The 48,441-nt window shown below is 70.0% G+C and carries 41 protein-coding genes (1 of these 41 cut by a window edge); 25 read left to right on the forward strand and 16 right to left on the reverse strand.

Features of this window, described 5'->3' with window-relative positions:
* Nucleotides 1-537 carry the 5' portion of a PepSY domain-containing protein gene (locus tag GFH49_RS38125; protein ID WP_155060626.1) on the reverse strand. Its footprint begins 168 nt before the window's first position, so the window shows 537 of its 705 coding nt (coding positions 1-537); it begins with the start codon at nt 535-537; its stop codon lies beyond the left edge, outside the window.
* Nucleotides 538-657: 120 nt separating this feature from the next.
* Here GFH49_RS38125 and GFH49_RS38130 point away from each other — a divergent pair, with 120 nt between their 5' ends.
* Together GFH49_RS38130 and GFH49_RS38135 are read left to right on the forward strand one after the other, a co-directional pair.
* Complete coding sequence (locus tag GFH49_RS38130) at nt 658-1,374, forward strand: response regulator transcription factor (RefSeq protein WP_408055988.1); 717 nt, start codon at nt 658-660, stop codon at nt 1,372-1,374.
* Entirely contained in the window at nt 1,371-2,801 is a 1,431-nt protein-coding gene (locus tag GFH49_RS38135; protein WP_155060628.1) for a sensor histidine kinase, read from the forward strand. Before GFH49_RS38130 ends, GFH49_RS38135 begins: the two co-directional genes overlap by 4 nt.
* Before the next feature lie 10 nt (nt 2,802-2,811).
* On the opposite strand, the gene GFH49_RS38140 is transcribed toward GFH49_RS38135, so the two are convergent.
* From GFH49_RS38140 to GFH49_RS38155, 4 genes are all read right to left on the reverse strand, one after another.
* Nucleotides 2,812-3,288, reverse strand: coding sequence for a MarR family winged helix-turn-helix transcriptional regulator (locus tag GFH49_RS38140; RefSeq protein WP_155060629.1), 477 nt, complete (start codon nt 3,286-3,288; stop codon nt 2,812-2,814).
* A 92-nt stretch (nt 3,289-3,380) separates the two neighbouring features.
* Nucleotides 3,381-4,136 (reverse strand): AIM24 family protein, encoded by a 756-nt coding sequence (locus GFH49_RS38145; RefSeq protein ID WP_155060668.1) that lies wholly within the window; start codon nt 4,134-4,136, stop codon nt 3,381-3,383.
* Nucleotides 4,137-4,171: 35 nt separating this feature from the next.
* Nucleotides 4,172-4,822 (reverse strand): AIM24 family protein, encoded by a 651-nt coding sequence (locus GFH49_RS38150; RefSeq protein ID WP_155060630.1) that lies wholly within the window; start codon nt 4,820-4,822, stop codon nt 4,172-4,174.
* Between the two features lies 1 nt (nt 4,823).
* A complete protein-coding gene (locus GFH49_RS38155) occupies nt 4,824-5,456 on the reverse strand; it encodes an AIM24 family protein (RefSeq protein WP_155060669.1) in 633 nt (210 codons plus the stop codon).
* Nucleotides 5,457-5,641: 185 nt separating this feature from the next.
* Here GFH49_RS38155 and GFH49_RS38160 point away from each other — a divergent pair, with 185 nt between their 5' ends.
* From GFH49_RS38160 to glxA, 7 genes are all read left to right on the forward strand, one after another.
* Nucleotides 5,642-5,986 carry a DUF3817 domain-containing protein gene (locus tag GFH49_RS38160; RefSeq protein WP_155060631.1) on the forward strand — a complete coding sequence of 115 codons (345 nt, stop codon included), beginning with the start codon at nt 5,642-5,644 and terminating at the stop codon, nt 5,984-5,986.
* A complete protein-coding gene (locus GFH49_RS38165; protein WP_155060632.1) occupies nt 5,983-6,276 on the forward strand; it encodes an MTH1187 family thiamine-binding protein in 294 nt (97 codons plus the stop codon). Before GFH49_RS38160 ends, GFH49_RS38165 begins: the two co-directional genes overlap by 4 nt.
* 150 nt (nt 6,277-6,426) lie before the next feature.
* Nucleotides 6,427-7,179, forward strand: a complete 753-nt coding sequence (locus GFH49_RS38170) for a hypothetical protein (RefSeq protein ID WP_155060633.1) — start codon at nt 6,427-6,429, stop codon at nt 7,177-7,179.
* On the forward strand, nt 7,176-7,856 hold the full coding sequence (locus tag GFH49_RS38175) for a DUF4166 domain-containing protein (RefSeq protein ID WP_155060634.1): 681 nt from the start codon (nt 7,176-7,178) through the stop codon (nt 7,854-7,856). The genes GFH49_RS38170 and GFH49_RS38175 overlap by 4 nt, the downstream gene beginning before the upstream one ends.
* Entirely contained in the window at nt 7,853-8,503 is a 651-nt protein-coding gene (locus GFH49_RS38180) for a TetR/AcrR family transcriptional regulator (RefSeq protein ID WP_155060635.1), read from the forward strand. The genes GFH49_RS38175 and GFH49_RS38180 overlap by 4 nt, the downstream gene beginning before the upstream one ends.
* A gap of 722 nt (nt 8,504-9,225) precedes the next feature.
* A complete protein-coding gene (locus GFH49_RS38185) occupies nt 9,226-11,091 on the forward strand; it encodes a glycosyltransferase family 2 protein (RefSeq protein WP_230396729.1) in 1,866 nt (621 codons plus the stop codon).
* 3 nt (nt 11,092-11,094) lie between these two features.
* The gene (gene glxA, locus GFH49_RS38190; protein WP_155060637.1) at nt 11,095-13,026 is read left to right on the forward strand and encodes a radical copper oxidase GlxA; all 1,932 of its coding nucleotides are present in this window, start codon (nt 11,095-11,097) and stop codon (nt 13,024-13,026) included.
* A 93-nt stretch (nt 13,027-13,119) separates the two neighbouring features.
* On the opposite strand, the gene GFH49_RS38195 is transcribed toward glxA, so the two are convergent.
* The gene (locus GFH49_RS38195; RefSeq protein ID WP_155060638.1) at nt 13,120-14,133 is read right to left on the reverse strand and encodes a glycoside hydrolase family 6 protein; all 1,014 of its coding nucleotides are present in this window, start codon (nt 14,131-14,133) and stop codon (nt 13,120-13,122) included.
* Between the two features lie 157 nt (nt 14,134-14,290).
* Between GFH49_RS38195 and GFH49_RS38200 the strand changes: the two genes are divergently transcribed.
* From GFH49_RS38200 to icmA, 3 genes are all read left to right on the forward strand, one after another.
* Entirely contained in the window at nt 14,291-14,800 is a 510-nt protein-coding gene (locus tag GFH49_RS38200) for a MarR family winged helix-turn-helix transcriptional regulator (protein ID WP_155060639.1), read from the forward strand.
* A gap of 128 nt (nt 14,801-14,928) precedes the next feature.
* A complete protein-coding gene (locus GFH49_RS38205) occupies nt 14,929-15,267 on the forward strand; it encodes a DUF3817 domain-containing protein (protein WP_196218279.1) in 339 nt (112 codons plus the stop codon).
* 79 nt (nt 15,268-15,346) lie between these two features.
* The gene (gene icmA / locus GFH49_RS38210; protein ID WP_155060640.1) at nt 15,347-17,047 is read left to right on the forward strand and encodes a coenzyme B12-dependent isobutyryl-CoA mutase large subunit; all 1,701 of its coding nucleotides are present in this window, start codon (nt 15,347-15,349) and stop codon (nt 17,045-17,047) included.
* A gap of 134 nt (nt 17,048-17,181) precedes the next feature.
* On the opposite strand, the gene GFH49_RS38215 is transcribed toward icmA, so the two are convergent.
* A complete protein-coding gene (locus GFH49_RS38215) occupies nt 17,182-17,799 on the reverse strand; it encodes a TetR/AcrR family transcriptional regulator (protein ID WP_155060641.1) in 618 nt (205 codons plus the stop codon).
* Nucleotides 17,800-18,002: 203 nt separating this feature from the next.
* On the opposite strand from GFH49_RS38215, the gene GFH49_RS38220 reads away from it, so the two are divergent.
* The 8 genes from GFH49_RS38220 to GFH49_RS38255 all read left to right on the forward strand — a co-directional run bounded on the left by GFH49_RS38220 (nt 18,003) and on the right by GFH49_RS38255 (nt 28,673).
* Nucleotides 18,003-18,983 (forward strand): tetratricopeptide repeat protein, encoded by a 981-nt coding sequence (locus tag GFH49_RS38220; RefSeq protein WP_155060642.1) that lies wholly within the window; start codon nt 18,003-18,005, stop codon nt 18,981-18,983.
* Between the two features lie 651 nt (nt 18,984-19,634).
* Nucleotides 19,635-20,279 carry a DUF6230 family protein gene (locus GFH49_RS38225; RefSeq protein ID WP_155060643.1) on the forward strand — a complete coding sequence of 215 codons (645 nt, stop codon included), beginning with the start codon at nt 19,635-19,637 and terminating at the stop codon, nt 20,277-20,279.
* A gap of 118 nt (nt 20,280-20,397) precedes the next feature.
* Nucleotides 20,398-20,943: a DUF6114 domain-containing protein gene (locus GFH49_RS38230; protein WP_155060644.1), complete on the forward strand. Its 546-nt coding sequence runs from the start codon at nt 20,398-20,400 to the stop codon at nt 20,941-20,943.
* Nucleotides 20,933-22,276 (forward strand): hypothetical protein, encoded by a 1,344-nt coding sequence (locus GFH49_RS38235; protein ID WP_155060645.1) that lies wholly within the window; start codon nt 20,933-20,935, stop codon nt 22,274-22,276. The genes GFH49_RS38230 and GFH49_RS38235 overlap by 11 nt, the downstream gene beginning before the upstream one ends.
* Before the next feature lie 88 nt (nt 22,277-22,364).
* Nucleotides 22,365-23,030, forward strand: a complete 666-nt coding sequence (locus tag GFH49_RS38240) for a polymorphic toxin-type HINT domain-containing protein (protein WP_155060646.1) — start codon at nt 22,365-22,367, stop codon at nt 23,028-23,030.
* Between the two features lie 7 nt (nt 23,031-23,037).
* Nucleotides 23,038-23,616 carry a hypothetical protein gene (locus GFH49_RS38245; RefSeq protein WP_155060647.1) on the forward strand — a complete coding sequence of 193 codons (579 nt, stop codon included), beginning with the start codon at nt 23,038-23,040 and terminating at the stop codon, nt 23,614-23,616.
* A 502-nt stretch (nt 23,617-24,118) separates the two neighbouring features.
* Entirely contained in the window at nt 24,119-28,192 is a 4,074-nt protein-coding gene (locus GFH49_RS38250; RefSeq protein WP_155060648.1) for a Hint domain-containing protein, read from the forward strand.
* A gap of 16 nt (nt 28,193-28,208) precedes the next feature.
* Nucleotides 28,209-28,673 (forward strand): hypothetical protein, encoded by a 465-nt coding sequence (locus GFH49_RS38255; protein ID WP_155060649.1) that lies wholly within the window; start codon nt 28,209-28,211, stop codon nt 28,671-28,673.
* A 91-nt stretch (nt 28,674-28,764) separates the two neighbouring features.
* Here GFH49_RS38255 and pyk read toward each other — a convergent pair whose 3' ends face one another.
* From pyk to pta, 3 genes are all read right to left on the reverse strand, one after another.
* Nucleotides 28,765-30,192, reverse strand: a complete 1,428-nt coding sequence (gene pyk, locus GFH49_RS38260; protein ID WP_155060650.1) for a pyruvate kinase — start codon at nt 30,190-30,192, stop codon at nt 28,765-28,767.
* Between the two features lie 73 nt (nt 30,193-30,265).
* Complete coding sequence (locus GFH49_RS38265; RefSeq protein ID WP_155060651.1) at nt 30,266-31,480, reverse strand: acetate kinase; 1,215 nt, start codon at nt 31,478-31,480, stop codon at nt 30,266-30,268.
* Nucleotides 31,477-33,585 carry a phosphate acetyltransferase gene (gene pta, locus GFH49_RS38270; protein WP_155060652.1) on the reverse strand — a complete coding sequence of 703 codons (2,109 nt, stop codon included), beginning with the start codon at nt 33,583-33,585 and terminating at the stop codon, nt 31,477-31,479. The genes GFH49_RS38265 and pta overlap by 4 nt, the downstream gene beginning before the upstream one ends.
* A gap of 248 nt (nt 33,586-33,833) precedes the next feature.
* Here pta and GFH49_RS38275 point away from each other — a divergent pair, with 248 nt between their 5' ends.
* A complete protein-coding gene (locus GFH49_RS38275; protein WP_155060653.1) occupies nt 33,834-34,859 on the forward strand; it encodes an ATP-dependent 6-phosphofructokinase in 1,026 nt (341 codons plus the stop codon).
* Nucleotides 34,860-34,910: 51 nt separating this feature from the next.
* Here GFH49_RS38275 and GFH49_RS38280 read toward each other — a convergent pair whose 3' ends face one another.
* The 3 genes from GFH49_RS38280 to GFH49_RS38290 form a co-directional block, all read right to left on the reverse strand.
* Nucleotides 34,911-35,624, reverse strand: coding sequence for a helix-turn-helix domain-containing protein (locus GFH49_RS38280; RefSeq protein ID WP_408055989.1), 714 nt, complete (start codon nt 35,622-35,624; stop codon nt 34,911-34,913).
* 434 nt (nt 35,625-36,058) lie between these two features.
* Nucleotides 36,059-36,748: a response regulator gene (locus GFH49_RS38285; RefSeq protein ID WP_155060655.1), complete on the reverse strand. Its 690-nt coding sequence runs from the start codon at nt 36,746-36,748 to the stop codon at nt 36,059-36,061.
* Nucleotides 36,745-38,373: a sensor histidine kinase gene (locus GFH49_RS38290; protein WP_155060656.1), complete on the reverse strand. Its 1,629-nt coding sequence runs from the start codon at nt 38,371-38,373 to the stop codon at nt 36,745-36,747. Before GFH49_RS38290 ends, GFH49_RS38285 begins: the two co-directional genes overlap by 4 nt.
* A 344-nt stretch (nt 38,374-38,717) precedes the next feature.
* Between GFH49_RS38290 and GFH49_RS38295 the strand changes: the two genes are divergently transcribed.
* The 4 genes from GFH49_RS38295 (at nt 38,718) to GFH49_RS38310 (ending at nt 43,396) form a co-directional block, all read left to right on the forward strand.
* Entirely contained in the window at nt 38,718-40,118 is a 1,401-nt protein-coding gene (locus GFH49_RS38295; protein ID WP_196218283.1) for a cation:dicarboxylate symporter family transporter, read from the forward strand.
* Nucleotides 40,119-40,249: 131 nt separating this feature from the next.
* Complete coding sequence (locus tag GFH49_RS38300) at nt 40,250-40,636, forward strand: MerR family transcriptional regulator (RefSeq protein WP_155060658.1); 387 nt, start codon at nt 40,250-40,252, stop codon at nt 40,634-40,636.
* Nucleotides 40,633-40,965 (forward strand): thioredoxin family protein, encoded by a 333-nt coding sequence (locus tag GFH49_RS38305; RefSeq protein ID WP_155060659.1) that lies wholly within the window; start codon nt 40,633-40,635, stop codon nt 40,963-40,965. Before GFH49_RS38300 ends, GFH49_RS38305 begins: the two co-directional genes overlap by 4 nt.
* A 181-nt stretch (nt 40,966-41,146) precedes the next feature.
* The gene (locus tag GFH49_RS38310) at nt 41,147-43,396 is read left to right on the forward strand and encodes a HelD family protein (RefSeq protein ID WP_155060660.1); all 2,250 of its coding nucleotides are present in this window, start codon (nt 41,147-41,149) and stop codon (nt 43,394-43,396) included.
* A 72-nt stretch (nt 43,397-43,468) separates the two neighbouring features.
* Here the strand turns inward: GFH49_RS38310 and glgB are convergent, their stop codons facing one another.
* The 3 genes from glgB to GFH49_RS38325 all read right to left on the reverse strand — a co-directional run.
* On the reverse strand, nt 43,469-46,066 hold the full coding sequence (glgB, locus tag GFH49_RS38315) for a 1,4-alpha-glucan branching enzyme (RefSeq protein WP_155060661.1): 2,598 nt from the start codon (nt 46,064-46,066) through the stop codon (nt 43,469-43,471).
* A gap of 62 nt (nt 46,067-46,128) precedes the next feature.
* Nucleotides 46,129-47,511, reverse strand: coding sequence for a maltokinase N-terminal cap-like domain-containing protein (locus tag GFH49_RS38320; protein ID WP_155060662.1), 1,383 nt, complete (start codon nt 47,509-47,511; stop codon nt 46,129-46,131).
* 96 nt (nt 47,512-47,607) lie between these two features.
* Nucleotides 47,608-48,441: alpha-glucosidase C-terminal domain-containing protein (locus tag GFH49_RS38325; protein ID WP_196218281.1), on the reverse strand; the 834-nt coding region annotated here is incomplete at its 5' end.

Genomic DNA, 48,441 nt, shown 5'->3' on the forward strand with positions numbered 1-48,441 from the left:
GCTGACGTCCCAGGCCTTCGCGCGGCCGTCGTCGTCGAGGTCCACGTCGGTCACCGTCCCCTTGGCGGCGGCGGCCTCGGCGGCCTGCGCGGCGGTCACGGAAGTGCCCTTGAGCGCGGCGCGTACGTCGGCGGTGTCGTCGTCATCGTCCTCGCGCCCGGTCTGGGAGCCGAGGACGTTGCCGCTGGCCGGATCGATGCTGACCGTGTGCCAGGTGTCGTCGCCGGCGAGGATGCGGACCTGCCACCCGGCCGCGCCGTCATCCCCGCGGTCATCCCCGTCGTCGTCACCGTCGTCGTCCAGTTCGGCGGAGACGGCGGTGCCCGGGGCTTCCTTCAAGGCGGCGGTGATCGCGTCGGCGGCGGTCACGGTGCCGGACTCCACGCGCCGTGCGTCGTCGTCCCGCGTCACCGTCGCGCCCGCCCCCGTCTGCCGCGCGGGCGCGTCGTCCTCCCCCGAGACCGCGAGCGCCGTGGCCGTACCGCCCCCGATCAGTGCGGCGGCTGTGACAGCGGCGATCACGATGTTGCGCTTCATGTGGATCCCTCCCGAGTCGTTGCTGTTCGTTCGACGGGAATCAATCTCGCCGACCGACGCTGAGGGGAACCTGAAGCCGCCTGAAGACATCTTCAGCTTGGCTTTGCGAACCTGTACTCCATGCGCCCGCCCGTCTCCCACCACCACCCTGCTGGAGGCGCTTCGCGCCACCCTTTTCGATTCTTGATCGTGGAGGACGAAAAGCGGCTGGCCCTGTCGCTCGCCAAGGGCCTGTCGGCCGAGGGCTATGCCGTCGACGTCGTGCACGACGGCCGCGAGGGCCTGCACCGGGCGACCGAGGGATCGTACGACCTGGTGATCCTCGACATCATGCTCCCCGGCCTCAACGGCTACCGCGTCTGCGCCGCCCTGCGCGCCGCCGGACACGACGTGCCGATCCTGATGCTCACCGCCAAGGACGGTGAGTACGACGAGGCGGAGGGCCTCGACACGGGCGCGGACGACTACCTCACCAAGCCGTTCTCGTACGTCGTCCTGGTCGCCCGGATCAAGGCCCTGATGCGGCGACGGCAGGGCGCCGGGGCCTCGCCCGTGCACGTCCACGGTGACCTGAAGGTCGACACGGCCGCCCGCCGTGTCTTCCTGGACGGGGACGAAGTCGCGCTGACCACCAAGGAGTTCGCGGTCCTGGAGCAGCTCGTCGTGCGGGCCGGCGAGGTGGTGTCCAAGGCCGAGATCCTGGAGCACGTCTGGGACTTCGCGTACGAGGGCGACCCGAACATCGTCGAGGTGTACGTCAGCACCCTGCGGCGCAAGCTGCGCGCCGGGCTCATCCGGACGGTGCGCGGCGCCGGCTACCGGCTGGAGACGGCGTGAGACGACGGCTCTTCGGCTCCGTACGCTCCCGGGCGACGCTCGGCGCCACCCTCGTCGTCGCCGTGGCGCTGCTCGCGGCCGGGACCGCCGTCCTGCTGTCGCTGCGGTCCAACCTCGTCGGCCAGGCGGGCACCCAGGCCGAGCGGTCCGCGCGGGAGGTCGCCGCCGACCTCGCGGCCGGGACGGCGTACGAGCAGCTCTCCCTGGACGACGACGACCGGCCGGTCCAGATCGTCGACGCGGCCGGCAGGCTGGTCGCGGCCGGCGAGCAGCTGGAGCGGATCAGCGGGACGGGCACGGACGCGGTCCGGCCGCAGGCCCCAGGGGGCGGCGGCCCGGCGGAGGGCGACGGCGACGACGATGACGATGACGACGACTCCGACGACCGTTCCCTGGAACCCGGTGAGATCGGCCGGGACACCACCTTCCACGACGGTTCCGCGACCATCGAGGGGGAGTCGGCCGACTACCGCTTCGCCGAGGTCCACGTGGAGGTCCCTGGCAAGGGCGCGCTGACCGTCTACGCGGGCGCCCCGCTGTCCGCCGAGCAGAGCGCCGTCAACACCGCGCTGACCGTCATGCTGATCGGCCTCCCGCTGCTGCTCGGCGTCGTCGCGGGCGTGACCTGGCTGGTCACCGGGCGTGCACTGCGCCCGGTGGCGGGCATCCGCGGCGAGATGGCCGCGATCACCGCCTCCGAGGACCTGGCCCGCCGGGTGCCGGTGCCGGACACGCACGACGAGGTGGCCCGGCTCGCCCGGACGACCAACGAGACGCTGGCCGCCCTGGAGACCTCCGTGGAGCGCCAGCGGCGGTTCGTCGCCGACGCCTCCCACGAGCTGCGCAGCCCGATCGCGTCCCTGCGCACCCAGCTCGAAGTGGCCGCCGCCCATCCCGAGCTGCTGGACCTGGACGGCGCGGTCGCCGACACCGTACGACTGCAGCACCTGGCCGCCGACCTGCTGCTGCTGGCCCGGCTGGACGCGGGGGAGGGGCCGGCCGGCACACGCGTGGACCTCGCCGCGCTGGCGGGGGAGGAGGCCGCCGGGCGGACGGGCGTGACGGTCGAGGCCACCGGCGCCGTCGAAGTGGCCGGATCGCGTGGGCAGTTGGGGCGGGTGCTGGCCAATCTGCTGGACAACGCGCAGCGGCACGCCAGAACGGCGGTCACCGTGGCCGTACGGCGGGACGGGGACCGGGCGGTGGTCGCGGTCGCCGACGACGGCGACGGGGTGCCGCAGGCCGACCGGGAGCGGATCTTCGAGCGGTTCGTACGGCTGGACGCCGCCCGCAGCCGTGACGACGGCGGCGCGGGGCTGGGTCTCGCCATCGCCCGGGACGTCGCCGTACGGCACGGGGGCACGCTCACGGTACGGGACGCGCCGACAGGCGGAGCCCTGTTCGAACTCCGCCTGCCGCTTCCCTGAATTCAGGACGTCAGGGGCGCCCGCGCTGCCCGCGCAGGTGCTCGGCGATCGGCTTCAGGCCCTTGTCGAGCTGGGCCAGTGCCTCGGGGGGCAGCAGGTCGATGAAGTGCCTCCGCACAGACGCCACATGATGGGGCGCGACCTTCTTCATCGTCTCCATACCGTGCTCGGTGAGCACGGCATACAGTCCACGGCGGTCGGACTCGCAGTTCTCCCGCCGCACCAGGTCCGCGTTCTCCATGCGGGTGATCTGGTGCGAGAGGCGGCTCTTGGACTGGAGGGTGGCGGACGCGAGGTCGCTCATCCGCATCCGTACGTCCGCCGACTCGGAGAGATTCACCAGGATCTCGTAGTCGTTCATCGTCAGGCCGAACGGCTGCAGGTCCTTTTCGAGCTGGTACGTCAACAGCCTGTTGACCTCCAGGTGGGTGCGCCAGGCGCACTGCTCCGCATCGGTCAGCCAGCGCGTAGCCGTCTCGGTCTCCATGAATGAAGTCTACCTAAAATGTTGAAAGGCGAACTAATGAGGGTGGTGTGACGGTGCGCACACGTTCGATGTCACACTCCGCAGACTACCGCTCACAGCCCGAAGCGACGCTGAAGGTCTCCCAGCTGTCCGGGAAGGCGCGGTGTGCCCGGTTGCTGTGCGGGCCCTGTGTGACCACCGCGGGCCCCAGGTACGCCGGCCTGCTGCGGGACCGCCCCCGTGGCCTGCTCGGCCATCAGGGTTTCGGTGGACTGCAGCAGGACCGTACCGGCTCCCACGAACTCGAACTGATGCTCCTCGCCGGACGCCCCGCCGAGGCCCGTCATCGCACGTAGACCGCCCATCAGGCCCGTCATGTAGCCATGGTCGTAGTGATGGCACGGTGACGGGCAGTCGGCCCAGCCGACGAGCGCCTGCGGGTCCACCCGGATCGGCGGTTCCATGAACACCACCGGACCGTTGGATGCGGCTACGAAGGTGCCGGTTCCGATCAGCGTCAGAAAACCCGGAACGATCGACTGCTTGAGCGCAAGACTTGGCTGAAAAGCGAGCAGGTTGCCCGCGCGAATGGTCAGGTTGCCCTGGTCCAGGTCATACGAATTGACGTCGAAGGCCCGGTCGGCGAGGAGCATCTTGCCCGAGCCCTCCGCCACGACCCAGTCGCTCGCATGCAGAGGCGAATGAAAGGACGTACGGACAAGACGGTCCAGACGGCCGTGTCCGATGCCGTTGAAGTCGATCGAGCCGTAGTAGGCGATCATCTTCCCCTTCTGCAGGAACCACTGGGTGCCCTTGAGCTCCACGCAGAAGGTGTACGAGTTCACGTTGTCGTCGGCGGGCAGGGTCATCGGGTCGTGGACGACGACGCCGGGAGTTCCGTAGGTCACAGCTTCTCCTCCGAGGCCTGGACGTACACCGCGCCGTTGCCCCTCAGCTCCAGCTGGAAGGCCTCGCCGGAGCCGCGGCCCACCATGTCCCGCCAGCCCAGGGCGGTGGACAGCTTGTTGCGTACGTCGCCGTGGTGGGCGACGTACGCCTGCGGGTCGACATGGACGGGCCGCTGGGGGGTGATCGGTATCTCGAAGACGCCGCCGTGCGCCATCACCGCGACCGCGCCCTGCCCCTTGAGGGTGGTGGTGAACAGTCCCTGACCCGTCACCTGGCCCCGCACCATGCCCATGACGCCGCCCTGGGACCCCAGGAACATCGTGCCCTGCTGGAGGGTGCCCTCGAAGGCGAGCAGCCGGTCCGCCTCCACACACAGCGTGTCGCCGGCGAGGTTGATCACCTGGACGTGGTGCCCGCCGTGCCCGAACAGAACCGTGCCGCTGCCCTCGACGGTCATCAGCGGCGTGTCCTCATGGGCGACCCGGCGCCCGATCATCGACATGATCCCGCCCTGGCCGCCGGCCATGTTGGGCGTGAAGGACACCTCGCCCTTGTAGGCGAGCATGGCGCCACGCTGACTGAACAGCCGCTGGCCGGGCATGACGGTCGCCTCGACCATCTTCGAGTTGATCTCACGGAAGCCCATGTCACACCTCCCCCGCGACGGTGTTCCGCTCACTGGGCTGCACGTACACCAGCCCGTCCCCCTCGAAGCGGATCTGGAAGGCCTCACCGCCGCCCTCGCCTACGAGCGTGCGGAACGTCACACCGGACTGGAAGGACTGCCGAAGATTCCCCTGGTGCGCCACATAGGCCCCCGGGTCGACGGTCAGCGGATACTGCGCGCTCACCCGCAGCACGACAGCCGGCCCGTCCGACATGATCGCCGCCTGCCCGCTCCCCTCGACGGTCGTGGTGAACAGCCCGTTTCCCTGAGAGGCGCCACGCAGCCCCGTGAAGGACGTGCCCGTCCGCAGCCCCGCGTCGGTCGCCAGCAGGTTGCTCGACTCCACGTACAGCTTGTCCCCCTGGAGACTCACGAGGTTGATCTCGGACGCGCGGTCCGCGAACCAGCACGTGCCGTGCCCGGACACCTCCATCACGGTCATCTGCTCGCCGGTGATGCGCCGGGTCACCATGCCCCGGAGCCCCTCACCGCCGCCGCTCAGCTTCTTGAAGGCCATCTGCCCGTCGTACGCGACCATCGAGCCGTTCTTCGCCTTCACGGCGTCCCCGGTCATGTCGACGGCAAGCACCTTGCTGCCTTGAAGTCGGAACATCGCCACGGGGTGAAGGTAGCCGCACGCAAGCCCTTGCCGACAGATCCCGGGGGTGGAGGCGGACCCTGAGAGTGCCCCTAGGGGGTGGGGGGTGCCTTCACCCCGCGAAGTCGTTTGCCACAATGGGCGGGATGTTTGTGCCGGTGTTCACAAGCAGTCGACGTCTCCCCCATCGAAGGTGACCCGTGGACCTCAAGACCGCCTCCTCCCTCCGCCGTCTCCGTCTCGTCTCGGTCCCCGAGGCCGTCTCGTTCCTGCTCCTGCTGGTCTGCTCGGTACTGAGGCGGACCACGGACTTCGACGCGGTGCCCGTGATGGGCATGATCCACGGCGTTCTCTTCATCCTGTACGTGATCTTCTGGGCGGACGCCTGGAACCGTACGAAGTGGTCCCTGAAGACCGCCGCCCTGTACTTCGTCCTCTCCGTCCTGCCCGCCGGCGGCTTCTTCGCCGAGCGCAAGCTCAAGCGCGAGGCCGAGAACGCGGTGATCGCCTCCCGCGCCCGCAGGGAAGGGATCGTGAACGCGTGATCGTCGCCTTCTCCGTGACACCGCTCGGTGTCGGCGAGGACGTGGGCGAGTACGTCGCCGACGCCGTCCGCGTCGTCCGCGAGTCCGGCCTGCCCAACCGCACGGACGCGATGTTCACCTCCGTCGAGGGCGGGTGGGACGAGGTCATGGACGTCGTCAAGCGTGCCGTGGCCGCGGTCGAGGAGCGCGCCCCGCGCGTGTCCCTCGTCCTCAAGGCGGACATCCGCCCCGGAGTGACCGACGGTCTCACCTCCAAGGTGGAGACGGTGGAGCGTCATCTGGCCGAGTAGGCCACACCCGCACCAGCAGCGAACCCCGGCCCGACAAGGGCCGGGGTTTTCTCGTCCGCTCTTTCTGAGCGAACGCTCAAAACACTGCTAGGCTCCGCCCGAGAAGTTTGAGCAACCGCTCAAAAGCAGACTTCACCAGGGGGATCACCGATGGCTCTCTACATAGAGGCATTCATACGCACCGACCTCGACGACCTCTGGACCCGCACCCAGGAACCCTCCCAGCACCAGCGCTGGGACCTCCGCTTCACCGAGATCGACTACCTCCCCCGCGCCGAAGGCGAGCCGCAGCACTTCCGCTACGCCACGCGCGTGCTGCCTTTCCTCACCATCGCCGGCACCGGCATCTCGGCCGGCGAGAAGGAACGCCCCGACGGCACCCGCACCTCCGCCCTGCGCTTCGCCTCCCCGCACCCCCTCTCCCTCCTCGCCGAGGGCAGCGGCTACTGGCGCTACGTCCCCGACGGCGACGGAATCCGCTTCCTCACCGGCTACGACTACCGGCCCCGCTGGGGCGCCTTCGGCACGCTGGCCGACCGCCTCGTCCTGCGCCCCCTGATGGGCTGGGCGACGGCATGGTCCTTCGACCGCCTCCGCCTCTGGCTGGAGCGCGGGATCACCCCCGAGCGGGCGTTGCTGAACTGGCTGGCGGAAATGACCGTACGAGTCCTCACCCTCACGCTCGCCCCCATCGCCCTGCTCCAGACCTCCTCCCTCAGCCTGTTCGGCCCGTTCGCGCCGACGATGGCGTACCTCTGCCCCCTCTTCCTGACGCTCGCCATCTGCGCGGCCCTGCTCAAGTCACCGCTCGCCGGTACGCCCGCGGCCCGCCGCTGTCCGCGCACCCCACCCGTACGCGCGCGTGCCCCGCGCGTCCTGCGCACGCTGGAGGAGCTGTCATGACGTCGATCTTCCGCACGGTGATGGGCCGGGACTTCGACCGCCTCCACCCTCAGCTGCAGCGCCGCTTCTCCGTGGGCCTGTCGAGCGGCGAGGCGTGCACGGGCCGAGGTGTCATGCACCGCATCTGGCACGGCGGCCCCTGGGTCAAGCCCTTCCTCGCCCTTGGCGCAACCAGAAACATCCTCCTCCCACGCACCGGCCGGAACGTCCCGTTCACCATCGAGAACGTCCCGTACACGGACACCTACGGCCGTGAGACGGTGGCCTTCGTGCGCACTTTCGACCTGCCCGGCGACCCCCGCCGCTTCGACGCCCAGATGGTGCTGAGCCCCAAGGGCGACCGCATCCTCGACTACCTCGGCACCCACCAGCACCTGGCGACCGACCTCCGCTTCGGCGCGGAGCCCGACGGCTCCCTCCTGATCCGCTCCGGCGAACACCGCTTCCGGGAGGGCCCGGTGGACGTACGAGTCCCCGAACTGATCGGCGCCACCGCGGAAGTAAGAGAGGGCTACGACGACGACACGGCCCGCTTCCGCATCCAAGTCAGGGTCGTCAACCGCCACTTCGGCCCGCTCTTCGGCTACGAAGGCTGGTTCAGGGCGGCATACACGGACATACGTCACAGCGGTGTGCGCCCCGGACTGCGCCCCGTCCGCGAGGAGTTGCGCGCATGAGCCCCGAGACGGCGAAGTCCCTGGAGACCAAGACCAAACTCCTCGACGGCGCGCTGCGGACGCTCACCGAGCAGGGCATCGCGAAGACGTCGGCCCGTACGGTGGCGGCGGCCGCGGGTGTCAATCAGGCGCTGGTCTTCTACCACTTCGGTTCGGTGGACGAGCTGCTGGCGGCGGCGTGCCGGTACGGCGCGGAGCGGACGGTAGCCCGCTACCGTCCGCGCCTGGCCGCTGTCACGTCCCTGTCCGAACTCCTCACCGTGGGCCGGGAGATCCACGAACAGGAGCGCGCCGGAGGCCATGTCGCCCTCCTCGGTCAGCTCCTCGCCGGCGCCCAGACCCACGAGACCCTCGGGCCGGCCACGGCGGCGGGGCTCGACCTCTGGATCGTCGAGATCGAGAAGGTCCTCACGCGGGTCCTCGCGGCGACGCCCCTCGGTGAGTTCGCGGGCCCGGCGGGGCTGGCGCGCGCGGTGGCCGCGTCCTTCGTCGGCATCGAACTGTACGAAGGGGTGGACGCCACGGGGGCTACGGCCGCCCTGGACGCCCTGGAGCAACTCGGCTTCGTCATCGGCGCGTTGGAACAACTCGGCCCGGTCGCCCAGCGAGCGGTACGCCATCACCTCCGCCGAACCAGCCGACGCTGACACCCGGTACCCGGCGCGGCGGCTGGGCGGGGGTGGGTCGCGCAGCCCGGCGCTGACGGGTTGCCGCCTGCGCCCACCCGTGCCGCCCCAGGCGGCACGACTGCCCGCAGCTGCCCGCAGCTGGGCGGATACGGCTGGACGGGTTGCCGCGCACCGACGCATCCGCAGTCGCCCGCGGCCGAACGGACGACCCTACGGGCCGCGTAGGCGCCCACGCACCCGCGGTCGCGAACGGCGGGAAGGGGACGGGCGGGGGTGTCCGCCCGCAGCGGTTGTCGCGTCAACGCGGGCACCGCACCAACGGACCGAGCCGCGACGTTCCGAGGACGGACACCCCCACCGCGGCCCCGCCCCCACCCCACACCGAAGCCGCTACGCGCACCCCACACCGAAGTCGCTACGCGCACCCTCCACCGAAGTCGCTACGCGCACCCTCCACCGAAGTCGCTACGCGCACCCTCCACCGAAGTCGCTACGCGCACCCTCCACCGAAGTCGCTACGCGCACCCCATACCGAAGGCGCTACGCGCACCCCCACCAACCCGCAGCCCCGCCGGGAGGCACTCCGCACCCCCACCCACCCGGCACCCCCGCCGGGAGGCACCACGCACCGCCGGAGGCCCCGGCACCCACCTGGACGCGCCCAGTTCGACACACCCCCAAAACTCCACTTTCGTAGGGGTATCGACTAGTTCGATCACCCCACACAACTGGAGGACGCTGTGCGGCAGCCGGAGGGCTACGACTACGACACCCACAGCCGACTGGCAGGACCGCTCAGGGAGCCGTCGGACAAGGCGTACCGAGTCCAGTACATATCGCTCCTCGCCCGCGAGCCGCACCGAATACGTGCGATCCTGCTCATGACCTTCGCGCCGATACTCACCGGCACCCTCCTCGTCTACCTCGTCTGGCCCAGCCACTGGGTGGACCGCGAAGGCGGCGACGAGTGGCTGGTCGGCCTCGACGTCACCATGCTGATATCCATCGGGCTCATCGAGCTCTTCATGGTCGTCAACGTCGCCTCCGTCGCCCACGCCACCATGGTCGCCCGCGATCCCGTCCCGGTGTTCCCCGAACCCGGCACCCGCGTCGCCTTCCTCACCACGTACGTCCCGGGCAAGGAACCCCTCGACATGGTCCGCGCCACCCTTGAGGGCGCGACCCGCATCCACCACCCCGGCCCCCGCTGCGTCGTCGATGTATGGCTCCTCGACGAGGGCGACGACGACCAGGCCAAGGCCCTCTGCGCCGAACTCGGCGTGCGGCACTTCACCCGCCGAGGCGTCCCCGAGTGGAACAGGCCGGACGGCGTCCACAAGGCCCGCACCAAGCACGGCAACTACAACGCCTGGATCGCGATGCACGGCGCGGAGTACGACTTCTTCGCCTCCGTCGACACCGACCACATCCCGCTCCCCAACTTCCTGGAGCGGATGATGGGTTACTTCCGCGACCCGGACGTCGCCTTCGTCGTAGGCCCCCAGGTGTACGGCAACTACCACAACCCGGTCACGAAGGCCGCGGAGTCCCAGCAGTTCCTCTTCCACGCGCTGATCCAGCGCGCGGGCAACCGCTACCGCGCCCCCATGTTCGTCGGCACCAACAACGTCGTACGCATCGAAGCCGTAAGGCAGATAGGCGGCCTCTACGACTCGATCACCGAGGACATGGCCACCGGCTTCGAACTGCACCGCACCCGCAACCCCCGCACCCGCAACCACTGGCGCAGCGTCTACACCCCCGACGTACTCGCGGTCGGCGAGGGCCCTGCCTCCTGGACGGACTTCTTCACCCAGCAGATGCGCTGGTCGCGCGGCACCTACGAGACGCTGATCCAGCAGTACTGGAAGGCCCCCGGCAAGATGCCCCCCGGCCGCTTCCTCTCCTACACCCTCATGCTGGTGTACTACCCGATGACGGCGGTCAACTGGTTCCTCGGCATCCTCAGCTGCGTCCTGTTCCTCTGGTTCGGCGCCTCGGGGACCCAAGTCGCCGCCTCGGTCTGGCTGATGCTCTACAGCGACGCCGCCGCGCTCCAGATAGGCCTCTACCTCTGGAACCGCCGCCACAACGTCTCCCCGCACGAACCACAGGGCTCCGGCGGCCTCGCCGGCATGGCGATGTCGGCCCTCTCGGCGCCCATCTACCTCAAGTCGTTCGGCGAGGCCGTCCTCCGCCGCCCCAGCCGCTTCGTGGTGACACCGAAGGGCGACGACGCCAGCCCGGACCGCCTGCTCACCTTCCGCATCCACCTCTTCTGGGCGGCCCTGCTCGCGACCTCCCTCACCGTGTCGATGATCCTCGACCACACGCACGCGGCGATGCGCACCTGGGCGCTGCTGGCCACGGCGATCTCCCTGGCGCCGGTCGCCGTATGGTGCGCCACCCTGCTCAAGGAGCGCAGGGAGCGCGCGCCGCTTCCCGTACTGCACGCCCCGCCCCGCAGAAGCGAGGGCGCCGAACCCGCGCTCGCCGGCAACAGCGCGGGCGCCCCGGTCGCCGGCGCCTCGGTCGTCGGCTCTACGGTCGTCGGCTCATCGGTCGTCGGCTCATCGGTCGCCGGCTCCACGACAGGAGGCAACTAGGCCATGGCCTACAGACCTTCTCAGAAGACCAAGAAGACCGTCCTCGGCATCGGCGGCATCGCCGTCCTGCTCAGCCTGAACGCCCCGGCCGCACTGGACTTCGCCGGCGATCAGTACCACGCGTACAAGATCGCCCAACCCGGTTACCAGGCCCGGTACGGCAGTTGGAGCCAGGTCGACATCCCCGAGGAGTACCGCACCAACGCCATCCACGCGGCGCTCCTGCACACCGGCAAGGTCCTGATCGTCGCGGGCTCCGGCAACGAGCAGAAGAAGTTCAACAAGGGCGAGTTCGACACCATCCTCTGGGACCCCAAGGCCAACACCTTCAAGAAGATCCCCACCCCCGACGACTTCTTCTGCGCCGGCCACGCCCAACTCCCCGACGGCCGCCTCCTGGTGGCCGGCGGCACCGCCCGCTACGAACTCCTCGACGGCGAGGTGGAACGCGCCGCCGGCGGTATGCGCGTGAAGAACGAGAGCCCCAACAAAACGGTGTTCCTGAAGAAGGGCACGGTCTTCCGCTCGCCCGCCGGAGTCGAGTACGTCTCCCGCTTCGACGTCACGGTCCCGAGGGCCCGGGCGGTCACCGACCGGCGCACCGCCCGGACCACGGTCACCGCGAGCGAGGTCCGCGTCTTCGTGGAGGCCGTGGAGAAGGGCCCGCTGTCCGTCACCGAGAACCAGGCCCAGTACGAGGTCGTCGGCCTGACCGGCAAGGACGCGAACAACACCTACGGCCTGTCCGAGAAGATCACCCTCGACAAGCAGGACTTCCAGGGCATCCGCGCCGCCTACGAGTTCGACCCGGAGGCCGAGCGGTACATCCCGGTCGAACCGATGGACAAGGCCCGCTGGTACCCCACCCTCGTCGGCCTGGAGGACGGCCGGATCCTCGCCGTCTCCGGCCTGGACGACCTGGGCATGATCGATCCCGGGGACAACGAGATCTACGACCCCAGGACCAAGAAGTGGTCACCGGGCCCCAAGCGGTACTTCCCGACGTACCCCGCCCTGTTCCTCACCAAGGGCGGCAAGCTCTTCTACCCGGCCTCGAACGCCGGTTACGGCCCGGCCGACATGGGCCGCGAGCCGGGCCTGTGGGACCTGAAGACCAACACCTTCCAGTACGTGCCGGGCCTGCGCGACGCCGACGCGACCGAGACCTCGGCCTCCCTCCTGCTTCCGCCCGCGCAGGACCAGAAGGTGATGATCCTCGGTGGCGGAGGCGTCGGCGAGTCCAAGAAGGCGACCGAGCGCACGGCCGTCGTCGACCTGAAGAAGGACAGCCCGGTCTTCGAGGACGGCCCCGACCTCCCCCAGGGCACCCGCTACCTGAACAGCGTGATCATGCCCGACGACACCGTCTTCACCTCGAACGGCTCCGCGGACTACCGGGGCCGCAGCGCCAGCAACATCCTCAAGGCGCAGTTCTACGACCCGAAGAGCAACGCCTTCCGCGAGGCCGCCGCGCCCATGGTCGGCCGCAACTACCACTCCGAGGCGCTGCTGCTGCCCGACGGCCGGGTCGCCACCTTCGGCTCCGACCCGCTCTTCGACGACCAGCAGAACACCAAGCTGGGCCACTTCGAGCAGCGCATGGAGATCTTCACGCCGCCCGCCCTGCACAAGAACGGCAAGCAACGCCCCGTACTCGACGGGGGCCCGAAGGAACTCGACCGCGACCGCCGCGCGACCTTCACCACCGCCCACCCCGAACGCGTCACCGCGGCCCGGCTCATGCGCCCCAGCGCGGTCACGCACACCACCGACGTGGAGCAGCGCTCCATCGCGCTGGACCTGACCAGGACGGGCGACTCGGTGACGGTGGAGGTACCCGAGGACCGGACCCTGGTCCCGCCCGGCTGGTACATGCTGTTCGTCACGGACGCGCAGGGCACACCGTCGGAGGCGAAGTGGCTCCAGGTGAAGTAGGCCGCGTGCCGCAAGCCCCGCAAGCCCCGCAAGCCCCGCAAGCCCCGCAAGCCCCGCAAGCCCCGCAAGCCCCGCGACACGCGCCCCGGACGACTACGCCTTCGAGCCGCGCGCCAGCCCCAGCGCGTACTCCGGCCACCACTGCCCCGCCTCCGGCCCGCCCCCGCACGTCCCGTCCGACTCACCGGGCCGCTTGACCCAGAGATAGGCGTCCAGGGTCGGCTCCCCGGTGTCGAAGGTGGGCGGGGTCCCCAGGGCCCTGCCCGGCGGGTTGCACCAGGCGCCGGGTAGCGGCCCGTTGCCGTTGCGGCTGGAGTCGATGACGAAGTGCTTGCCGTCCAGATCCTCGGAGAGTTCGAGGCCGTACTTCTTGGTGGCCTCGTCGGTCTGGAAGTTGGAGACGTTGAGGGCGAAGCCGTCGGCGCGCGCGACGCCCGCCCGGTACAGGCGCTGGACCAGCTGGGCCACCTTCTGGGGCTCCTTGATCCAGGCCGGGTTGCCGGCGTCCAGGTACACCTTCGTGTTCGGCTGCCGCTTCAGCCGGTCGATCGCCTCGGCGAGCAGCTGCTCGCGCTCACCGTGGTATTCGCCGGGCGTACAGCCGTCCACGACATGCGCGACCGCGTCGGGCTCCAGGACCACCACGGCCTTCGCCTCGCCCAGCGCGGCCGCGAACTTCCCGATCCAGGCCCGGTAGGCGGCTGCGCTCGCGGCCCCGCCCGCCGAGTGCTGCCCGCAGTCCCGGTGCGGGATGTTGTACGCCGTGAACAGCGCCGTCCGTCCTTCCTTCAGCGCTGCCGCCGCGGCCGAGCTGACCACCGGCGTCGGGTCGATCTCGCCGGCCGGCCACAGCGCGGCGGGCCGCTCGGCGATCCGCCTGAGCAGTTCGGCGTCCTGGGTACGGCCTTGCTCCTGCCACTTCTCGATCTGCCGGGCGGCGGGGCTCGCCGGGTCGACCCAGAACGGCGAGGAGGACGCGGGGGCGGGGTTCGCCTCCCTGGAGGCGGCGCCGGCGACGGAGGCCTCGTCGATGTCGGCCGCGGACGTACAGCCCGCCGCGAGTCCGAGCACCGCGAGAGCCGCGAGGGCGTGGATCAGCCGGGGCATGCTGCTCCCTTGGGCGAAAGTGACGTACGGTAACGACTCGGTAGTAATCGTTGCATATAGGACAGAAGTCGACCGGCAGCGCAATGCCGGGAAAGCCCCTGGACCGAAGAGCGAGACGGGGCTGACCGCCATATGACCGGCCGGTAGGGTCAGGGGCGTGCCGAAGCCCCTCAGCCTTCCCTTCGATCCCATCGCCCGCGCCGACGAACACTGGAAGCAGCGCTGGGGAAACGTACCCTCGATGGCCGCGATCACCTCGATCATGCGGGCCCAGCAGATCCTGCTCGCCGAGGTCGACGCGGCGGTCAAGCCGTACGAACTTACGTTCGCCCGCTATGAGGCGCTGGTGCTGCTCACCTTCTCCAAGGCCGGTGAGCTGCCGATGTCCAAGATCGGCGAGCGGCTCATGGTCCATCCGACGTCCGTGACGAACACCGTGGACCGGCTGGTGAAGTCGGGCCTGGTGGAGAAGCGGCCCAACCCGAACGACGGCCGCGGCACCCTCGCCACCATCACCGACAAGGGCCGCGAGGTCGTCGAGGCCGCCACCCGCGACCTGATGGCGATGGACTTCGGACTCGGCGTGTACGACGCCGAGGAGTGCGCCGAGATCTTCGCGATGCTGCGACCGCTACGAATCGCTGCGCGAGACTTCGAGGGCGAGTAAAGTTTCCGCGGGTCAGCGCGCTGCTCTCCGCCGACGCGGAGGTGGTCCGACCAGGTAGAGCACGTGCAGCCAACCGTGTGCGTTGTCCCCGCCGAAGCGGGGGTTTTTCGGGCGGTTACGCTCGTGACATGAAACCAAGCGTGCTGACCCGCTATCGCGTCATGGCCTACGTCACCGGTGTGCTCCTCGTCCTGCTCACCTTGGGGGTAATTGCCAAGTATCTCCTGGATCTGGAGGGCGCCGACAGCTTCACGAGTGTCGTCGGCATCGCGCACGGCTGGCTGTACGTCGTGTACCTCGTGGTCGCCTTCGATCTCGGCTCCAAGGCGAAGTGGCCGGTCAAGCGTCAGCTGTGGGTGCTCCTGGCTGGGACCATTCCGACGGCCGCCTTCTTCGTGGAGCGCAGGATCAGCCACGAGCTCGAGGCCAAGGTCGCCGCGGAACCGGCGGCGCCGGTCAAGGTCTGACCCCTCCTGACCAGGGCGTTCCTTGGGCACCCTGGTTAACGGTCGACATTTACTAGGACGTCCAAGTAAATTCGATGGTATGGACGCTGACGCCATCGAGGAGGGCCGCCGTCGCTGGCAGGCCCGTTATGACGCGTCACGCAAGCGCGACGCGGACTTCTCCACGCTCTCCGGTGATCCCGTGGAGCCGGTGTACGGGCCCCGCCCGGGGGACGGGTACGAGGGCTTCGAGCGGATCGGCTGGCCCGGGGAGTACCCGTTCACCCGCGGACTGTATCCGACCGGCTACCGGGGGCGGACCTGGACCATCCGCCAGTTCGCCGGCTTCGGCAACGCCGAGCAGACGAACGAGCGCTACCGGACGATCCTGGCCAACGGCGGCGGCGGCCTGTCCGTGGCCTTCGACATGCCGACCCTCATGGGCCGCGACTCCGACGACCCGCGCTCACTCGGCGAGGTCGGACACTGCGGGGTGGCGATCGACTCGGCCGCGGACATGGAGGTCCTGTTCCGGGACATCCCGCTCGGAGACGTCACCACCTCGATGACGATCAGCGGTCCGGCCGTCCCGGTCTTCTGCATGTACCTGGTGGCGGCCGAGCGGCAGGGCGTCGACCCCGCCGTCCTGAACGGCACGCTCCAGACGGACATCTTCAAGGAGTACATCGCCCAGAAGGAGTGGCTCTTCCAGCCCGAGCCGCATCTGCGCCTCATCGGCGACCTCATGGAGTACTGCGCCTCCGGCATCCCCGCCTACAAGCCGCTGTCCGTCTCCGGCTACCACATCCGCGAGGCCGGATCGACGGCCGCGCAGGAACTGGCGTACACACTCGCGGACGGCTTCGGATACGTCGAACTGGGGCTCTCGCGCGGCCTGGACGTGGACGTCTTCGCCCCCGGCCTGTCCTTCTTCTTCGACGCCCATGTCGATTTCTTCGAGGAGATCGCCAAGTTCCGCGCCGCGCGGCGCATTTGGGCGCGCTGGATGCGGGACGTCTACGGCGCTCGGTCCGAGAAGGCCCAGTGGCTCCGCTTCCACACGCAGACCGCCGGTGTCTCCCTGACGGCCCAGCAGCCGTACAACAACGTGGTGCGTACGGCCGTGGAGGCGCTGGCGGCCGTACTGGGCGGCACGAACTCGCTGCACACCAACGCCCTGGACGAGACCCTCGCGCTCCCCTCCGAGCAGGCCGCCGAGATCGCGCTGCGCACGCAGCAGGTGCTGATGGAGGAGACCGGGGTCGCCAACGTGGCCGATCCGCTGGGCGGTTCGTGGTACGTCGAGCAGCTCACCGACCGGATCGAGGCGGACGCGGAGAGCGTCTTCGACCAGATCAAGGAGCGGGGCCGGAGGGCCCACCCCGACGGCCGGCATCCGATCGGGCCGGTCACCTCCGGCATCCTGCGCGGAATCGAGGACGGCTGGTTCACCGGGGAGATCGCCGAGTCCGCCTTCCAGTACCAGCGGGCCCTGGAGAAGGGCGACAAGCGGGTCGTCGGCGTGAACGTCCACCACGGGTCGGTGACCGGGGATCTGGAGATCCTGCGGGTCAGCCACGAGGTGGAGCGGGAACAGGTCCGCGTGCTCGGCGCCCGGAAGTCCGCCCGGGACGACACCGCGGTGCGCTCCGCCCTGGACGCGCTGATCGCGGCGGCCCGGAACGGCGCGAACATGATCGCCCCGATGCTGAACGCGGCCCGCGCCGAGGCGACGCTGGGGGAGATCTGCGGGGTGCTGCGGGACGAGTGGGGGGTGTACACGGAGCCGGCGGGGTTCTGAGCGGGGCGCGGGGCTGTGACATATGCGGCTCCGCCGCGACGGGGGTCGCCCGCTCATGGGGTCCTCGCTTGAGCGAAGTCGAGAGTGGGGCCCCGCCGGCCCACGGCAAGCGAACCGCGCTTCCAGCGGAGCACTTACGCCGAGGTCAGCCCCAGGAGCAGGACACGGGTGAAGCTCCGCACCCACTCCTCGTCGGCCGGCTCCGCGCTGACCACACAGCGGTGGACGACCGCGCCCGCGACCATGTCGAAGATGAGGTCGACTGTGCGCGCCGCCTCCTCCGGATCGGTCTCGGGTGCCAGTTCGCCACGGGTCTCGGCGCGGGCCCGGCCCGCCAGCACCAGCCGCTTCTGGCGGTCGACGATCGACGCGCGGATCCTGGCGCGCAGCGCGTCGTCGCGGGTCGACTCGGCGAGCACCGCCATCAGGCCGCTCTTCGTTTCAGGGCGGGCCAGGATCACCGCGAACTGCAGAACCACGCCCTCGATGTCGGCGGCGAGGCTGCCGCGGTCGGGGAGTTCGAGTTCGTCGAAGAGTTCGGCGACCGCGTCGACCACGAGCTCGTTCTTGCCCGCCCAGCGGCGGTACAGCGTCGTCTTCGCCACCCCGGCCCGCGTCGCCACGTCTCCCAGGGTGAGCTTCGACCACCCCAGCTCCACCAGCGCCTCCCGCGTGGCCGCGAGGATCGCGGTGTCCGCGGCGGCGCTGCGCGGGCGTCCTGTGGCGCGTGGGACGGAAGTGGGGCCCTGCATCCCATGACCATAACCGGCGGTTCCTGTGAGGCCGTGAGGGAGATCACCGGGCCGGAGTACCACGGAGGCAGTCGGCGCCATTACGCTACGACGCGTAGCGAAACCACCGGCGCGGGGCGGGGACCCGGCGTCGCACAGCACCAGGCCGGTCGGCTTTCACGGCGTTTTTCACATGCGCGCGGGGAACGGGGGAGGATAGGCGCATGCAGCCACGGAACATGTCCATGAGCGGGGTCGTCGACCTCGCCGCGGTGAAGGCGGCCCAGGAGGCCAAGGCGAAGGCGGAGCAGGCGCGCGCCGAAGCGGCCCGGCAGGGCGGCGGGGGAGGAGCCGTCTCCCCGGCCGACCTCGTCACCGATGTCGATGAGGCCGGGTTTGAGAGGGATGTACTCCAGCGGTCCACCGAGGTACCCGTCGTCATCGACTTCTGGGCCGAGTGGTGCGAGCCCTGCAAACAGCTGAGCCCGGTCCTGGAGCGGCTGGCCGTCGAGTACAGCGGGCGCTTCGTCCTTGCCAAGATCGACGTCGACGCCAACCAGATGCTGATGCAGCAGTTCGGGATCCAGGGGATTCCCGCTGTCTTCGCCGTGGTGGCGGGGCAGGCGCTTCCGCTCTTCCAGGGGGCCGCGGGCGAGGCGCAGATCCGGCAGACGCTCGACCAACTCGTCCAGGTCGCCGAGCAGCGGTTCGGCCTCACCGGTCTGGCCGTCGACCCCGAGGCCGAGCCCGGCGCCGCCGAGCAGCAGGCTCCCGCGGTACCGGCGGGGCCGTACGACGCGCTGCTCGAAGCCGCCGTGCAGGCCCTGGACGCGGGCGACTTGGGTGGTGCCGTACAGGCGTACAAGAACGTGCTGAGCGACGACCCGGGCAACATGGAGGCCAAACTCGGCCTGGCCCAGGCCGAGTTGCTTCAGCGGGTTCAGGGGCTCGACGCGGCGCGGGTGCGCAAGGACGCCGCCGAGAAGCCGGGCGATGTCCAGGCGCAGATCGCCGCCGCCGACCTGGATCTGGTGGGCGGGCATGTCGAGGACGCGTTCGGGCGGCTCATCGACACCGTGCAGCGCACGGCGGGCGAGGACCGGGAGGGCGTACGGGTGCGGCTGCTCGAACTCTTCGAGGTGGTCGGCGCCGAGGATCCGCGGGTCGTCGCGGCGCGCAGGGCGCTGGCACGCGCCCTGTTCTGACCGGGGTGAGGGCCCGCTTCTGACCAGTCGTTAAACGCCGGGGCATGTGATGCCCGAGTGAAAGATTTGCCGACAGAGGGCCAGTGCGGCCGCGCTTTACCAAATCTTGGTAATCGCGGCCGCTGTTACTGCGAGTAAGTCAGGGTCGCCGATCTGTCGGAATCTGTCCGGCGATAAACGGCTTTGTTCACCCCTCAAGTGACACCCAGCGTTGCCGCCTGAGACCCGAGGGTCGTTGTTCGGTTATCCGGCCGTTACTAGCGAGTAACGAACCCCCTTGTGCGGGCGGCGAGAATGCACCACGATCGGCGACGCTCGGTCCATTTCCGTACCCCGACAGCCGGTTGGGTCGACGGGAGTCTCAAGGGTCCCCACCGGGCAGAGTCGGCGGCAGTGGCGCCGGCTCTTGGGCAGGGGGGTCTTCGCCTGTCGGCGAAGCCTGCCCAGCAAGGTTGTGCGTGATGCGTGTCAGGCGCGACCAGTGGTTGTCGCTCGGGGGTGATCGCCGGTGATCGAGGCGCGTTTCGCGCTTCCGGGCGCGGGCGCTCCCCTTCCCGAGGACGTAGCACTTCTCCCATCCCTGCCCGGCTGAGCCAGTCGAGTCGACGGGGGCAGTCAGGGCCGGAGATGTACGTCCGAGAAGGAGGAAATATGGAGTCCCAAGTGCGTGGTGGGACCAGATGGAAGCGGTTCGCTGTGGTCATGGTGCCCACGGTGACCGCCACGGCCGCGATAGGTGTCGCCCTCGCGCAGGGTGCTCTCGCCGCGTCGTTCAGTGTGTCGGGGCAGTCGTTCAAGGTCACCGCGGACTACCTCCACGGTGAGGGGTTCCAGCAGTACGGCGCGATGGACGTGGGTACCAGCCTCGATGGCAAGACGGAACAGCACCCGGTCGCGGTGTCGGCGTTCAGGGATGCCCGCATCCAGAACATGTGCCAGTCCGTGGTCACGCCGATCCCGCTGTTCGGGAACGTCACCCTGCGGCTGACGGCGGGTGACAGCAATAACAAGGACAGGCAGGTCTCGGCCTCCAACCTGTACATCGACCTCGATGAGCTCGCCACCGACAATGCCGTGTTCCACGGCATCGACATCGGCGTGGCCGCCGGTAAGGCCGGCAAGGGCCCCGGCATGAAGGAGGGCAGCAACCAGGCCAACCCCAACGGCTTCGCCCAGCAGGCGGATTCGGTGGACCTGTACGGCGTGGAGCAGAGGGCGTGGGCGACCACTGCCGGAACCTTCACGCTCCCCGGCCTTCACATGTCGCTGTCCAGGGGAACCAACGAGTGCTACTAGGCGCTCTGTGACGGGCGGGGGAGTGCAAGGTGCCCCCGCCCGTCCACTCTGAAGGCCAGACCTTCACAAGCACCACAACTCATCACCACAGCAACGCCGCACCAGGGAGCTGTTTTCCATGAGCGCCGAGACTCCTGCCGCGTCCGGTCAGTTCACTCGCCGGAGGCTGCAGTTCCGTGCCTGGCGGGGCACTCGCCCGTTCTGGGCCGGCCTGTTCGTCCTGCTCGGCGGCTTTCCGATCATGTACTTCCCGTACGCGAACCTCAAGCTCGGTCATCTGACGCTGGCCATGTCCACGACCGCGGGCGCCGGGTCTCTGATCATCGGTGTGCTGCTCGTCGTACTGGGCTTCAGCCTCTGGTTCCAGAAGCACATCCGTATCTTCGCGGGTGTCGCGGCGATCCTGCTGGCGCTGGTGTCCCTTCCTGTGTCCAACTTCGGCGGCTTCCTCATGGGCTTCCTGCTGTCGATGTTCGGCGGGGCGATGGCCGTCGCCTGGGCGCCGGGCGTGCCGCCGGCGCCGGCGGCGGAGGAGACCGGGAAGGGTGAGGGTGACGCGCCGGAGGGCCTGACCGAGCCGGGCGCCGATCCGCTGGGTGAGCCGATCGATCTGTCAGGAACGACCCCGGCGAACGGGGCGAACGGGAGGCACAGTGCCGGCTGACGAGGTGACCCGCGGGACTGATGTGGACACGTCCCGTGTGAGAACCGGGCCGCGCCATGCGGCACCCAAGAAGCCGCTGTTCACCAGGTTCCAGATGCCGGCCGGGAAGGCGATAGCCCTGGCGGCGATGCCGACGGCGGTCCTCATGGGGATGGGGTTCACACCGAAGCTGGCGCTCGCCGAGGACCAGCCGGCGTCCAGGAGCCTGACGGCGGACGAGTACCAGGACTGTGTCGCGGCCATGGAGGACGAGGCGTCGGCGAGCGCGAGCCCGTCGCCGTCGGCCTCGGCGAGCGAGTCCGCCGATGCGGCGGAGCCGTCGCCGTCGGCGTCCTCGACCGGGGACGACGGGACCTCCGAGTCCGGGTCCAAGGAGAGCAACTCCTCGGGCGGCAAGGGCTCTTCGTCGGATTCAGGTTCCGACGACGAGGCCACGCCGACGCCGTCGGCCACCGCGAGCGGCTCGGGCGGCTCGGAGTCCGGCGACGACACCGCCACGGCGAGCCCGTCGCCGTCGGAGAGCGAGGGCGGCCTGCTGGAGGACATCGGCGACGCGATCTCCGACATCTTCACCGGCGGTGAGGACGAGGACGCGTCGGCGAGCGCGAGCCCGTCACCGTCCGCCACCCCGTCGGCGTCGGCCTCAGAGGACGCGAAGTCCTCGTCGTCCGACGCCGCCGAGGAGACCACGGAGAAGGCCACCGGCACGGTAGAGGACACCGGGAAGGACGCGACCGACACGGCGTCGGAGGCGGCCGAGGACACGCAGAAGGCGGTCGAGGAAGCGGCCGAGGCCACCGAGAACGCCACCGAGTCGGCCACTCCGAGCCCGTCCGCGAGCGCCACCACGGACGCCGACGGCTGCCCGGTCGCCACGGACGCGGAGGGCGGCGTCGACAACACGGTGCCGCTGCCCGACGACCCGTGGTACCTGGACGCCAGTTCGCTGACGCTGAAGGGTGCCGACTACCAGGGCGTCGTCGAGGTGCAGACGGCCAACGGCACCAAGAAGAAGGTGCTGAAGTACGTCATCTCCGACGGCACCGACATCGGTGACCTGCACCAGACGGTCAAGGACAAGCAGTCCGGCAAGACCTACCACGTGCAGGCGGGCGCGGGCACGACGTCCACGATCCGCAACGGCGACACGATCATGTACACGGAGTCCATCTCCGGGAACCTGTTCGGCCTGATCCCGCTCACGTTCGACCCGGAGCACCCGCCGCCCCTGAACATCCCCCTGATCTACTTCACCAAGGTGAAGGTCCAGCAGGCCGGCCAGTTCGGCGGCGACCTGACCGTCCCCGGGCTGCGCAGCTACCAGACGGACTGAGTGCCGACCAGAGCCCGTTCGGGAGCCGCACACAGAGCTGTGGCCCGGTCCTCCGCAATCGCGCGTGGGCCGGGCCGCAGTGCGTGTGATGCAGCGCACCGCCGACGCCCTGGTCTCCGTCGACATCGGCACGGAGACCCTGAAGGCCACCACCGAGCATCCGTTCTGGGTACCGGGCAAGGGCTGGACCGGTGCCGAGGCGCTGCGCCCCGGCGGCCGGCTGACCACCCTGGACGGCAAGGACGCGCGCGTCGAGTCGGTGACGAAGGTCCGTGGCCCGGTCCAGGTGTTCAATTTCGAGGTCGAGGGCGACCACACCTACTTCGTCGGCGCGTCGAAGGTGCTGGTGCACAATGCCTGTCGGATCTGGCCGAACAACATGGCGGCCACTCTGGAACGGGAGCTCGCCCTCGCCGAGCGGATGGGCGTCCGTCCGGCCAAGCCGGGTTCGGCGGACTGGGACAGGTACGTCGACATGGACGGCGAACCGATCAAGTGGGCCGTTTTGGAGGACGGACAACTGGTGATCATGCCGAAGATGGTGCAGGAACAGGAACTCTCCCACCCCGTGCTGAGTGGCGGTGCCCGGTGCGGGCCGCCGGTGAGGCCCAGGTCGCGGGCGGCGGTGGCCAGTACTTCGGGCTGGAGATCAGCGCCCACAGCGGTCACTTCTTCAAGTCGGGCGCCCCGTTCTGGGCCGCTGGCGGGGGAGCGGAACGGCTCGGCAAGGAGGCGTTCGAGGCGGCTGGGGTGATGTTCGGGTGACCGGGTGTTTCGACGGTCTCGACCGGCTCGACCTCGACGGTCATGTGCGGCGCTGGTCAGCGCCGGACGCCGGTCGGGTCGACGGGGACGTAAGCCAGTGGATGGCCGCGGCCCAGCAATTCGCCGCCCGGGTCCAGGCTGATCCGGGCGGGCTGACCGGGTTGACCGACGAGCGGTGGCGCGAGGTTGGGCAGGCGTGGACGGCGCTGCTGGCGGCTGCCGAGCGGTCGGTCGGGGCGCAGCGCAATGAATGGTTGTTGCGGGATCTGCACCTGCGGTCCTGGCTGCTGGTACGTCTGCGGCCGCGCGCGGGTGTGGCATTGCTCGATCCCGAGGTCGTGCTGGAGAGCGCGCTTGCCGCCATGCCCATGTCTGTGGAGGAGGCCGTCCGGTTGGCCTCGTGGTGGCGGGAGCTGAAGCCGGACGAAATTCTGGTGTTCCGCGAGCGGATCCTGGCGCTCCGGATGATCCGACGGTTGCTCGCCACGGTGAGGCCGCTGGCTCCGCTTCTCGAGGATCACCCCCGCTGGGGTGAAGTCGAGGAGTGGGCACGGGTGGCCGAAGGACTGCCGTAAACCCCCGCTGAGAACGCTGAGGGCGTCCCCTGCCACAGGCAGCAGGGGACGCCCTGTCCCAGATGCCGGCTGGGAAGGCGACAGCCCTGGCGGCGATGCCGACGGCGGTCCCCCGGCGGGGGCACAGCCATGTGTGTGAGGGCAGAGCGGTAGTAGAACACAAGAGTGAATTTGGTTCCGTAAGCGCTTTCTCACTGTCATGATGTCCGGGTCCCCGTGGGGAGGGGGCGCGGGGGCGCATGTTGACCGCATGCGGCATGGACGGGGATCTCTCAACTTCCTGACTTTTCCTGCGCGGCAGGCTGCCGGTTTCACCAACGGGCGGCCTGTTCGGGCCGTTTGTCATGCCTTCTTCCTGCTGGGACGGGACCGACCATCCGGACCGACCATCCAGGTAGGCATTGACGTGCGAAGAACTCGAAGAACACCTCAACGACGACATGCGCAAAGTGGTTTAGCGGCCATCGGGCTCGCAACCGCCACCGCTGTGCTCGGCGGACTGGTGTCCGCAGTCCCCGCGTCGGCAGACGAACCGGGGGACAACCCGACCGACCCGTACGAGCGTGCCCTCCGCATCAGTCTGGGCGCCCAGGCCCGCGAGGACCGCTGCCAGGTGGCGCGGGCCGTGCACTTCGGCGGGCCAGAGATGAAGACGTACGCGGCGACCAAACTCGCGGGCCCGGATGCCGAGCTGCGCACGGTCGTGGCGGATTGGACCTTCGGTGAACTGGGCAATGCCCAACGACGGGACCGTGATGCGGGTCTGGCCGACTGGAATGCCCACCTGGACCGCCAGGACCAGCTGAACACCGGCAACAAGCCCTATGCCTCGGTGAATTCGCAGGGCGGGCGGGACTACTGGGCGCCCGACTTCGGCGGGGACATCGTCGCTTTCACCCTGGGGACCCAGCGGGACCTGTACGCCAGGACGTGGGACAGCCCGACCCCGAGGCCCGGCAAGGCCTCGCTGGACGAGGCCGAGAAGGTGCTCGACGCGTTCGACACCGGCGACGACGCCTGGGCCGGCGCGTACAAGGAGGTCGCGGGGTGGGAACTGCTCGACACCAGCAACATGGGCTATTCCTCGGCCAACGACGTCGCCACCTTCCTGCGGTTCGGCGGCTTTCCGACGAAGGCCCCCGAGCCGGACTCGCTGGAGTTCCGCACCGAGGTCGAAGCGCTGAAGCAGGCCTGGGCAGCCTGTGACAGCGCCAACCCGATCGACCACTACCGGGTGCTCACCGGGGTGGTCGTGCAGGCGTACTCGGAGTGGGAGGCGGAGTACTCCGGCCAGGCCGAGCAGCGCAAGACGATCGTCACCGCCGAGGCTGCCGCGGCGAAGGAGACGCGGGCCGCCACCGCCGCGATGACCGAGGCGGTCCGGCAGGCCTGGCAGGCGGACCAGATCCTGTACTGGCAGAAGTACTGGGCCGCGCACAAGAGTTCGATCCACTACCCGACGCCCGCCGAGATCAGCAAGGCCAAGAAGGACCTGAACACGGCGAAGACCAAGGCCGCCGCGCAGGTGGCCGTGGCGGACGCGGCAGCCGCCCGGGCCAAGACGGCCGCGGACACCGCGAGCACCGCGCAGACGAAGGCGTGGGCGATCGCCGACGCCGCGAAGTTGCCGCGCGGGCGGGGCCTGCTCTACGCGCAGCAGTCCGTGCAGGTTGCCAAGGCATCGGCCGCTGCTGCCCAGGCGGCGGCGAAGGCCACGCTCACGGCGTCCAACGCGGCGAAGGCCACGGCGGCGGACTCCCAGACGCTCCTGGCGCTGGCGAATACCCAGACGCACGCGTTGAACACGGAGTTCCGCAAGACTGCGGCACTGGAGGCGAAGGCACAGGCCAAGGCGGCTGCCGAGTCCGCGGCCAAGCTGGCCGCCGAGGCGGCGGCCAACGCCACCACCGCGAAGAAGGCCCGCACAACGGCCGAGAAGGCGGAGAAGACCGCCAAGGACCAGGCGGCGGAGGCAAAGCGGCAGCGCGGTGTCGCGGAGGCCGAGAAGGCCACCGCCGAGCGGGAGCGCGACCTGGCGGCCAGCGAGCGGGCGAAGGCCGACGCGGCCGAGCAGCGGGCGCTGAGCGAGCAGGGCAACGCACGTCAGGCCCGTACGGCGGCGGAGACGGCCGGTTCGACAGCGTCGGAGAAGCTGGCAGCGGCCGAGGACGCCGAGCTGCGCGCGCGCCTGGCCCGTGACAAGGCGGTCGAGGCCGAACGCGACAAGAACGCCACCGCGTCCCGGGCAGCAGCGCTGGAGTCCGCCGCTGCGGCAGCCGAGGGCACCAGCGCTGCGGCGGAGACCCGGCAGGCGGCCACCGAGGCACGTACCGCCGCCACCGAGGCGGCGGGCGCCGCGACCCGGGCCCGTACCGCGGCGAACGAGGCGTCCACGGCGGCTGTGAACGCCCGAGCGGCAGCCACTCGGGCGGAGGGTGCGGCCAAGCGTTCCCGCTCCGCCGCCGACGCGGCCCAGTCGGCGTACACCAAGACGCACGCTGCCGCCGCCACCGCGCACGCCGCGGCGGCCGAGGCGATCGACGCGGCCGCGGCCGCGAAGGAGAACGCCAAGAAGGCGGACGCCGAGGCGAAGAAGGCCCAGGCCGCGGCGGTCACCGCGCGCAAGGAGGCGACCGCGGCGGTGGCCGAGGCCGCCAAGACGACCGCGTGGGCGGCGAGGACAGCCGGGTACGCGGCTGCCACGGCCCAGTACGCGCAGGCCGCCCGGGACGCCGCGACCGCGACGACCAAGGCGGCCAACGAGGCGATCAGCATCGGCTCCCCGTACGTCGAGACCGACGCCTCGGCCGCGTACGCGGTGCTGATCGGGCAGACGTCGAAGACGATCGCCGAACAGCAGGCCAGCGCGGCCAAGGCCAAGTCGGACGAGGCGAAGAAGGCGGCGGCGCAGGCCAAGGCGCTCGCCGACAAGGCCACCGGCGACGCGAAGATCGCCCTCCAGGCGGCAGCCGACGCCGCGGACTACGCCGTCCAGGCGGTCAACTCCGCCGCGGCAGCCAACGCTTCCGCCGCCGCGGCGGCGACCGACGCGGCGGCGGCGAAGAAGGCCGACGCGAACGCCCAGCGGTACGACCAGCAGGCGGGCACCGACGCCTTCTATGCCAACGCGGCCGCGAACGCCGCCGAATCGGCGGCCGCCCAGGCCGACCGCGACGCCACGGAGGCGGAGAAGGACGCCTCGAGCGCCCGCTCGGCCGCCACGAGCGCGGAACAGGACGCGTCGACGGCCGACCGGACGGCCACCAGGGCGGAGAGCGACGCCACCAAGGCGGAGGGCGCGGCAGCCAACGCCAACACCTACGCGGAGCAGGCGGACAAGGCGGCCGACCAGGCGGAGGCCGAGGAACGGGAACGGGCCAGGCAGGAGCGCGAGGAGGTAGTGGCTTCCGGTGGTTCGACCACCGAATACGTTCTGACCAAGGACGAGGAAGCCGCTCTGCTCGCGGAGTGCGGACAGGAGTGCGTCGACCAGTATCGCGAGGCCATGGCAGCCGCCAACCAGGACGTCCTCGACTGGGTCAAGGCGAACGGTGGCGCGATCCTGATCGACCTGATCGGGGTCAAGGACGCCAAGAAGTGCTTCTCCGATCCCGATGTGGAGAGCTGCCTGTGGACGGCCATCAACGCCGTCAGCGTCGTCACTCTGATCGGCAAGGCGCCGGCCGTGGGCACGGCCATCCTTCGGGTCAGCACCGGGATTGCGAAGTTCTTCGAGGGGGCGTCCAAGGCGCGCAAAACCCTCAAGGCGCTGAAGGTCATCATCGATGCTCGGCTCGTCAAGGGTGGCGTGTCGTTCTGTGTGAAGCACAGCTTCGTGGCGGGCACGATGGTCGAGATGGCCGACGGCAGCGTCCGTGCCATCGAGAATGTCGCCGCGGGGGACCAGGTCCTCAACGCGCAGCCGGGCGGGAACACCGCCGAACGGCATGACGTGGTGCTGACCCACCGCACCACCACCGACACCCGCTTCACCGAGCTGACGGTCGCCACAGCGAGCGGACGGCGTACCCTCACCGGTACGTCCGACCACCCGTTCTACGACCTCACCACCAGGTCATGGATGGACGCCGGGCGCCTTCAGGCCGGTCACCGGCTGCAGACCCTGGATGACGGCACCGTCACGGTCGTCGGCGTGACCTCGTACACGAAGCCGCAGGTCACATACGACCTGACGGTGGAGGGCGTGCACTCCTACTTCGTGATGGCTGGGGACAGCCCCGTGCTGGTCCACAACGTCAACTGCCGTACTATCACCGACGGGGCGCTGAAGCACATTCGTGACGAGCACCTATGGGGCGGCAAGTACCACGAGGCGGGCGCCATGGAGAACGTGTTTGATGAGGGTATCGACGCCGGGAAGCTCAAGAAGCTGATCGAGGAAGCGGCGCAGTACGGGCGTGAGGTCCCCAGGGCCAAGGGCGACACCCGCAGTGGCAACTACGTTGAATACGCCTTCGACGGTGTGACGACCGGGGCGAACGGCCAGAACGGTATCCGGCTCGCCGTCGACGAGTACGGCAACCTGTTGACCGCGATGCCGAAGAACGTCTGGTGACAGGAACGGAGGACAGGTGATCGCCTTCTCTTTCGAGCCGCGCGCGGATGACGACTCCTGGTCGCCGGACTGGCGGCCGGAGGGTCCCGACCTGAATGGCTCGGACTTCTGCCTGAGTTACTTCAGGGCCGACCGGCGACTCGTGGTCCACGGTGTGGACCTCAGCGTGCGGCTGCTGGGCGAGCCGGTGGTCGACTTCGCGCTGATGTTGCACTACGCGACGACGATGCTGGAGACCCAGAGTGACATCGCGGTCGAGGCCAGCCTGACCCAGTATGTGTACGCCTTCAGCCGGGACGGGGACTCCATCACCCTCACGACGCAGTGGCCCCCGCGGGTGGCCCAGCTGACGTGGCCCGAGTTGCGGGAGCTGACCGTCCGCGCGAAGTCCGAGGCGGTACGGCTGATCACCGCCGCTCATCCGGAGCTGGGCGGTAACGCGTGGCTGCGGGAGACGGTGGGAGCACCGCCGGACGCGTGAACACCCGGTGAGAAGAACTGAGGGCGTCCCCCTGCCACAGACAGCAGGGGACGCCCTCAGCGCCGTACAAGCCCCTTGCGGGGCGCATGTGTTACTTCGTCTCGCCGCCCAGGTGATGGACGCGGACCATATTGGTGGTCCCCGGCACCCCGGGAGGCGATCCCGCCGTGATGATGAGGGTGTCGCCGGTGTTGAAGCGGCCCAGTTTGAGGACCTCGCCGTCGACCAGGTCGACCATTTCGTCGGTGCTGTTGACGAAGGGGACGACGTGGGACTCGACGCCCCAGCTCAGCGTGAGCTGGTTGCGGGTGGACTCGTCCGTCGTGAAGGCGAGGATCGGCTGGGACGCCCGGTAGCGGCACAGGCGGCGGGCCGTGTCGCCGGACTGGGTGAAGGCAATCAGGCCCTTGCCGCCGAGGAAGTCGGCGATCTCGCACGCGGCTCGCGCGACCGAACCGCCCTGCGTACGCGGCTTCTTGCCGGGGACCAGCGGCTGCAGGCCCTTCGAAAGCAGCTCCTGCTCGGCCGCCTGGACGATCTTGGACATCGTCTTGACCGTCTCGATCGGGTAGGCGCCGACCGAGGACTCCGCCGACAGCATGACCGCGTCCGCGCCGTCCAGGATCGCGTTGGCCACGTCGGAGGCCTCGGCGCGGGTCGGGCGGGAGTTGGTGATCATCGACTCCATCATCTGGGTCGCCACGATCACCGGCTTGGCGTTGCGCCGGCACAGCTCGATCAGGCGCTTCTGCACCATCGGGACCTTTTCGAGCGGATACTCGACGGCCAGGTCGCCGCGGGCGACCATGACCGCGTCGAACGCCGCGACGACGCCCTCCATGTTCTCCACCGCCTGCGGCTTCTCCACCTTGGCGATGACCGGGACCCGGCGGCCCTCCTCGTCCATCACCCGGTGGACGTCCTCGACGTCCTTGGCGTCCCGCACGAAGGACAGCGCGACCATGTCGCAGCCCATGCGGAGGGCGAATCGGAGGTCCTCGACGTCCTTCTCGCTCAGCGCCGGGACGTTCACCGCCGCGCCGGGCAGGTTGATGCCCTTGTGGTCGGAGACGACACCGCCCTCGATGACGATCGTCCTGACCCGCGGGCCCTCGACGTCCAGCACCTTCAGCTCGACGTTGCCGTCGTTGATCAGGACCTGGTCGCCGCGGGAGACGTCCCCGGGCAGGCCCTTGTAGGTTGTCCCGCAGATCTGCTTGTCACCCGGGACGTCCTCGGTGGTGATGACGAACTCGTCACCGCGCTCCAGCTCCACCGGGCCCTCGGCGAAGGTCTCCAGCCGGATCTTGGGGCCCTGGAGGTCGGCGAGGACGCCGATCGCGCGGCCGGTCTCCTTGGACGCGGCGCGGACACGGTCGTACCGACCCTGGTGCTCGGCGTGCGTGCCGTGGCTGAAGTTGAAGCGGGCCACATTCATGCCGGCCTCGATCAACGCGACGAGTTGCTCGTGGGAGTCGACCGCGGGGCCGAGAGTACAGACGATTTTCGAACGGCGCATGGGGCGATCCTATCGGTTTGTTTCGGCGCGGAATTTAGCGTCTGGCGGAAGACACAAAGGGGCGGGATGCCGCTCAGGTGAGATTCTGGGAACCCTTCACGAGCGCGTACGTCTGTGTCGCAATCTCCAGTTCCTCATCGGTCGGCACCACGGCGACGGCGACCCGCGCGGACTCCGGCGAGATCAGCCGCGGCTCGTCACTCCGTACGGCGTTCAGCTCGCCGTCGACGGCCAGGCCCAGCGCCTCCAGGCCCGCCACGGCAGCTTCCCGCACCGGGCTCGCGTTCTCCCCGACTCCCGCCGTGAAGGCGACCGCGTCCACCCGTCCGAGTACGGCGTAATAGGCGCCGATGTATTTCCTCAGCCGGTGGATGTAGATGTCGAAGGCCAGTTTCGCCTGTTCGTCGCCCTCGTCGATCCGGCGGCGGATCTCCCGCATGTCGTTGTCGCCGCACAGACCGACCAGGCCGCTCTTCTTGTTGAGAAGAGTGTCGATCTCGTCCGTGGACATTCCGCCGACACGCATCAAATGGAAGATGACGGCAGGGTCCATGTCCCCGGACCGCGTACCCATCACCAGCCCCTCCAAAGGCGTCAGCCCCATGGAGGTGTCGACACATCGGCCACCCTCGACCGCCGAGGCGGACGCTCCGTTTCCGAGGTGCAGGACGATCACATTTACTTCGGAAGGGTGCTTGCCCAGCAGCTCCGCCGTCGCCCGGGAGACGTACGCGTGCGAGGTCCCGTGGAAGCCGTACCGGCGGATCCGGTACTCGTCGGCCGTCCGCACGTCGATCGCGTAGCGCGCGGCCGACTCCGGCATCGTCGTGTGGAACGCGGTGTCGAAGACGGCGACCTGGGGCAGGTCGGGACGCAGCGCCGACGCGGTGCGGATGCCGGTGAGGTTGGCGGGGTTGTGCAGCGGGGCGACCGGGACGAGCCGTTCGATCTCGGCGAGGACCGCGTCGTCGATCACGGTCGGCTCGGTGAAGTGCAGCCCGCCGTGCACGACCCGGTGGCCGATCGCGGCCAGCTCGGGTGAGTCCAGGCCGAGCCCGTCCCTCGCCAGTTCCTCCGATACGGCCTTCAGCGCGGCGTCATGATCGGCGATCGCCCCGGTCCACTCCCGGGCCGCGCCGCCCGTCGGCGTGTGCTTGAGCCGGGAGGTCTCCTCGCCGATCCGCTCGACGAGGCCCACCGCCAGCCGACTGCCGCCCCGCATGTCGAGCAGCTGGTACTTCACCGACGAGGAGCCGGAGTTGAGGACGAGGACGCGCGTGGAACTCACAGCCGGGGTGCCTTCTCGTGCGAGGTCTGGGCCTGGATCGCCGTGATGGCGACGGTGTTGACGATGTCCTGGACGAGGGCACCGCGGGAGAGGTCGTTGACCGGCTTGCGCAGCCCCTGCAGGACAGGGCCGACGGCGATCGCGCCGGCCGAACGCTGCACGGCCTTGTAGGTGTTGTTGCCGGTGTTGAGGTCGGGGAAGATCAACACGCTGGCCTGACCGGCGACTTCGGACTGAGGCAGCTTGGTCGCCGCGACGGACGGCTCGACGGCGGCGTCGTACTGGATCGGCCCCTCGATCTTCAGGTCGGGCCTGCGCAGCCGTACCAGCTCGGTCGCCTCGCGCACCTTGTCGACGTCGGCGCCCGAGCCGGACGTACCCGTGGAGTACGACAGCATCGCGATCCGCGGCTCCACGCCGAACTGCTCGGCGGTCGCGGCGGACTGGATGGCGATGTCGGCGAGCTGCTCGGCGTTCGGGTCGGGGTTGACCGCGCAGTCGCCGTAGACGAGGACCTTGTCGGCGAGGCACATGAAGAAGACGGAGGAGACGATCGACGCTCCCCCGGAGGAAGGACTCCCGGGCTTCGTCTTGATGATCTCGAACCCCGGGCGGATGGTCGCGGCCGTGGAGTGCACCGAGCCCGACACCATGCCGTCGGCCAGGCCCTCCTCGACCATCAGCGTGCCGAAGTAGTTCACGTCGGAGACCACGTCGTACGCCAGCTCCGCCGTCACGCCCTTGTGGGCGCGCAGGGCCGCGTACTTCTCGGCGAAGCCGTCGCGCAGTTCGCTGGTGGCCGGGTCGATCAGCCGGCAGTCGCCGAGGTCGATACCGAGGTCGGCGGCCTTCTTGCGGATCTGGTCGACCGGGCCGAGGAGGGTGAGGTCGCAGACGCCGCGGCGCAGCAGGACCTCGGCCGCGTGCAGGACGCGGGGCTCGGTGCCCTCCGGGAGGACGACCCGGCGCAGGTCGGAGCGGGCCTGTTCGAGGAGCTTGTGCTCGAACATCATCGGGGTGACGCGGTCGCTGCTGGGGGCGCTGACCCGCTTCAGCAGGTCGCCGGTGTCGGCGTACCGCTCGAACAGGCCGAGCGCGGTCTCCGCCTTGCGCGGCGTGGCCGCGTTCAACTTGCCCTCCAGGCCGAAGAGTTCGGCGGCGGTCGGGAAGCTGTTGCCGGACACCGACAGGACCGGGGTGCCGGGGGCGAGGCGGGCGGCGAGGGTGAGGATCTCCTCGCCGGGCACCTCGTCGAGCGTCAGCAGCACGCCCGCTATCGGCGGGGTGCCGGCGCTGTGCGCGGCGAACGCGCCGACGACCAGATCGGCGCGGTCGCCCGGCGTGACGACCAGGCAGCCCGGGGTCAGGGCGGCCAGGAAGGTCGGCAGCATCGCGCCGCCGAAGACGAAGTCCAGCGCGTCACGGGCGAGCCCCGAGTCGTCGCCGAGCACCACCCTGGCGCCGAGGGCGTGGCTGATCTGGGAGACGGTCGGCGCGGCGAGTGCGGGCTCGTCGGGCACGACGTAGCAGGGCACCGGCAGCCGGCCGGTGAGCCGCTCGGCGATCAGGTCGCGGTCCTCGCGGGCGACGCGGTTGGTGACCATGGCGAGGACGTCGCAGCCGAGGCCGTCGTAGGCGCGGTAGGCGTTGCGGGTCTCGGCGAGGACGGACTCCGCGGTCTGCCCCCGGCCGCCGACCACCGGGATCACGGACGCGCCGAACTCGTTCGCCAGCCGCGCGTTGAGGGACAGCTCGTCCGGGAACTGGGTGTCGGCGTAGTCGGTGCCGAGGACGAGGACGACGTCGTAGTCCCGGGCGACGAGATGGAACCGGTCGACGAGGGTGGAGACCAGTTCGTCCGCGCCCTGCTCGGCCTGGAGCGCGGACGCCTCGTGGTAGTCCATGCCGTACACCGTCGCCGGGTCCTGTGAGAGCCGGTACCGGGCGCGCAGCAGCTCGAACAGCCGGTCGGGCCCGTCGTGGACGAGGGGGCGGAAGACGCCCACCCGGTCGACCTGCCGGGTCAGCAGTTCCATGACCCCCAGCTCGACGACCTGGCGGCCGTCGCCGCGGTCGATACCGGTCACGTACACGCTGCGTGTCACGCGTGCTCTCCGTTTCGTCTTCGTCAGCCGGGGGGCGTGGTCAGTCGGTTTCGTGGTCAGTCGGTTTCGTGGTCAGTCGGTTTTTCGGCTCGCAAAAATCGCCCACGGGGGTGAGCGGAACCCTCTTGACAATACCCTTGCCGGTGGATAAGGCACTCCTCAGCTTCGGGGCAGCGCCATCGGTCTGAGCGACGTGAAACAATCGGACTGGCTCACCGGTGTCAACAGCGAGCAGGAGACACAGCACGATGCGTATCGGAGTTCTCACCGCAGGCGGCGACTGCCCCGGCCTGAACGCCGTGATCCGGTCGGTCGTGCACCGAGCGGTCGCGCGGTACGGCGACGAGGTGATCGGCTTCGAGGACGGGTACGCGGGCCTGCTCGACGGTCACTACCGCACGCTGGACCTGGACGGGGTCAGCGGCATCCTGGCCCGCGGCGGCACCATCCTCGGCTCCTCCCGGCTGGAGCGCGACCGGCTCCGCGAGGCCTGCGACAACGCGCCCGACATCGCCCGGGACTTCGGCATCGACGCGCTGATCCCGATCGGCGGCGAGGGCACGCTGACCGCGGCGCGGATGCTCAGTGACGCGGGCCTGCCCGTCGTGGGCGTCCCGAAGACGATCGACAACGACATCTCCTCGACGGACCGGACCTTCGGCTTCGACACGGCGGTCGGCGTGGCCACCGAGGCGATGGACCGACTGAAGACCACCGCCGAGTCCCACCAGCGCGTGATGGTCGTCGAGGTCATGGGCCGGCACGCCGGCTGGATCGCCCTGGAGTCCGGGATGGCCGCCGGCGCCCACGGCATCTGCCTGCCCGAGCGCCCCTTCGACCCGGGCGACCTGGTCAAGATGGTCGAGGAGCGCTTCGCCCGCGGCAAGAAGTTCGCCGTCGTCTGCGTCGCCGAGGGCGCCCACCCCGCCGAGGGCACCATGGACTACGGCAAGGGCGAGATCGACCAGTACGGCCACGAGCGCTTCCAGGGCATCGGTACGGCGCTGGCCTTCGAGCTGGAGCGGCGGCTCGGCAAGGAGGCCAAGCCGGTCATCCTCGGCCATGTCCAGCGTGGTGGTGTACCGACCGCGTACGACCGTGTCCTCGCCACCCGCTTCGGCTGGCACGCGGTGGAGGCGGCGCACCGGGGTGAGTTCGGCAAAATGACCGCGCTGCGCGGCACGGACATCATGATGGTGCCGCTGGCGGAGGCGGTGACCGAGCTGAAGACGGTGCCGAAGGACCGGATGGACGAGGCGGAGTCGGTCTTCTAGACACCAGGAGAACGATCACTCTTCTAGACACCAGAAGAACGATCACTCTTCTTAGACACCCGGAGAACGATCGCTGACCCTGGTCCAGAACAGGTCCAGGATCCGGTCGAGGAACTCGCGGCCGGACCGGTCCGAGCTGTCGATGCCGCCGCCCCAGCTGAGGGTGGCGACCATCCGCCCCTGATACGCCTGGTACAGCTCCTGGAGGGTGACCTCCAGGAGACGCTGGTCCAGGGGCAACAGCTTCGCGACCGGCCGGACGTACGCCTGCCAGCGCGTCGTCACCGCGCTGCGCAGCAGCTCGGCCAGGATCGGGGCGCGGCCGGTGACGGTGACGAGGTCGGGGAGCGACAGGCCGAGCAGGGAGGCGAGGGCGGAGGCCTGACGGTCGGTGCCGCGCCAGTCGCCGGTCTCTTCCATCCGGAGATACGCCGCGAGTCCCAGCCCGATCGAACGGGCGACGTCCTCGGGCGCCATGCCCCGGGCGGTGCGGTGCTCGCGCAAGGTCCGCGGCTGCCCGATCAGATCACCCGGCGAGCACCACAACACGCCTGCGAGCGCGGTGAGTTCGGGGCCGGTCGGAGTGATGGCGCCGCGTTCCCAGGCGACGACGAGATCCGGGCTGACATACGGCAGCCCGTACGAGGCACGCAAGTCGTGGGCGACATGTTCGGGCCCCATGCCGAGGGCGGTACGGAGCCTGCGGGCGGCGGGGGCGTCGAAGGGGGGACCGGGCTGCTTCGGCAGAGGTGGGGGTCGGCGCACGGGCCACAAGCTAGAGGCGTGGGGATGCGCTGACTACGGGCTGTTCGGCCAGGATCACGGATTGTGGGAAGGTGCGCTTTCGGTCGCATGTCCGAGAAGTGTGAGGTGGCCGAAGATCGTCCGTCGCCCTGCCGCGCGCATGGTCCCGACGACGCCGGACCCGTCCGAGTGGGCGTCAAGGACGGCGGGCACATGACGAACGGCAAGGTAAAGAGGCATATTCGCGAGAGTCCGCTCGCGCCGGACGTCCGGCGCCGCTCGACGGTGGGTCCGGACGGCATACTGCCCGTCTCGTCCATGTGTGCGGACATCGAAGGCCAGTTCGTCATGGTCAACGCGTCGGCCGACCATGTGAAGATCGAGAACGCGCGGCGCAATCCCGACGCTCGCTGTCCCGCCACGCCTCCGGGAACCCCTCACCCCTTGACCGCCCTTCACTGCCCCTTCACCCACCGGTACTGCAACTCCGGCCGCCCCACGGTCCCGTACTGCGGACTGCGTGCCGCTCGTCCCGCGTCCACCAGATGTTCCAGATACCGGCGGGCGGTGATCCTGGAGATCCCCACCGCCTCCGCGACGCCCGTCGCCGTCAGGCCGTCACCGCAGTCCCGCAGCGCCACCGACACCCGCTCCAGCGTCGGGGCGCTCAGCCCCTTCGGCAGGGCGGCCGGGCTCGGGGCGCGCAGGGTCGCCAGGGCGCGGTCGACCTCGTCCTGGCCGCTCGCCTCGCCCGCCGCCGCGTGGAACTCGGCGTACCGCACGAGCCGGTCGCGCAGGGTCGCGAAGGTGAACGGCTTGAGGACGTACTGCACGACGCCCAGCGAGACGCCCTCGCGGACGACCGTCAGATCCCGCGCCGACGTCACCGCTATCACGTCCGCGTGATGGCCGGCCGCCCGCAGCGAGCGGGCCAGTTGCAGGCCGTGCACATCGGGCAGGTGCAGGTCCAACAGCAGCAGATCCACCGGCGTACGGTCCAGCGCGCGCCGCGCCTGAGCGCCGGTGTGCGCCTTGCCGACCGCGACGAAGCCGGGGACGCGGCCGACGTACATCACATGCGCGTCGGCGGCCACCGGGTCGTCCTCCACGACCAGGACCCGGATGGGCTGCTGGGCCGCTGTCATCCGCCACCTCCGGTCACCGCATGCTCGGACACCGGCCTATTCAACGGCAACCGCACGTCGAACTCGGCCCCGCCCCCGGCCGCCTCCGCCACCCTCAGCTTCCCCTCGTGCCGGGTCACCGCCTGCCGCACGAGGGCCAGGCCGAGCCCCCGCCCGCCCGGACCCGCAGGCTTGGTCGAGAAGCCGCGCTGGAAGACCGCCTCCGCGTGCGCGGGATCGACGCCCGCACCCGTGTCGGACACCCGCAGCACCAGCTCACCGCTTTTCGTGTACGCCGTCACCGTCACCCGCGCCCGTACGCTGCCCTGCGCCGCGTCCACCGCGTTGTCGATCAGGTTGCCCAGGATGGTGACCAGGTCCCGCGCGGGCAGCGACGCGGGCAGCAGTCCGTCGTCCAGGCGGCTGTCCTCCGACACCTCCAGCTCCACGCCCCGCTCGTTCGCCTGCGCCGTCTTGCCGAGCAGCAGGGCCGCGAGGACCGGCTCGCTCACCGCGGCCACCACCTGGTCGGTCAGCGCCTGCGCCAGCTCCAGCTCGGCCGTGGCGAAGTCCACGGCCTCCTCCGCGCGGCCCAGCTCGATCAGCGAGACCACCGTGTGGAGGCGGTTCGCCGCCTCGTGGGCCTGCGAGCGCAGCGCCTGGGTGAAGCCCCGTTCGGAGTTCAACTCGCCCATGAGGGACTGGAGTTCGGTCACATCGCGCAAGGTCACCACGGTCCCGCGCCGCTCGCCGCCGGACACCGGCGAGGTGTTCACCACGAGCACCCGGTCCGCCGTCAGATGCACCTCGTCCACCCGCGGCTCCGACGCCAGCAGCGCGCCGGTGAGCGGGGCGGGCAGGCCCAGGTCGGCGACCGAGCGGCCGATCACCTCCTCGCTCACCCCGAGCAGTTCCCGCGCCCCGTCGTTGATCAGCGCCACCCGGTACTGCCCGTCGAGCATCAGCAGACCTTCGCGTACGGCGTGCAGGGCGGCCTGGTGGTAGTCGTGCATGTTGCTCAGCTCGGCCGCGTTCATGCCGTGGGTGTGGCGGCGCAGCCGGGCGTTGACGACGTAGGAGCCGATCGCGCCCAGGGCGAGGGCGCCGGCCGCGACGCCGATCAGCGCGGTCAGCTGGCCCTGGACCCGCTTGCTGATCGCCTCGACCCTGATGCCCGCGCTGACCAGGCCGACGACCTCCCCGCCGTCCCGGACCGGGGTGACCGCCCGGACCGACGGGCCGAGCGTGCCCGTATAGGTCTCGGTGAAGGACTCGCCGCGCAGCGCCGGCTCGATATGGCCGAGGAAGCGCTCGCCTATCTCGTCCTTGTCGGGGTGGGTCCAGCGGATGCCCTGCGGGTTCATGATCGTCACGAAGTCGACGTCGGCGTCCTCGATGACCCGCAGCGCGTACGGCTGGAGCCGGGCGCTGGGGTCGTCGGTGCGGATCGCCTCCCGTACGGAGGGGGAGTCGGCGACCGAGCGGGCCACGCCCATGGCCTGGCGCCCCGCCGCGTCCTCGGCCTGGTCGCGGTCGCTGACATAGGTGAACAGCGCGTACCCGAGCACCACGACCGTGAGCAGCACGGCCTGCACGGCGAAGAGCTGGCCGGCCAGGCTGCGGGGTCTCGGGAGGCGTACGTGCATGTCGTCAGTGTGCCTCCGACGGTGGGCCCGTCCGACGGCTCATGCCGGAGACGCGGGGTTCGGCCCGCGCATCCGCGGCGTTGCCGTCGGTCGCCGGTGCTCCGCGCCGACGCCTGCCTCCGCCCTGCACCCGCACCCGCACAACCCCGCTCACCTGTGACGATGAGGAAGCGCGCCGTCCGTCCGGCCTGATTCGCCGGACGCGGCCCCCGTATGAACTAAATGAACGGAAGGGTGACCGCCCTCACAGGGCGGGAGATAGTCACGGCAGCCCGCGGAGCACCGCTCCCGGGCGGATCCCCCAAAAACCCCGCAACTTCCCGGACGTGAGCCGCACGCCGGTGATGCCGACGACGTCGTCAAGGAGGGCCGCCGTGACCAGCGCAGCCGACAGGGCACCTGCCGCACCCCGAGCCAAACGGGATCGTAGCCATTACCTCTACATCGCGGTGATCGCCGCGGTGGCCGCGGGCATCGTCGTGGGCATGGTGGCGCCCGACTTCGCCGTCGAGCTGAGGCCCATCGGTACCGGGTTCGTGAACCTGATCAAGATGATGATCTCGCCGATCATCTTCTGCACGATCGTGCTGGGCATCGGCTCGGTACGGAAGGCCGCGAAGGTCGGCGCCGTGGGCGGTATCGCCCTCGGCTACTTCCTGACGATGTCGCTGGTCGCCCTCGGCATCGGCCTGATCGTCGGCAACCTCCTGGAGCCGGGCTCCGGCCTCGCGGTGACCGACGCGGTCAGGGAAGCCGGTCACGCACAGGTCGACGCGGAGGCCGAGAGCACCACCGAGTTCCTGCTCGGCATCATCCCGGCCACGATGGTCTCCGCCTTCACCGAGGGCGAGGTGCTCCAGACCCTGCTGATCGCCCTGCTCGCCGGGTTCGCGCTGCAGGCCATGGGCTCCGCCGGACAGCCGGTCCTGCGCGGGATCGAGCACATCCAGCGCCTGGTCTTCCGTATCCTCGCGATGGTGATGTGGGCGGCTCCGGTCGGTGCCTTCGGTGCCATGGCGGCCGTCGTCGGATCGGCCGGCGTGGACGCGCTGAGGGACCTCGCCATCCTGATGGTCGGCTTCTACATCACCTGCTTCCTGTTCGTCTTCATCGTGCTCGGCGCGCTGCTGAAGATGATCGCGGGCCTGAACATCCTCTCCCTCTTCAAGTACCTGGGCCGGGAGTTCCTGCTGATCCTGTCCACCTCGTCGTCCGAGTCCGCGCTGCCGCGGCTCATCGCGAAGATGGAGCACCTGGGCATCAGCAAGCCGGTGGTCGGCATCACCGTTCCGACCGGCTACTCCTTCAACCTCGACGGCACCATGATCTACATGACCATGGCGTCGCTGTTCATCGCCGACGCGATGGGTACGCCGATGTCGATCGGCGAGCAGATCCCGCTGCTGCTGTTCCTGCTGCTGGCGTCCAAGGGCGCGGCGGGTGTCACCGGCGCCGGTCTCGCCACCCTGGCGGGCGGGCTCCAGTCCCACAAGCCCGCGCTGGTCGACGGCATCGGTCTCATCGTCGGCATCGACCGCTTCATGAGCGAGGCCCGCGCCCTGACGAACTTCGCGGGCAACGCGGTCGCCACGGTGCTGGTCGGTACGTGGACCAAGGAGATCGACCGGGAGCGGGTGGACCAGGTTCTCGCCGGCCGGCTCCCGTTCGACGAGCAGACCCTGCTGGACGACGACCACGAATCGCCCGTGGAGACGCCCGAGCAGAAGGAACTGGCGAAGGCGTAGCCGCCACTCCTGCGATACCCCGAGCGGCCAGGTGCTCCCCCGCAGCCTGGCCGCTCGGTCCGTTCCGCCACTCCGTTCCTCGCCAAGGAGCCGTTGCCCTGACGTCGGCGTCAAGGCTTACGTTCGTAGGCATGCGAATCGGCGAGCTGGCCGCACGGGCCGGGACCACGACGCGGACGCTGCGGTACTACGAGTCGCGGGGCCTGCTGCCCGCGCGGCGCGGGAGCAACGGCTACCGGACGTACGACGAGGACGACCTGAAGCTGCTCCGGCAGATCCGGACGCTGCAGGACATCGGGTTCGACCTGGAGGAGACCCGGCCCTTCGTGGAGTGCCTGCGGGCCGGGCACCCCGAGGGCGACGCGTGCCCTGCCTCCCTCGCGGTGTACCGGCGGAAGCTGGACGAACTGGACGCACTGATCGGGGAGCTTCAGACGGTACGGGCGCAGATCGGAGTGCGGCTGGCGACGGCCGGGGGCGAACCACCGTTGTGCGAACTGGGAGGGCGGGAACTGTGATCAAGGCGGCGGGCGTGGCCGAGGTGACGGACGCGGATTTCGACGCGGAGGTGATCGGGGCGGATCTTCCGGTGCTGGTGGAGTTCACCGCCGACTGGTGTCCGCCGTGCCGGCAGATGGGGCCGGTGCTCAGCGCCCTCGCCGACGAGACGAGAGACCGCCTGAAGGTGGTCCAGCTGGATGTGGACACCAACCCGGAGATCACGAACGCGTACAAGGTGCTGTCGATGCCGACCTTCATGGTCTTCCGAGGCGGCGAGCCGGTGAAGTCGATGGTGGGCGCGCGGACCAAGCGGCGGCTGCTGGAGGAACTCGCCGACGTGCTGTAGCCGGCCGAAGACGAAAGAAATCCCCCGGGCAATTGCGCTCGGGGGATTTCTTTGCGTATATTTAATGGTTCGCGACTTCGAGGTGATTGTCGTTCAAGGTGGCTGTCGCGAAGAAGTTTAATGAGCACAGTATATCCGGGCGGGAGCGGAATTGTCAAACAGCGAATTGCAAGACGATGAAATGCGCCGCGAGCAGGAATTCCTCGACGGGCTGTACGCGCGCGTGGACGCGCTGCGCGGCGACACCGAGGCCTCCGTCACGGACGCGCTCGCCCAGGGCAGCACACCCATGCAGGCCCGCCTGGAGCGGGACATCCTCGTCGCCGAACGCTCCGGTCTGCTCGCCGCGCTGAACGCGGTGGACGGCTCCCTCTGCTTCGGCCGGATCGACCTCACCTCCGGCGTCAGCCACCACATCGGCCGGATCGGCCTGCGCGCCGGCGACGCCGAACGCACTCCGGTCCTGATCGACTGGCGTGCCGACGTCGCCCGCCCCTTCTACCTGGCCACCGGCCATACCCCGATGGGCCTGCGCCGCCGCCGGCACATCAGCACCGACGGCCGCCGGGTCACCGCCCTGCACGACGAGTTCCTCGACATCGGCGACGCCACCCGCACCGGCCACGAGGACCCGGCCGGCGACGACGTGCTGCTCGCCGCGCTCAACTCCGCGCGCACCGGCCGGATGACCGACATCGTGCAGACCATCCAGGCAGAGCAGGACGAGATCATCCGCGCACCGCACCGCGGGGTGCTGGTGGTGGAAGGCGGACCGGGCACCGGCAAGACGGCGGTGGCCCTGCACCGGGCGGCCTATCTCCTCTACGAGCACCGCGAACTGCTCGCCAAGCGTGCCGTCCTGATCGTCGGCCCCAACCCCGCCTTTCTCGGCTACATCGGCGAGGTGCTGCCCTCGCTGGGCGAGACCGGCGTGCTCCTCGCCACGGTCGGCGAGCTGTTCCCCGGCGTACGGGCTACGGCGGCGGACCCGCCCGAGGCGGCGGCGGTGAAGGGCCGCGCGGAGATGGCCGACGTGCTGGCCCGGGTCGTACGGGACCGGGCCGCCCTGCCCGACCCGGTGATCGCGATCGAGCACGACCGCGAGATCCTGATGCTCGACGACGGCCTGGTCGGCGTCGCCCGCGAGCGCACCCGCGCCGCCGGGCTTCCGCACAACGCGGCCCGCGAGCACTTCGAGGGCCACATCCTCAACACGCTCACCGAGCTGTACGCCGAGCGCGTCGGCACCGACCCGTACGACGGTACGAGCCTCCTCGACGCCGCCGACATCACCCAGATCCGCGACGAGCTGGCCGAGAACCCCGAAGTCTGGTCCGCCATCGACCAGCTGTGGCCCAGGATCACCCCGCGCCGTCTGGTCGCGGACTTCCTGGCCGAGCCCGAGGGGTACCTCTCCGACGCCGACGCGGCCGCCGTCCGCCGCCCGGTCACCCGCGCCTGGACGGTGGCGGACGTACCGCTGCTCGACGAGGCGGCCGAACTGCTGGGCGAGGACGACCGTCTGGCGCGGGCGCGCGCGGAACGGGAACGCGAGCGGCAGGTGTCGTACGCGCAAGGCGTGCTGGACGTGTCGTACGCGTCCCGCACCTACGAGTTCGAGGACAAGCAGGACGACGACCCGGACGCCTCCGAGGTGCTGTCCGCGCACGACATCATCGACGCCGAGCGGTTCGCCGAACGCCATGAGGAGGACGACCACCGCAGCGCCGCCGAGCGCGCGGCGGCCGACCGGACCTGGGCGTTCGGGCACATCATCGTCGACGAGGCGCAGGAGCTGTCGCCGATGGCGTGGCGGCTGCTGATGCGCCGCAGCCCCACCCGCTCGATGACGCTGGTCGGCGACCCGGCGCAGACAGCGGAGGCGGCGGGCGTCGGCTCCTGGCAGAAGATCCTCCAGCCGTACGTCGAGGACCGCTGGGAGCACACCCGCCTCGGCGTCAACTACCGCACACCCGCCGAGATCATGGACCTCGCGGCGGCCGTCGTCCGCGCCGAGCACCCGGACTTCGAACCGCCGAGTTCCGTACGGTCCACCGGTGTACGGCCCTGGGTACGGGCGACCGACGATATCCCCGGCGCGGTCGCCAAGGCGGTCGGGGAACTGACCCCGGCCGAGGGCCGCCTCGCGGTCATCGCACCGCGGGAACTCCACCGGACGCTGGCCGCACGGCTCGACGGAGTCTCCGCGGGCGCGGAGCCGGACCTCACACAGACCGTCGTGCTGCTGGATCCGCGCCAGTCGAAGGGCCTGGAGTTCGACTCGGTGCTGGTGGTGGAGCCGGGGCGGTACGGGACGAGCGACCTGTACGTGGCGCTGACCCGGGCGACGCAGCGCCTGGGGGTGCTGCACACGGGCCCGCTGCCGAGAGGACTGGCCGGAACCAGCCCGATCAGCCCCTCCGGCGTTTGAGGAGCGGGGGTCCGGGGGCGGAGCCCCTGGGGATGGGACGGGTAAGGGCGGCGGGGCGAGAAACCGCCTGGCCTAGGCCGGTCGCAGCCAGACGGTGCCCAGCGGTGGCAACGTCACGCGGATGCTCGCCGCCCGCCCGTGCCATCCCTGCGGTTCCGGCTTGATCGTGTCGGGATTGGTCACGTCGCCGCCGCCGTACCGGCCGGCGTCCGTGTTGAGCGTCTCGTGCCAGGCGGGGACGTCGTCGGGGACACCGAGGCGGTAGTCCTGGCGGACGACCGGGGAGAAGTTGGAGACGGACAGCAGCGGGACGCCCTCCGCGTCGTACCTCAGGAACGCGAAGACGTTGTCCTCGGTCGCGTCCCCCACCACCCACTGGAAGCCGGCCGGTTCGGTGTCGAGCTGCCACAGGGACGGGGTCGCCCGGTAGACGGTGTTCAGGTCGCGTACCAGGTCCCGTACCCCGCGATGGTCGGCCTCCGCCCCGTACGCCGGGTCCAGCAGCCACCAGTCCGGCCCGTGCGCCTCCGACCACTCCGCCCCCTGGGCGAACTCCTGGCCCATGAACAGGAGTTGCTTGCCGGGGTGGGCCCACATGAAGCCCAGGTAAGCGCGGTGGCCGGCGCGCTGCTGCCACCAGTCGCCCGGCATCTTCGACACCAGCGACCGCTTGCCGTGCACGACCTCGTCGTGCGAGATCGGGAGCACGTAGTTCTCGCTGTAGGCGTACACCATCGAGAAGGTCATCTCGTGGTGGTGGTACTTGCGGTGGACCGGCTCGTGGGCGAGGTAGCCCAGCGAGTCGTGCATCCAGCCCATGTTCCATTTCAGGCCGAAGCCGAGGCCCCCGAAGCCGCCGGGCCCCATGTGGTGCGTGGCGCGGGTGACGCCGTCCCAGGCCGTCGACTCCTCGGCGATCGTCACGACGCCCGGCACCCGCCGGTAGACCGTGGCGTTCATCTCCTGCAGGAAGCCGACCGCGTCCAGGTTCTCCCGGCCGCCGTGCTCGTTCGGCAGCCACTGACCCGGCTCGCGCGAGTAGTCGAGGTAGAGCATGGAGGCGACGGCATCCACCCGCAGCCCGTCGATGTGGAACTCCTCGCACCAGTACACGGCGTTGGCGACAAGGAAGTTGCGCACCTCGCGCCGGCCGTAGTCGAACTCCAGGGTGCCCCAGTCGGGGTGCGCGGCCCGCAGCGGGTCCTCGTGTTCGTACAGCGGGCGGCCGTCGAACTCGGCCAGCGCCCAGTCGTCACGCGGGAAGTGCGCCGGGACCCAGTCCATCAGGACGCCGATGCCGGCCTGGTGCAGGGCGTCCACCAGGTACTTGAAGTCGTCGGGCGTGCCCAGCCGGGCGGTCGGCGCGTAGAAGCCGGTGACCTGGTAGCCCCAGGAGCCGCCGAAGGGGTGTTCGGCGACCGGCATCAACTCGACGTGCGTGAAGCCGAGGTCCTTGACGTAGGCCGGCAGCTGCTCGGCCAGCTGACGGTAGGTCAGGCCGGGGCGCCAGGACGGGAGATGGATCTCGTAGACGGAGAAGGGCGCCCGGTGCGCGGGGACCTGTCCGCGCCCGGCCAGCCACTCCGCATCGCCCCACGTGTGGTGCGAGGCGTCCACGATGGAGGACGTGTTCGGCGGAATCTCCGTGCGGCGGGCCAGCGGGTCGGCGCGCAGGGTCTTGGAACCGTCCGGGCGGGTGATCTCGAACTTGTACAGCTCGCCTTCTCCTGTGCCGGGCACGAACAGCTCCCAGACGCCGGAGCCGCCGAGCGAGCGCATCGGATACCCGGTGCCGTCCCAGAAGTTGAAGGTGCCGGCCAGGCGGACGCCGAGCGCGTTCGGCGCCCAGACGGTGAAGCGGGTCCCGGTCACGCCCTGGTGGGTCATCGGCTGCGCGCCGAGCGCCGTCCACAGCCGCTCGTGCCGGCCCTCGCCGATCAGATGCAGATCGAGGTCCCCCAGCGCGGGCAGGAAGCGGTACGCGTCCTCGGTGTCCTGCACCGACCCCTCGTACGCCACCAGCAGCCGGTACGCCGGCACCTCACGCAGCGGCAGCAGCCCCGAGAAGAACCCGTCCCCGTTGTCGTGCAGCACCGCCCGCAGATCACCGGCGACGACCGTCACGGACAGTGCGTACGGCCGGAAGGCACGGAACGCGACGCCGCCGGGGACCGGGTGGGCGCCGAGCACGGAGTGCGGGGAGTGGTGCGTGCCGCTCAGCAGCCGCTCACGGTCACCGGCGTCGACGGCGGGGGAGACGGGAGCCTCCGGCGGTGGGGCGGAGTTCGGCGCGGGGTCCTTACCTGCGGTGACCTTCACCGGCGTGGCCTTCCGGGCGGCCGTTTTCTGCGCCGGGATCTTCTTCTTCGCGGCGGTCGTCTTGGCCACCACCGGCTTCTTGGCGTCCGTCTTCTTCGCAGCGGTCTTCTTCGCCGTGGCCTTCTTGGCAGCCGCCTTCTTGGTGGCCACTTTCTTGGCAGCGGTCTTCTTCGCCGTGGCCTTCGCGGCCGTGGCCTTCTTCGCCGTCTTCTTCGCAGGCGAAGCCACCTTCTTCGCAGGCGAAGCCACCTTCTTCGCAGGCGAAGCCGCCTTCGCCGCCTTCGTCTCCTTCGCGGCGCTGTTCTCCTCTGCCGTCTTCTGCGGACCGTCGGACGGGGTGCGGGGGGTCACGGGCGGGGCCTCCTCGGCGAAGGTCAGGTGAGGTGGGTCTGGTCGGGTCTGGTCGGGTCCGGTCACTCGGACGCGGCGAGGCGGCGTACCGCGGACATCGGTACGGGGAGCCAGTCGGGGCGGTGCCGGGCCTCGTAGACGACTTCGTAGATCGCCTTGTCGGTCTCGTAGGCGCGCAGCAGCACCGCGTCGGTGCGCGGATCGCCGCCGCCGGCCTCGGCGTACCCGGAGCAGTACGCGGCCCGGCACGTCCGTGCCCAGTCCGGTGCGGGCGGGTCGGCGGAGTGGGCGGCGTAGTCGAAGGAGCGGAGCATCCCGGCGATGTCCCGCACGGGCGGCTGGGGCATCCGGCGTTCGGCGAGCGGCTTGGACGGCTCGCCCTCGAAGTCGATCAGCCGCCACTGACCGGCGGGCGAGCGCAGACACTGGCCGAGGTGGAGGTCGCCGTGGATGCGCTGGGCGGTCCAGGTGCGGCCTTCGGTGGCCAGGTCGGCCAGCGCCTCGAACGCGGAGCGCAGCCCGGGTGCGTACGGACGCAGCGCGGGTACCGCCTGCACGGCCGCGTCGAGCCGCTCGACCATGCCGTCGACCAGCAGCCGCAGCTGCGTATGGCCGAGCGTCACGGTGGGCAGCGCACGGGCCAGCGCGGTGTGCACCTCGGCCGTGGCCCGCCCCAGCGCCCGTGCCTCGGCGCCGAAGTCCTCGCCCTTGGCCAGCTCGCGCAGCGCCAGCTCCCAGCCGTCCGTCGCACCCTGTATGAACGGCTGGAGCACGCCCAGCACATAGGTCTGGTCGGCGAGGTCCGCCAGCATCCACGCCGTCGGCGCGGGCACCCGGGGGCAGCCCTCGCGGGCCAGCGCCAGGGGCAGTTCCAGGTCCGGGTTGACGCCGGGCACGATCCGGCGCAACAGCTTCAGAATGAACGTATCTCCGTAGACGACCGACGAGTTGGACTGTTCGGCGGTCACCAGCCGGGGCACCAGACCGGAGCGGATCTCGTGCTCCACGTCCCGCTCGAAGCGCAGGGTGCCGACGCGGGCCCGGGTGCGCAGCGCCTCCAGGAGCACGTCGGCGGGCCGGGGGTCGTGCAGGGCGTCGTACACCGTCCGTCCGGCGAGCGGGCCCTCGGTCACATGCCCGATCAGCGCGGGCGCAAGCCGCGGCGGAAGCGCCGCACGCTCGCCTATCAGCAGCTGGTAGCAGTCGCCGGGGTGGGGCGGGGCGCCCAGCGTGAGCGGCTGGTGGGCGCGCACCAGCAGATGGTGCAGGCCCAGTTTCCCGCCGGCCGGCAGCAGCTCGGTGGCCGCCACCGGCGAGAACCCGGTGACCGGACGTCCCTTGCCCGCGAACCAGCGCTGCCGCGGCAACCACTCCCTGAGCAGGGGATCCAGTGACGCAAGGAGACCTGGCTCGGTCGTGACGGAACGGGTGACGGCTTCCGACATGGCGTCGCGTCCTTTCCCCGGAGTGGTCGGGGTGTTACTGATGCGTGCCCCGGGCGGGACGGGAGAAACCGCCCCGCCCGGGATGTTCGGCCGTGCCTACGCGGGGTCCTTGCGCAGCCGGAACCAGTAGAAGCCGTGGCCCCCGAGGGTCAGCAGATACGGAAGGTGACCGACGGCAGGGAACCGCACCCCGCCGAACAGCTCGACCGGGTGGCGTCCGTTGAACCGGCTCAGGTCCAGCTCGGTGGGCTGTGCGAACCGGGAGAAGTTGTTCACGCACAGCACGAGATCGTCCTCGTACTCGCGCAGGAAGGCGATCACCGCCGGGTTGGAGGACTGCAGTTCGGTGTACGTGCCGAGTCCGAAGGCCGGGTTCTGCTTGCGGATCTCGATCATGCGGCGGGTCCAGTGCAGCAGCGACGACGGGGACGACATCGACGCCTCGACGTTCGTGACCTGGTAGCCGTAGACCGGGTCCATGATCGTCGGCAGGGACAGCCGGCCCGGGTCGCAGGACGAGAAGCCCGCGTTACGGTCCGGGGTCCACTGCATCGGGGTGCGGACGGCGTCGCGGTCGCCGAGCCAGATGTTGTCGCCCATGCCGATCTCGTCGCCGTAGTACAGGATCGGCGAACCCGGGAGGGACAGCAGCAGGGCCGTGAACAGCTCGATCTGGTTGCGGTCGTTGTCGAGGAGGGGGGCGAGGCGGCGGCGGATGCCGATGTTGGCGCGCATACGCGGGTCCTTCGCGTACTCCGCCCACATGTAGTCGCGTTCCTCGTCGGTGACCATTTCCAGGGTCAGTTCGTCGTGGTTGCGCAGGAAGATGCCCCACTGGCAGTTGGAGGGGATCGCGGGGGTCTTGGCGAGGATTTCGGAGACGGGGTAGCGGGATTCCCGGCGTACCGCCATGAAGATCCGGGGCATCAC

Source organism: Streptomyces blattellae (assembly GCF_009709555.1).
In the GTDB taxonomy this organism is placed as follows: Bacteria; Actinomycetota; Actinomycetes; order Streptomycetales; family Streptomycetaceae; genus Streptomyces; species Streptomyces blattellae.

Bases quoted from the DNA above. Each gene is read 5' to 3' on its own strand.
- GFH49_RS38175 (WP_155060634.1), top strand. From the start codon at position 7,176: ATGACGTCGATCTTCCGCACGGTGATGGGCCGGGACTTCGACCGCCTC.
- GFH49_RS38295 (WP_196218283.1), top strand. From the start codon at position 38,718: ATGCCGACGACGTCGTCAAGGAGGGCCGCCGTGACCAGCGCAGCCGAC.
- GFH49_RS38130 (WP_408055988.1), top strand. From the start codon at position 658: ATGCGCCCGCCCGTCTCCCACCACCACCCTGCTGGAGGCGCTTCGCGC.
- GFH49_RS38220 (WP_155060642.1), top strand. From the start codon at position 18,003: ATGCAGCCACGGAACATGTCCATGAGCGGGGTCGTCGACCTCGCCGCG.
- GFH49_RS38145 (WP_155060668.1), bottom strand. From the start codon at position 4,136: ATGACCCTGCCCGCCGACGACAACGTGAACTCGTACACCTTCTGCGTG.
- GFH49_RS38290 (WP_155060656.1), bottom strand. From the start codon at position 38,373: ATGCACGTACGCCTCCCGAGACCCCGCAGCCTGGCCGGCCAGCTCTTC.
- GFH49_RS38180 (WP_155060635.1), top strand. From the start codon at position 7,853: ATGAGCCCCGAGACGGCGAAGTCCCTGGAGACCAAGACCAAACTCCTC.
- GFH49_RS38310 (WP_155060660.1), top strand. From the start codon at position 41,147: ATGCGCCGCGAGCAGGAATTCCTCGACGGGCTGTACGCGCGCGTGGAC.
- GFH49_RS38300 (WP_155060658.1), top strand. From the start codon at position 40,250: ATGCGAATCGGCGAGCTGGCCGCACGGGCCGGGACCACGACGCGGACG.
- GFH49_RS38150 (WP_155060630.1), bottom strand. From the start codon at position 4,822: ATGGGCTTCCGTGAGATCAACTCGAAGATGGTCGAGGCGACCGTCATG.
- GFH49_RS38225 (WP_155060643.1), top strand. From the start codon at position 19,635: ATGGAGTCCCAAGTGCGTGGTGGGACCAGATGGAAGCGGTTCGCTGTG.
- GFH49_RS38240 (WP_155060646.1), top strand. From the start codon at position 22,365: ATGCAGCGCACCGCCGACGCCCTGGTCTCCGTCGACATCGGCACGGAG.
- GFH49_RS38215 (WP_155060641.1), bottom strand. From the start codon at position 17,799: ATGCAGGGCCCCACTTCCGTCCCACGCGCCACAGGACGCCCGCGCAGC.
- pyk (WP_155060650.1), bottom strand. From the start codon at position 30,192: ATGCGCCGTTCGAAAATCGTCTGTACTCTCGGCCCCGCGGTCGACTCC.
- GFH49_RS38275 (WP_155060653.1), top strand. From the start codon at position 33,834: ATGCGTATCGGAGTTCTCACCGCAGGCGGCGACTGCCCCGGCCTGAAC.
- GFH49_RS38285 (WP_155060655.1), bottom strand. From the start codon at position 36,748: ATGACAGCGGCCCAGCAGCCCATCCGGGTCCTGGTCGTGGAGGACGAC.
- glxA (WP_155060637.1), top strand. From the start codon at position 11,095: ATGGCCTACAGACCTTCTCAGAAGACCAAGAAGACCGTCCTCGGCATC.
- GFH49_RS38230 (WP_155060644.1), top strand. From the start codon at position 20,398: ATGAGCGCCGAGACTCCTGCCGCGTCCGGTCAGTTCACTCGCCGGAGG.
- GFH49_RS38195 (WP_155060638.1), bottom strand. From the start codon at position 14,133: ATGCCCCGGCTGATCCACGCCCTCGCGGCTCTCGCGGTGCTCGGACTC.
- GFH49_RS38140 (WP_155060629.1), bottom strand. From the start codon at position 3,288: ATGGAGACCGAGACGGCTACGCGCTGGCTGACCGATGCGGAGCAGTGC.
- GFH49_RS38205 (WP_196218279.1), top strand. From the start codon at position 14,929: ATGAAACCAAGCGTGCTGACCCGCTATCGCGTCATGGCCTACGTCACC.
- GFH49_RS38320 (WP_155060662.1), bottom strand. From the start codon at position 47,511: ATGTCGGAAGCCGTCACCCGTTCCGTCACGACCGAGCCAGGTCTCCTT.
- icmA (WP_155060640.1), top strand. From the start codon at position 15,347: ATGGACGCTGACGCCATCGAGGAGGGCCGCCGTCGCTGGCAGGCCCGT.
- GFH49_RS38155 (WP_155060669.1), bottom strand. From the start codon at position 5,456: ATGTTCCGACTTCAAGGCAGCAAGGTGCTTGCCGTCGACATGACCGGG.
- GFH49_RS38170 (WP_155060633.1), top strand. From the start codon at position 6,427: ATGGCTCTCTACATAGAGGCATTCATACGCACCGACCTCGACGACCTC.